We start from the raw sequence: 56,677 nt of genomic DNA, 5'->3' as shown, positions 1-56,677 counted from the left end.
CGCGGCTAACCGACGCCGGCCGCTCGGGGCCCAGCACCTCGGCCAGCTGGCCCAGGGTTTTGACGATGCGGTGCGGCGACTCGTAAAAAATCATGGTGCGGGTTTCGGCGGCGAGTTGCTGCAGGCGCGTCTGTCGGCCTTTCTTCACCGGCAAAAACCCTTCAAACGTAAACCGCTCGGCCCCAAAGCCCGACTTGAGCAGGGCCGGCACGAAGGCCGTGGGGCCGGGCAGGCACTCCACGCCCAGGCCTTTGGCCAAGCACTCGCGCACCAACAAAAAGCCGGGGTCGGAAATTCCGGGCGTGCCGGCGTCCGAAACCAAGGCCATGGTCTCGCCCTGCTCCAGGCGGGCCAGCAGGCGCGGCACCTGCTGGTGCTCGTTGTGCAGGTGGTAGGAGAGGAGTGGCTTTTTCAGGCCCAGGTGCTGCATGAGGCGGCCGCTGGTGCGGGTGTCTTCGCAGAGCACCGTGCCCACTTCGCCCAGCACGCGGATGGCGCGCAGGGTGATGTCTTCCAAATTGCCGATGGGCGTGGGCACGAGGTACAGAACCGTGTTGGGCATGAGGCAAAGGTACGTAGCTGGCCAAACCGTACGCCGCTTTGAAAGCCGCCCCGGCATTAAACCAGCTACGCCGGTATCTTGTCGCCGAGAAAAGCAGGCGTATTTCCCTTTTGTTGATAAACCATGGCTTGGCTGGCAGTTGTATTTGCCTGTATTCCGGGTAGCGTAGCATACGCTGTATTGGCCGAAATCCGGCTAGCCTCCGAGCTTTCACGCAATGGAATAGAACAGGAAGGCGTTATCATTTCTCAGCGAGAAGTAGCTCGCAGCCGAAGCGGCAGTTATTATGTGCCTAAAGTGCGGTTCACAACGCGGAATGGCGAGGTCGTTGAAGGCGAAAGTGCGGGATTAGAGCGTTTTTTGGACGCGCGGCATTTGTTCTTCGCTGATAAAGTCGAGTTTTTCGATAATGATTACGCCTTGTTGCGTTACGATGCCGCCAATCCCCGACGTTTTCTGTTCATTCAGGAGTTAGACCAAACCAAAAATCATTGGTTGTTGGTAATTACTAGCCTGTTGACGGTGGTCATGGTGCTGGCCGGGCTTGGCCCGGTTTAAGAAGGCGGCGTGGCATACCGCGCCGCCACGGCATCGATGGCCGCGGCCAGCCGGTGGTCGCGCCGGGTCACGGTGTTGCCGGCGTCGTGGGTGCGCAGGCGGAACTCGACCGCGTTGTACTCGTTGCTGAACCACGGGTGATGGTCGAGGCGCTCGGCCTCAGCGGCCACTTCGGTGAGGAAGGCGAAGGCCGTGCGGAAGTCGGCAAAACGGAAGCTGCGGCACAGGCTGTTATCGATTTCAGTCCACATAGTTTTTGCTATATTTAACAGCACGGTTCAGGTGTGCCGGGGGCGCGCAGGCAAAACCCAAACGGGAAATCCAAAGTACACCTTTTCCCAGCTATTTCTTTCCTCGTACCCCAGCCCTTTAACCACATGGCCATCGACCCCAACAACCGCCCCATCCGCGTCATCAACGACGACACCACCAACGAAGAAATGGAGGCCGGCCACCACATCCCCAACGCCGACCCGCCCAAGAACGAAGCGGCCCGCGGCGGCTTTGGCAACCGCGACGGCAAGGAAGGCTTCGGCTCCGATACCTCGGGCGGCGAAACGGCCCTGGGCGTGAACGAAACCGCCGACGCCATGGCGCCCCCGCCCGACAACATGCGCTCGAACGATGAGGGCCGCGCCGGCCGCGAAAACCAGGACCTGCCCGATGACGACGGCCTCGACTCCATCGCCCCCTCGGGCCGCCCCGTGGATGAGCTGGACGTGCACGACCGCCGCCCCGGCGTGGACGAGATGCTGAACCCCAACTCCCGCGTGGGCATGGGCCAGATGGAGCCCCGCCCCATTCAGCCCATCACCGGCACCGACACCAACGCCGAGCTAAACGACCCCAACGCCACCGACACGGCCATCGACCAGTAAGGCCGCGCCCGTCGGCAGCCCGGAGCGACAGTAAGAAACCTTCCCCATTTCCACTTTCTAACTTCCTTCATCATGCCGTACAAAAGCAACAACACCAACCAGCAGTCCGGTGAAAACCACGGCGCCCCCGCCGGCGAGGGCCTGCCCCAAGGCACCGGCGACCTGCCCGTAAACGACCTCGACGAGGCCACCGAGGCCCGCCTCGAGCAAGAAGCCCTCGACGCTGGCCAGCGCCACCCCAACCGCAACCTCGACAAGCCCGAACTGGACAAGCCGTCCTACGGCGGCGGCCACTAGGTCAAGCGGCCGTTTCGCCTGAATTACCCAGGACGTCATGCTGAGCGCAGCCGAAGCATCTCTACCGCGAGAGTAACTGAATTACTTGCGAGGTAGAGACGCTTCGGCTGCGCTCAGCATGACGTCTTTTTTGCGCTTTTCCTCATACGCCTCTCCTTCTTGCCCATGCGCCGCTTTGCCACCACCGACCTGCACGGCTGCCTGCACACGTTTCGCCGCCTGGTGGAAGAAGAGTTGCGCCTGACCTCTCGCGATGAGCTGTACCTGCTGGGCGACTACGTGAACAAGGGCCCCGACAGCCGCGGCGTGCTCGACTACCTGATGCAGCTGCAGGCCGGCGGCTACCGCGTGCACTGCCTGCGCGGCAACCACGACCAGGCCCTGCTCGACGCCGCGCGCCACCGCTGGCGCTGGGACTGGCTGGGGCCGCGGGGCCGTCAGCCCACTTTGCGCAGCTTTGGCGTGGGGCGGCTGTCCGACATTCCGGCGCATTACCTCAACTGGCTGGCCACGCTGCCTTACGAGATTGAACTACCCGATTTCGTGCTGGTGCACGCGGGCTACAACTTTGCCCTGCCGCCCGCGGCCATGCGCCAGGACCACGACACCATGCTCAACACCAAGAAGTTTGTGTACGACCCCACGCGGCTGGGCGGGCGGCGCTTGCTGCACGGCCACGTGCCCACGCCCACCGCGCAAGTGCGCGCCAAAGCCGCTGGCCACCCCGGTGCCCTGGGCCTCGACACGGGCTGCGTGTATCGCCACAACCCTGAGCTGGCTCATTTGGCGGCCCTGAATTTGGACAGCTGGGAGTTGCTGCTGGTGCCCAACTGCGAACCGCCTTACCCGATAGGAAAGCGGTAAAATACCTTTCAGGGTGCCGCTGTCTTCGTGCGATATAGTCGCTGTGGGCCTTGGATGCTTTTGTATTATATCCGTTCGGTTTCTTTGGAAAGGCAACACGTGCTGCCATCGATTGCTGCTCAGATGCGATTAGTGGCCATTGAGCGGGTTGTGCCGCGGGCTTACATACAAATGCCCGGTATTCCGAATGGAAAGAGCTTTAATAATGGAATAATAATTTGGGTTATTGGCTGCAAATTTGAAAAAATAATTGAAGTATTATTTGAAAAGCATAGGATGCCTGCAATAAAATAAGTTATAAATTGTATTATACCGATGGGGTCTTGACTAGTGTGTTGCGCAGGAGTGCGCGGGGTTATACGTTTGATAAATACTATTTCTGCGTGGTGGGCTGAGCCCAAAAATCGGAAAACATCAAGCCGGCCCTGAGGGTGCGAATTGAATTTTACCCGGTTATGGATTTTCGCACCATCTGGAAAGCAGTAACGGCCCGAAGGCTTCTGCCGGAGCGGCTTACTATTTCAAACTTTTTTACCCTGTATATGAAACATTCCCTACCCTCGGCCTCGCATTCTTTTGGCCCCTTACCCACGCTTCCGTGGTGGGAGCGCCGGCGTGGGCAGCTAGTGGCCGTGCTGCTGGCGGTGCTGCTGCTGCTCGGCAGCCGCGTCCACGCCACGGTCATCATCACCGTGGGCAACGGCCAGGCCAACTACCCCACCATCACGCAGGCGCTGGCGGCGGTGCCTTCCACGCTGACCGAGCCATATGAGCTGCAGCTAACCGCTAACGGCTATACCGAAGACGTGCTGCTGACCAAAACCGGCACCGCCACCAACACGCTCACCATCAAGCCCGCGGCCGGGATTTCGCCCATCATCACGGGCACGTTCACGTTTGGGGCCGGCAGCGCCTACACCATTCTGAGCGGCAACAACGGCAGCGCCCGCGCCCTCACCCTGCGTCAGACGAACCAGCTGGCGCCCACGCTGGTGTTCAGCAACGACGCCTCGCACAACACCGTGAGCGAAGTGCAGGTGCGCGGCGCCGCCACCTCCTGGACCAGCGGCGTGGTGGTGATTGGCAACGGCAGCGCCACCGGCAACGACTACAACACCCTGACCCAAAGCTACATCTTCAACGCCAACCCCTCGCAGCTGCCGGCCAACCTGGTGTACGCCGTGAACTCCGGCACCGGCACCAACGACGCCTTCGCCCTCACCGGCAACCAGCTCTACAACTTCACCCGCACCGGTGTGCAGGTGGGCAGCGGCAACGGCGACGGCTGGAACATCAGCAGCAACAGCATCTTTTACAACGCGTCGTCGACCCCCACTACGGCCCAGACCGGCATTGACTTTGCGCCCGGCACCGGCGCCAACGACGCCACCGTGGCCAACAACTCCATTGGCGGGCAGGCGGCCGGCGCCACCGGCGGCGCCTGGGTCAACACCGGCGGGCAGAGCTTCCGCGGCATTGTGATGAGCTGCGGCGGCAGCACCGCCCTCACCAACGAAGTGACCGGCAACCTGGTGAGCAACGTGAGCCTAACGGGCACGGGCTCGGCTGCGCTCACGGCCATTGGCATCGACGGCGGCCGCAACGAACTCACGAGCAACACCGTGGCCAGCGTGAGCAACACCGGCACCAGCGGCGTGAACAGCCTCGTGAGCCGCGCTACCACGGTTCTGGGTTCTTTCTCGGTGGCCAGCGGCCAGCTGATGGTGGTGGAAAGTGGCCTGACCGTGGTGCTGGGCAACCTCACCAACGCCGGCATCCTGAACCACACCGGCGGCGACATGCTCATCACCGGCAACTTCACCAACTCGGGTACTTTTGCCCAGACGCTGGGCGATATCGAAATCAAAGGTAATATGGTGAATTCGGGCCAGTTCACCTGCTCCACCGGCAAGGTGAAGCTGACCGGCACTGGCCCCCAAACCGTGAGCGGCGGCCTCTACTTCAACCTCGAAGTGAACGGTACCGGCACCAAAACCCTCACCGGCAACGCCACCGTGTACAACGGCGTGCAGATGCTGAACGGCGTGCTCTCCACCGGCACCCGCTACGCCCTCACCCTCGACCGCCTGGCCAACCTCGTGGAAACTGACGCCAGCTACGTGCTGGGCCGCGTGGAGGTGAACCGCACCCCCACCGAGGGCGTGCTGGAAGACTTCGGCGGCGTAGGCCTGGAAATGACGCCCGCCCCCGGCTCGACGCTGCCCGGCGCCACTTTCGTGACGCGCATCACGGGCACGGCCCCGGTGGGCGTGAGCGGCCGCCAGGGCATCCTGCGCTACTACGACATCGACGCCGACGTGCTCACCGGCCTCAACCTGGGCCTGACCCTGCGCTACCTCGACCACGAACTCAACGGCATCAGCCGCGGCAACCTGCGCTTCTTTAAGTCGACCAATGCCGGTGCCACCTGGGCCAACAAGGGCGTGAGCGCCGCCGGCACCAGCGCCGCGGTAGGCGGCGGCTACGCCACCCTCAACAACGTGGACGGTTTCTCGCGCTGGACCCTCGGCGACCTCACGGCCCCGCTGCCGGTGAGCCTCACCGAGTTCGCGGCCGAGCGCCAGGGCCGCAACGCCGTGCTCACCTGGGCCACCGCTACTGAGCAGAACAACCGCGGCTTCGGCATCGAAGTCTCGCTCGACGGCAAGACCTTTAAAGAAATTGGTTTCGTGGCCGCCGAGGGCAGCGGCACTAGCAGCAGCGCCCGCAGCTACCGCTTCGTGGACGCCAGCGCGGGCAAAGCCGGCCGCCGCTACTACCGCCTGCGCCAGCAAGACCGCACCGCCGCCGAGGCCACCTACTACGGCCCCCGCGAGCTGACCTTCGAGGCCGAGGCCCCCGTGTTTGCCGCCTACCCCACGCAGTTTGGCCAGGACCTGACCGTTGAGCTGCGCCACCCCGGCGCCACCACCGCCACCCTGCGCCTGTTCGACGGCATGGGCCGCGAGGTGTGGCACCAGGACGTGACGCCCGGCGCGGCGCCGCTGCACGTGCAGCCCACCGGGGCCGCCGGCGCCTACGTACTCACCGCCACGGTGGCCGGCCAGGTGCTGCGCCAGCGCGTGGTGAAAAACTGAGGCTGAGAGCCGCGCTCCAGCGCCGTTCCGCCTTTTCCGAAGCCCCAGCTACGATAGTGGCTGGGGCTTTTTCGTGTTTCGGGGCCGGCCGTATTTGCCCTTCGGGCCGTGTTAGCAAATTGCTTTGGCCCGCCAGCCCTAAAGTCCGTTCTTCTTACTCGTTCAATGGCCCATACGTGCCTTGCAAGGGCGAAACGTAGTCTGCGACTTCGTTGATAAGACAACTGTAAAAGTCTGATTGGTAAATATATTTATTCGCGTTTCGCAGGTAAATCGCCTACGTTTGAGAAAAGCCGGCTCCCCACAAGCCGGCGCCGCGGCATTTCGGATTCTACCCATCCTTCGCCATGAACCAAGCGCTTGCTGTTCGCTGCAAGGGCGGCTTCCCCGAGGGAAGGCCTGACCCACATACCCGCTGGCCCGTGGCCATTCGGGCCATCCCGTTGCGCCGCAGCAGGCATTCTCACCACTACGGGGCTTTGGTTTTACAAGCCAACGTTTTTCCACCGCGTCATGCACGCTTGGTAGGCTATTCCACTTTCACCCTTTTCAGCCATGAACAAACTACTTCCCTTCCTCGCCTTGGCCGCCGCGCTGGCCGCCGGCAGTTGCAAAAAAGACAACCCCGACGCCGGCCTGCCCCCGGCCACGCAGGAAGGCAAGAACACCGGCGGCTGCCTCGTCAACGGCGAGCGGTTCGTGGCCACCGGATGGGGCGGCGACCTATTTTCTAATCCTACCCCGCCGCTATTTGGTGGCTTCTCATTCGACAGCGTGTACACGGTAGACTTGAATGGACAGTACAAAGGCGAAAATGCCACACTTACGCTCTTCTTAAAAAATGATGTGCCCAAAACATACCTGCTGAACAAGGACACACCTTACTATCCTCAAGCCGTTCCTTCTCGCGTTCTAGACCATGCTACATTCACGATTGATGGCGTGAGCAAGTCAGAATTGTACGGGACCAATTCGACTCAGACGGGCAAAGTGGTGCTGACACGAGCCGACCTGCGGGCGGGCATCGGTTCAGGCACGTTCGAGTTCACTGCCGCTAGTACGGTGGACCGCAGTAAAACCATTACCGTCACCAACGGGCGCTTCGACCGGAAGCAATAAATTTTTCTATTAACCTTTTCATTTCTTACCCGATGAAACAGCTTCTACTCATATGTGCGCTGCTCTTAGCAGTTCCCAGCCTAGCCCAGCGCGTGGGCGGTGCCGGCACCAGCGCCGTGGTGCTGCCGCCCACGCAGCTGCCCTATTCCTGCAACGAGACCATCGGCCGGGCGCAGCACCGGGCCGACAGCCTGCTGCAGCCGCTGGACAAAAGCCAGATTCCCACCCACGTGCTCTACGACCGCGTGTTCGGCCTGGCCGCCCTGGACGTGTTCAACCGCGTGCACAACGACCCCGATACGTCGGGCGTGCAGCACTACCTGCAAGCCTACTAAGAACTACACGTAGCCAACTACAACAACCCCGGGGCGTGGTGCGCAACGCCGTGGTGACCCAGGTGACCAGCCAAACCCCCAACCCCGACCCTACGCAGCCGCCCCGCGAGTGTGTGATTATCGATGCCCGGCCCGCGCCGGCCGCCTACCCCAATCCCGCCGACACTACCCTCTACCTGGCCGCCCCCGCAACCACCGAAGCCCGCGCCCTGCCCCGCACCGCCGTGCTCTACAACGCCCAGGGCCGCGAGGTGCGCCGCGCCAGCGGCCCCGCCCCCGCCGAGCTGCGCGCCGCCGGGCTGCCCGTCGGCCTCTACTACCTGCGGGTGGAGCAAAACGGCCGCGTGAGCCGCCACCAGATTCGGGTGCAGCACTAGGGGACCGCCGCTACCTGCGCCAGGAGGCTGTTTGAACCACTAAAAAGAACGGTCCTGCTGAGCGCAGTCGAAGCAGCTCTACCGCTTCGTCCGGCTCCCCTCTCTGTTGGGCTTCGCGCATCACGCGGACCAGGGCCGGGGGGGAAGGCGCCACATTGAACGACGCACGCGAGATGCTTCGACTGCGCTCAGCAGGACCGTTCTTTTTAGCAGGACGAGCCTTGCCAGTTGCCAGCACCTTCGGCGTTGAGCCGCCGGCCATTGCGCCTCGAAAAAGAAGCATACCGTTCTGCTTACATTTACTTCTGCCGGGCCGGGGGCCGGTGCTTATGCCAGCCCCGGCCCGGTAGTTTTTCCTCCATCTTTTACCCCCGTTTACCCATGAAGCAAGGCAACCGCATCTCGGAAACCCTCTCTACCGCCGACGCCAAGAAAATCGTCGACCTGCTGCGCCAGGTCCAGGACCTGATGCCCTTCCTCATTACCCTGCAGCCCGACGAAAGCAAAGGCCTGCGCAACATCGGCTTCGACGGCGTGCCTTTCGCCCAGGCCGCCCTCGACGCCGTGCGCGCCGACCCGGGCTTCACCCGCCGCGCCTTCGACCTGGCCGAGTTCGAAAAGGACGTGGCCCTCATGGACAGCCTGCGCGGCATCCAGGCCGTGCTCGGGCCCCTGGCCCAAAAAGTGAGCGACACCTACCGCCTGGCCGGCGCCGACGTGATGGTGACCGCCGACGACGTGTACGAAGACCTGCGTCGCGACAACGGCGAAACCGCCGCCGTGCAGGCCCCCCTCGCCATCATGAAAAAGCGCTACGCCCAGCGCCTGAGCCCCGCCAAAGCCGCCAAAGCGGCCCCCGCCACGGCCTAGCCCCGCCCCCGGGTGGTGCCCCACCACCCCAGGGTGGTGCCACACCGGTCCGGAGTGGTTCGGAACCACTCCGGAGTGTTCCCGAACCGGTCGCAAGTGGTGGCGTACCACCCTGGGGTGGTGCGGAACCGGTCGCAAGTGGTGCGATATCACCCCAGAGTGGTGCGCCACCACTCGCAAGTGGTACAGAACCGGTCGGGAGTGGTGCGCCACCACTCCCGACCGGTTTTTTCTGTGAAATGGTACCGGTTGGGGTAGAGACGCATACTTGCGTCTCGTCGTTTGCACCGTGAGGGGGGCATCCTTTTAATGCGGGTCGCTCAACGACGAGACGCAAGTATGCGTCGCTACTTGCCTTCCAGCACCCCCGCTGCCACTGCCCGCCGGGCCGAGGCGCGGTAAGGGTTGAGCGAGTCGGCGGCCACGGCGCGCAGCTCGGTCAGGGCCGGGGCCAGCTCTTTGGCTTGCCAGTAGGCCATGCCGAGGTGGTAGCGGGCGCGGCGGGTTAGCTCGCTGGTGGCATTTTCGTCGCTCACGCGGCGCAGGTACAGCTGGGCGGCGTTGCCCTGGCCCTGACGCAGCAGAATGAGGCCGCGCAGGTAGAGCAGGGTGTCGTTGCCCACGCTGGTGGGGCTCACGCGGCCCAGCGAGTGCAGCGCCGCCGGGTAGTGGCCCGACTGGTACTGGTCGAGGGCTTCGGAGAGCAGCGGGCGGGCGTGCAGCAGGGCGGGCGTCACCACGGGGCCGGGGTCGGGCTGGTAGTAGGCTTCCCAACTGCGGGCCGGCCGGGCGGGGCTGGGGCGGGTGAAATACCAGGCCGCCGCGCCGACGGCCAGCAGCAGCAAGGCGCCCAAAGTGCCCAGCACGGTCCAGCGGCGCTGGCGGCGCTGGTTCAGCTGCTCCACGCGGGCCAGGGCGGTGCCGCGCTCGTTCATGCGCTCGTCGAGGGCTTGCAGGCGCAGGCGCAGGGTGTCGTGGCCGGCCGCCCAGCGCAAGTCGGCGGTGAGCTGCTCGTAGGCGGCGTGGGCGTCGGCCAGGTCTTCCTCCTGCTCCAGGCGCAGCTCGAAGGCCTCCTGCTCGGCCGGAGTCATCTGGCCGTCGGCAAAGCGTTCGAGCTCGTCGAAGTAGGGGCGGAGGTCGGGGCGGGGCGGAGTCTGAGGACTCATTTCAGCAGCTCGTAAAGTTTGCGCAGGCAGGCGCTTTTCTGGAGTCGGGCCACGGTGGCGTTGGGGAAGCCCATCTTGCCGCCCATCTTCTCAAAATGATAGCCGCGAAAGTAAAAGTAGGTCAGCACCTGCTGGCAGTCGGCCCCGAGCTGATTGAACTGGGCCAGCAGGCGCTGGCGGCGGCCGGCTTCGGCGGCGGGCAGGGGCACGTGGGCGGGCACCTGGGCAGCCAGGCGCTGCTGGGCCATGCCGTAGATGAAGGCCCGCAGGTCGTCGGGCATTTTGGTGATGCGGCCGTCGGCCACCTGGTCGTAGAAGTCGAGCAGGGTGTCTTGCAGCAGGCCGTGGGCCTGGGCCGGGGCCAGGCGGTGCTGGCGTTGGGCCCAGCGGGAAAACAGGTGCCGGCTGCGTTGGTAGAAGTCAATCAGAAACTTCTGATTGCCGACGCGCAGCTGGGTAAGGGTTTCGGCAAGGGGCGCGGACATGGCAGGGAGCAAAGGCAGTAGCAAGTAACAACGGAAACGCTTATCAGTGAACAGTTATCAGTGTGCAGTTAGCAGTTGAGGGGCGAAGGGCGGCGAAGCGGCCTCGCATGAGGCGCTTAGCAGGCCGGATAAGTGCTTGAAGCCGCCGGGTTTCTGAAAGAAAACGGGTTGAATGCTCTTTTTTTCAAAAAGCCCGCTCGCGAGAAGGGCCACCCCAACTGTTCACTGATAACTACTCACTGATAACTGATACTTACCTTTACGCCCATGCAAACCGTCGCCCCCGCTCGCCTGCTCGACACCGCCGTGTTCGACCTCATCGCCCAGGAAAAAGCCCGCCAAACCCACGGCATTGAGCTCATTGCCTCCGAAAACTACGTTTCGGAACAGGTGATGGCCGCCCAGGGCTCCGTGCTCACCAACAAGTACGCCGAGGGCCTGCCCGGCAAGCGCTACTACGGCGGTTGCGAAATCGTGGACCAAGTGGAGCAGCTGGCCATCGACCGCGTGAAGGAGCTTTTCGGCGTGCAGTGGGCCAACGTGCAGCCGCACTCCGGCGCCCAGGCCAACGCGGCCGTGTTCCTGGCCTGCCTCAAGCCCGGCGATAAAATCCTGGGCTTCGACCTCAGCCACGGCGGCCACCTCACCCACGGCTCGCCCGTGAACTTCTCGGGCAAGTACTTCGTGCCCAGCTTCTACGGCGTGGAGCGCGAAACCGGCCTCATCGACTGGGCCAAGGTGAAGGAAACCGCCCGCCGCGAGCGCCCCAAGATGATTATCTGCGGCGCCTCGGCCTACTCGCGCGACTGGGACTACAAAGCCCTGCGCGAAGCCGCCGACGAAGTGGGCGCCCTGCTGCTGGCCGACATCTCGCACCCTTCGGCCCTCATCGCCAAAGGCCTGCTGAACTCGCCCTTCGAGCACTGCCACATCGTGACCACCACCACGCACAAAACCCTGCGCGGCCCCCGTGGCGGCCTCATCATGCTGGGCAAGGACTTCGAAAACCCCTTCGGCCTGACCACGCCCAAGGGCGAAATCCGGCCCATGTCGGCCGTGCTCGACGGCGCCGTGTTTCCCGGCACCCAGGGCGGGCCGCTGGAGCACGTCATTGCGGCCAAAGCCGTGGCCTTCGGCGAAGCGCTGACCGACGACTTTACCACCTACACCCGGCAGGTGGCCCGCAACGCGCAGGCGTTGGCCAGCGGCTTCACCGCGCTGGGCTACGACCTCATCTCGGGCGGCACCGACAACCACCTTATGCTGATTGACTTGCGCTCGAAGGGCCTGAGCGGCAAGCTGGCCGAGAATACGCTGGTGCGGGCCGACATCACCATCAACAAAAACATGGTGCCCTTCGACGACAAGTCGCCTTTCGTGACCAGCGGCATCCGCATTGGCTCGGCCGCCGTAACTACCCGCGGCCTGGGCGAGTCGGACATGGCCCGCATCGTGGAGCTGATAGACGAAACCCTGACCCACCACGACAACGACACCCGCATCGGGCAGGTGCGCCAGCGCGTGAATGCCTGGCTGCAGGACTACCCGCTGTTTGCGTAGCGTTTTACGTATGGGGTGATGTTCGTCTGTCATCCTGAGCGCAGCGAAGGACCTTATCACGTTAGCGCATCCTGACGTGATAAGGTCCTTCGCTGCGCTCAGGATGACAGACGGTTTATTCCTCTTCCTATTTCTCTATTTTCTCCGTGCAACCTCAACCGCAACAACCTAACCTCTCGGGCGAAACGCACGAAATGTCCTTCATCGACCACCTGGAGGCGTTGCGCTGGCACATCATCCGGTCGGCCATTGCGGTGGTGGTGTTCACCACCGGCGCGTTTTTCGCGAAGGATTTCCTGTTTCACGACGTGATTCTGGGACCGTCGCGGCCCGATTTCTGGACTTACCGCATGTTCTGCAAGTTCGGCAACTGGGTGCACGCGCCGGACTTGTGCATCGACAAAATCGGGTTCGTGATTCAGAACCGGCAGATGAGCGGGCAGCTCACCATGCACATCAGCACCTCGTTCATGGCCGGCATCTGCCTCACGTTCCCGTACCTGTTCTGGGAAATCTGGCGTTTTGTGAAGCCCGGCCTCTACCCGCACGAGCGGGCCAACTCGCAGGGGGCGGTGTTTTTTGTGTCGGTGCTGTTTGCGCTGGGGCTGCTGTTTGGCTACTACATCGCCGCGCCGCTCAGCATCAACTTTCTGGCCGGCTACGTGGTGGACCCCACCATCGAAAACCAGATTGACATGCAGAGCTACCTGAGCACGCTGAGCACCATGAGCCTCTCGTGTGCCTTCGTGTTTGAGCTGCCCATGATAGTGTTTTTCCTGGCCAAGGCCGGCATTGTGTCGCCCGAAATCATGCAGGTGTACCGCAAGCACGCCATTGTGGTCATCCTCATCATCGCGGCCATCATCACCCCGCCCGACATCTCGGCCCAAATCATCGTCACCATCCCCATTTTGCTGCTCTACGAGCTGAGCATTCACATTGCCCGCGTGGTGCGGCGCGGCGACACCGCCCGCCTCAACGCCAAGCTGGCCCGGGAGCAAGCCATGGGCAGCTAGTGCCGCCCGCCTCCGGCATGCAACGCTCGCACTTCCAACGCAACCTCTTCCACGTCCCATGAAAATTGCCCTCGGCTCCGACCACGCCGGTTTCACTCATAAAGAAATGCTGCGCACCTGGCTGGCTGCCGAAGGCCACGAGGTGCGGGATTTCGGCACGTACTCGGCCGACTCGATGGACTACCCCGACGTGGCGCACCCGCTTTCGGCAGCGGTGGAAAGCGGCGAGTTTGCGCTCGGGCTGCTGCTGTGTGGCTCGGCCAACGGGGTGTGCATTACGGCCAACAAGCACGCCGGCGTGCGCGCCGCCATTGCTTGGCTGCCCGAGCTGGCCGCCCTGGCCCGGCAGCACAACGACGCTAACGTGCTGTGCGTGCCGGCCCGCTACGTGAGCGAGGAGCAAACCCGGGAAATTGTATCAACTTTTCTAAAAACAAATTTCGAAGGTGGCCGTCATCAACTCCGAGTGGCGAAAATAAAGGGCTGAGGCAATGCTGCCCCGCTTTTGAAAATTGGCCTGCTGGAAAAATTGCACCCTTGAATATTTTGAAATAGCATTAAAGCGTGAAACTTGCCCGGACTGTGCGTATCTTTGGCTAGCATTACGCAGCCACTTATGACCCGGCCTGGAATTTTGCTTATTTGGCTGCTCGCTTTCGGCGCGCTACTGGCTCCTGCGCGGGCCGTGGCCGGCGGGGCATTGCCAAACAGCACCGAAGCCATTCGGCAGAAGCTGGCCACGCCCCTGCCCGATACCACCCGCCTGCGGCTGCTGAACGCCATGTGCTACGCCCTGCACAACGAGCAGCCCGCCCGCGCCCTGCCTTACGGCGAGGCCGCCCTGGCCCTGGCCCGCACGCTACCCGCCGACGAGCAAGGCCCTGGCCTGCTCCGTAGTCTGCTGTACCTGGCCAGTTGCTACGGCAACCTCTCCAACGGCCCGGAGGCCCTGCAGCTCCTCAACGAAGCCCAGACGCTGGCTCTGAAGCTGAAAAACGTGGACGGCCTGGTGCGCGCCTACACTTCGCAGGGCAGCATCTACCACGAGCGGCGCGATTCCACCTCGGCTTGGCGCCACTACCGCCGCGCCCTGCGCCTGATGAACCAGCCCGGCGTGACGCCCACCGCCCGCATGAAGCTGCTGGGCAACGTGGGCGGGCTGTTTTTCTTCCGGCAGCAGCTGCCCCAGGCCTTGCATTACGACTCGCTGGCCCTGGCGCTGGCCCGCCGCCAAAGCGACTCTACGGCCGAAGCCAACTACCTCTCCAGCTTGGCCAACTACCAGATGCAGGCCGGCAACCTGGGCCGGGTGAAGCGCCTGCTCACCCAGGCGCTGGCCATCAGCCGGCGGCAGCGCGCCGTGCGCAGCCAGGCCCGGCAGCTCATCATGTTTGCGATGTACTACATCCAGACCGACGAGCCCGCGCGCGCCGACGCCGCCACCCGCGAAGCCCTGAAGCTGGCCCGCCAGAGCGACTACCTCGAGTGCGTGCTCGACGCTTACAGCATCCTCTCGGCCGAAGCCGCCGAGCGCGAAAACTACCGCCAGGCCTACGAGTGGAACCAGCGCTACGTGGAGCTGAATGACACGCTGAACAACCGCCAAACCATGCAAACCCTGGCCGCCGCCCAGGTGAGCAGCGAGGCCCAGGAGCGCGCCCGCCGCCTGCGCCTGCTCACGCAGCAGCGCGACGAGCAGGCCTGGCACAGCCGCGTGCTGGTGGGGGCCGTGGCCGTGCTCACGCTGGCGCTGCTGGTGGCCGCCTATTTTTACCGCAACCTGCGCCGCAGCCGCTCCGAGCTGGCCGCCAACAACCGGGCCCTAGAAAAAGTATCGGTGGAGCTGCGCAGCGTGGCGTCGTTCAAGGACAAGCTCTACGCCATTGTGGCCCACGACCTGCGCGGGCCGGTCACGGCTTTTGCCGGCGTCACGAGTTTGATTGACTCCTACATTGCCCAGAACGACCAGGACGGCCTGGCCCGCCTGCCCGCTCTGGTGCGCCAGGCCGCCGACAGCCTCAACCACCTGCTCGACAACGTGCTGAACTGGGCCGTGAGCCAGACCGGCGAGCTGGAATGCCGCCCGGCCCCGGTGCTCGTGTCGGAGCTGTTTGCCGAGTGCCAGGCCCTGTACCAAACCACGGCCGCCGCCAGCTGGCAGCACATCACCATGGCCGCCCCCGATGGCCTGAAGCTGATGGCCGACCGCAACATGGCCCGCACCATTCTGCGCAACCTGGTGGGCAACGCCCTCAAGTTCATGCCCGCCGGCGGCCACGTACACCTCGAAGCAGCCCCCGACCCCGACGACCCGCAGATGGTGCTCATCAGCTGCACCGACACCGGGCCGGGCATGAGCGCGGCCACCGTGGCCTCGCTCATGAGCGGCCCCGCCCTGCCCGAGCCCACGCCCACGCCCAAGCCGCGCGCCACCGGCCTGGGGCTGGGCCTGGCCCTGTGCCGGGCCTTCGTGCACCGCCACGGCGGCACGCTGGTGATTCAGAGCCGCCCCGGCGCCGGTACCAACGTGACCGTGAGCCTGCCAGTGGCGAAGTAGCTTCGTCTGTCATTGCGGGCGCAGCGTGGCAATCCGTCCTCTCTTAGCGACCAACTCTGGGGCGTGACAACCCCATAAAAAGCCCCGGCTCTACTACAGAGCCGGGGCTTTTCACATTAGTAGGCTAGTCGCTTAGAGAGGACGGATTGCCGCGCTGCGCCTGCAATGACAAGCGCCGGTTTACCAAATCACCACCCGGGTCGAATCGGGGCGGTAGAGCTTTTGGCCGGGCTTGATGCCGAAGGCGTCGTAGAAAGCGGGCACGTCGGCCATGGGGCCGTTCACGCGGTACTGGGCGGGCGAGTGCACATCGGTGAGCAGCTGCGAGGCCAGGCTTTCGTCGCGCACGTGCATTTGCCAGCCCAGCGCGTAGCCCAGGAAATAGCGCTGCACGGGCGTGAGGCCGTTAATTTTCTTGCCTTCTTTGTACTGCTTGGTTTTTTTGAAGGCGTCGAGGCCGATGACGATGCCGCCGAGGTCGGCGATGTTCTCGCCGGCCGTGGCCTTGCCGTTGATGTGCAGCGAGTCGAGCAGGGTGTAGCCGTTGAACTGCTTCACAATGCCGTTCACCCGCTCGTTGAAGCGCTTGCGGTCTTCCTTGCTCCACCACTCGTGCAGGTTGCCGTGGGCGTCGTATTGGCTGCCTTCGTCGTCGAATCCGTGGGTGAGTTCGTGGCCGATGGTGCTGGCGCCGGCGTAGCCGTATACCAGGGCGTCGTCGGCGTCGGCATCGAGCAGGCCGGGGATGGCGAAGGCGGCGGCGGGCAGCACAATCTCGTTGTTCGAGCTGTTGTAGTAGGCGTTGTAGGTCTGGGGCGTCATGCCCCATTCGGTGCGGTCCACGGGCTTGCCCAGCTTGTTAAGTTCGTAGCGGTGCTGCCAAAGGTTGGCGCGCATCACGTTTTCGGCCAGCGAGCTGCGGTCAATTTTCAGGCTCGAATAGTCTTTCCACTTGTCGGGGTAGCCCACCTTGGGCGTGATTTTGTGCAGCTTGTCGAGGGCCACCACTTTGGTGGGCGCGCTCATCCAATCCAGCTTCTGAATGTGCTCGGCGAAGGCGGTGGTCACGTGTTGAACCAGCGTGTCGTAGCGGGCTTTGGCTTCGGGCTTGAAGTATTCCTTCACGAACAGCTGGCCCAAGGCGTCGCCGAGGGCGTCTTCCTGCATGTCGAGCACGCGCTTCCAGCGGGGCCGGATTTCCTTGGCGCCGCGCAGCACCGTGCCGTAGAAATGGAAGTTCTCGTTCACAAACTGGCTGCTGAGCGTGGGCGCATACGTGCGGGCCAACTGCCAGGTGAGGTAGGCTTTCCAGTCGTCCAGCGGTTTGCTTTTCAGCAGCTGGCCCGCCGTCTGGTAAAACTCGGGCTGGCCCACAATCACCGTGTCCACGTTCGTGAATTCCATCTGCGCCAGCCAGGTTTTCCAGTCGAGGCCGGGCGTGAGCTGGTTGAGCTGCGCGATGCTCATTTTGTGGTAGTTGGCGTAGGGGTCGCGCAGGGCTTCGAGCTTGCGCGAAGACTTGGCCAGGGCCGTTTCCAGCGCCATCACGCGGTCGGCGTTGGCCTGAGCGGTGGCTTGGTCCTGGCCCAGCAGCCGGAAGGTATTGGCCAAGTGCTTCAGGTATTCGGCCCGAATGTTCTTGGTGCGCGAGTCGGTGTTGAAATAATAGTCGCGGTTGGGCAGGCCCAGGCCCGACTGGCGCAGGTACAGCGCCATCTTGTCGCTGTTCTTGTCGTCCTGGCCCACGTTGGGACCGATGAGGGCCCGCACGCCCAGCGGAATCTCGTGGGCGATGACGCCGGGCACTTCGGCCACGGTTCTCATGGCCGCGATGCGGTCGAGTTCCGGCTTGAGCGGGGCCGCGCCCAGCTTATCGGCCTTCACCGAATCCATGCCCACGGCCCAGAAATCGCCGATTTTTTGCTGGTTGCTGCCCGCGGCGGCGTTGGCTTTGGCCGCCTCCACGCTGGTTTCGCGCAGCCGCGCATACACCTCGTCCTGCACCTTCTTGCCGATGCCCATGCTGCTTTCCGACGCTGGAATGGGGTTGTTCTTAATCCAGGTGCCGTTGGCGTAGCTGAAGAAGTCGTCGCCGGGCGCCACGGTCGTGTCCAGGGCGGCGTAGAGCAGGTCGGGCTTGTCGCCGGAGCGGGCCGTTTTCAGGGAGTTCGATGGGCAGCCGGTCACGGCCGCGGCCAGCAGCGGCAATAGAAACAGGGGTTTTTTCATGTGGTGAAAATGGCGGGAGTCTTTTGGAAACGAAAGAACGTCATGCTGAGCGCAGCCGAAGCAGCTCTACTGCGATAGTAACCCAAACAATGGATTAGTTGCGCGGTAGAGATGCTTCGACTTCGCTCAGCATGATGTTCCCAGCCTCGTTCGAAGATGCCTACAGAATAAACCGCGTGCTCAGGAAGCTGCTTTCCTGGCCGTCCACGATTTCGTTCAGGATGTGCTTGTTGGCGTCGGTCATTTTGGTGGCCACCACCGTGCGGATGCTAAACGAGCGCAGCGCGTCGTACACCGACAGCGTGCCCTCGGCCGAGTCTTTGCGGCCGGTGAAGGGGAAGGTATCGGGCCCGCGCTGGCACTGGGCGTTGATGTTGACGCGGCTCACCTGGTTCACGAGCTGGTCGATGAGGTCGGCCACTTCCTTCGATTCACTGCCGAAAATGCTCACCTGCTGGCCATGGTCGGAGTCGATGATGTACTGAATGGCTTCGTCGACTTTGCTGAAAGACGCCACCGGCACCACCGGCCCAAACTGCTCTTCGCGCCACACCTTCATGCCTTCCTGCACCGGAAACAGCAGCGCCGGAAACACCAGCGGGCCGGCCGCCGTGCCGCCGCCTTCGTTCACCACGCGGGCACCCTTGGCCTGGGCGTCGGCAATGACTTCGGCCAGATAATCCGGCTTTTGCGGCTCGGGGAGCGGGGTGATGTTCACGCCGGCGTCCCAGGGCATGCCGGGCTTCAGCTTGTTGATTTCGGTGGCCAAGCGCTGCACGAAGTCTTCGGCAATGCTCTCGTGCACCATGAACAGCTTGAGCGCCGTGCAGCGCTGCCCGTTAAAGCTCAGCGCGCCCAGCACCGATTCCTTGATGGCCACGTCCAGGTCGGCATCGGGCATCACGATGGCCACGTTCTTGGCGTCGAGCCCGAACACGGCCCGCAGGCGGTTCGACTTGGGGTGCAGCTTCTTGAGCGAGTCGGCCACCCGGCTGCTGCCGATGAGGGCCAGCACGTCGATTTTGCCCGACGCCATGAGGGCCGGGACCACCGCGTTGCCGCGGCCGTACACGGTGTTCACCACGCCTTTGGGGAAAGCTTCGGTGAAGGCCTGCAGCAGCGGGTAGTGCAGCAACGCGCCGTGTTTCGGCGGCTTAAACAGCACGGTGTTGCCCATGATGAGGGCCGGAATGAGCATGCAGAACGTCTCGTTCAGTGGGTAGTTGAAGGGGCCCATGCAGAGCACCACGCCCAGCGGCGAGCGCCGAATCTGGCCGATGATGCCTTCCTCAATGGTGAAGCGCGACGAGTCGCGGTCCATGTCCTTGAGGGCGTCGATGGTGTTGCGGATGTAGTCGATGGTGCGGTCGAACTCCTTTTCCGAGTCGGCGGCCGACTTGCCGATTTCCCACAGCAGCAGCTGCACGATTTCGGCCTTGCGGGCCACAATGAGGCGGGTGAATTTCTCCACGGCCGCAATGCGGTCGGCCACGCTCATGGTGGGCCATTCGCCGCGGCCGTGGTCGTAGGCGCGCACGGCGGCATCGAGGGCTTTGAGGCTTTCGGCCTCGTCAAGCAGCGGGTAGGAGCCGATGACGCGGGGCGCCAACGTGCCGTCGGTGAGGCGCGTCTGGATGGGTGTGCGCACCTCCTGGGTGGGGCCGTGCCACTCGCGCAGCTCGCCGTCGAGCAGGTACTGGCGCTGGTGCAGGGGCTCGGGCCGGCGCCAGGCTTCGGGAATGGCCCGCTCGTCGAGCGGGAACAGATGGGTCAGGCTTTCGGTGGTTACGGGCATGGTGGGGGTGCAGAAAAGTTGCGGTGCGAACCTACGCACCAGCGCAGGCCCACGGAAATATTCGGCCCTGGCGGGACCGCCGGGCCCGATTTACGGGAACGTTTGCGTGCCGCGGGCAAGCCGGAAAGCCGTATGTTCAGGCCAAAATTATTTTTACTACACATGCCGCTTCGCCTTCTGCTTCTGCTCAATTTTGCCGCGGCCGCCTACCTCACCGGCCTCATCTGGACCATTCAGGTGGTGCACTACCCCAGCTTCGGGCTGGTGCCCAAAGATGCCTGGGTGGCCTTCCACGCGGCCCACACCCGCCGCATGAGCTACGTAGTGATGGCCCCCATGGTGCTGGAATTGGCCTTGGCCATCTGGTTGGCCTGGGCCGGGCGCGCGGCCCTGCCCGGCGGCGCCGGTTGGTGGAGCCTGGCCTTGGTGCTGCTGATTTGGGCCGTCACGTTCTTCATCTCCGTGCCCTTCCACAATCGGCTCGAAGGCGGCTTCGACTACATCGCTATCGACGGCCTCACGCGCACCAACTGGCTGCGCACCCTGGCCTGGACGGCGCGGGCCCTGTTGCTGGGCTGGCTGCTGGCACGCCCGGCCTGACCTGTCCGCGCTACTTTTAGCCGCATGAAGCGACTACTGTACCTGTTCATTCTGCTGAGTAGCTCACCCGGTTGGGCACAAACGCCGGCCGCCAGCCCGGGCCCGGCCGTGACGGTCGAAGTCAGCCGGGTGCACTGTTTGGTGCGGTTTGTGGAAACGCTGGCGGGCAGCAGCGGCGGGTACCGCGGCAGCCGCCGGGCCTTCGAGCAAAGCCGTTTCAACACGCCGGCCGCCCGCCGCTGGTTGCGCCGCTACCAAAACCTGGACCGCGAGCCGGGCTTCGACCGCGAAGGCTACCCCGTGGGCCGCCTGGGCAGCCAGGGCAACACCAACCCGGCCTACATGGCCGCCAGCGCCGACGCCCGCGACCTGGCCGACCTGCAGCGCCGCACCGTTGGCCTGCTCACCAACGAAGTGCTGGCCAGCCTCGACAGCGTGTACCGCTTTTTCACGCCGGCTTTCGATACCCTGGCCTGGCTGCCGCACGCCGATGAGCTGGCCCGCCTGCGCCCGGCCTACGCGGAGTTTCTGGCCCAAAGCCGGCTGATGCAGAAGTTTGGCCAGCTGCGCACGTTCTACGGCAGCGTGTGGCCCGACAACCTGCCGTACCGCATTGAGCTCAACCCGCAGCTCGACGGCAATCAAAGCGTCGGCAACCTGACCTTCACCAACCACGCCTGGGTGAGCGGCAACGTGGTGCTGCTGGACTGCCACCCCAAATCGCGCAGTTTTGCGGACGGCACGGGCGTCGTCTTTCACGAGATGAGCCATTCGCTCTCGGCGCAGCAGCGCCTGCGCCTGCAGCAGCAGCTGGAAGGCTGGTATCTGCGCCACCCTTCGCCCAATCGCCGCTCGGCCTACAACCTCATGGAAGAGGCCTTGGCCACCGTGGCCGGCGAATGGATTTACGCGCAGCAAAAGGGCCAGCCCGAGCCCGGCGAATGGTACAACGACGACTACATCAACCGCTACGCCAAAGCTCTCTACCCGCTCATGACGGGCTACGTGGAGCGCGGCCAAACCATTGATAGCCTCTTCGTGAGCCAAGCCATTGGCCTCTTTGACCGCACCTTCCCGCAGGCCGCCACCGACTACGTGAACCTGTTTCGCAAGGTCCTGTATTGGTCTAATGCCGAGGATTTTCGGGCAGCCATTCTGCCGTTTCAGGACCGGTTTCGCAGCTCGTTTACCTACACGTCGACGCCCATTCTGAACGAAGCCAAATCCCTGGCCCAGGCCCAGAGCGGCGAGTACTTTCCGGTCATCCTCGTCGCGCAGGACCACAAGGCCACACTCGATTACCTGCGCAAAAACCTGCCGGCGCTCCGTGGGCAGCGGCTGCGTCCGGACCAGAGCTTTCTGCTAAGCATCATGGGTCCCAACGGCCCCATCATTCTGGTGAATGCCCACGACCCGGCGCAGTTTGCTGCCGCCGCCAAGCTGCTCGACCAACAGGGGCACATCGACGTGAAAAAGCCGCTGGTGCTGCTAAAATGAGTGGTGTAGAGACGCATACTTGCGTCTCGGCGTTTAATAAAATGCCCAAGCAATATGGACGACGAGACGCAAGTATGCGTCTCTACATCGGCCGGCTTTTCTCCCGCGTGGCCTTGAATTCCGAGCCATCTTTCCACTTCGGGAAGGTGGTTTCGGCGGCCAACTTCTGGCCCACACGGAACAGCAGGCGGGCGTCCTGCTCGGCTCCGCGCAGGTCCCATTTGGGGTCGTACTGGTCGGCGGGCTGGTGGTAGGCAATTTCTTCGAAATCCTTGCGCTGCTTTTCGGCGAAGTCCTTGCCGTGCAGGCGGCTGTCGAAGGAGCCGCTGGCGTAGAGCGCCGGAATACCCACTTTGGCGAAGCTGAAATGGTCGGAGCGGTAGAAGCTGCCCGTTTCGGGGTGCTGGTAGGGGATGACGTAGCGGTTCTGTTCCTTGGCGGCGGCGCGGGCGTAGTCGTCCAGCTCCGATTGGCCGTAGCCCGTGATGGTCAGGTCGCGCATCGGGCCAAAGGCCAGCAGCTCGTCCATATTGATGTCGGCCACCGTGCTGGCCACCGGGAAAATGGGGTGCTGGGCGTAGTAGTCGGAACCCAGCAGGCCCTGCTCCTCGCCGGTCACGGCCAGAAACACGATGCTGCGGGCGGGCTTCTCCTTGGCTTGCACAAAGCCGTTGGCAATGGCCAGCAGGCCGGCGCAGCCGCTGGCGTTGTCCAGCGCGCCGTTGTAAATGGAGTCGCCGGCAATGGCCGGGCCGATGCCGAGGTGGTCCCAGTGCGCCGAATAGATGATGTATTCCTTGGGCCGGGTGGTGCCGGGCAGCACGGCCACCACGTTTTTCGAGGTTTTGCGCGTGATGGTGTTGTGCAGCGTCGTGGTCAGGTTCAGGCCCAGGGCTTGGCCTTTGAAGCCTTTCTTGTTGGCCGCTGCGTAGGCTTCCTCGTAGCTCTGGCCGGCCATGGCGAAGAGGCGCTTGGCCGCGTCGAGGGTCATCCAGCCTTCGAGGGCCACTTTGCTGGCGCCGTGGTCGGGCGTTTGGGGGTGCAGCTTGGCGCCGCCGTTGCTGCTTTGCACCACCGTCCAGGGGTAGGAGGCGGGCTTGGTGTCGTGAATGATGAGCAGGCCGGTGGCGCCGTGGCGGGCGGCCTCCTCGTACTTGTAGCCCCAGCGGCCGTAGTACGTCATGGCCTTGCCCTTGAACAGGGTGGTGTCGTTGCCCGCGTTGCCGGGGTCGTTGATGAGCACCACCACGGTTTTGCCCTTCACGTCGAGGCCGGCGTAGTCGTCCCAGCCGTACTCGGGCGCCGTCACGCCGTAGCCAGCGAATACCAGCGGCGAATTCTTGATGTCGACCGTGGGCACCTCGCGCTCCGTGAGGAACATGAAGTCCTGCCGGTACTTCAGGCGGAGGCTCTTGCCGTTGCCCGCCACGGTGGCAATGGAATCGGGCTTGCCCGCAATCTCCACCAGCGGCACCGCCTGGAAATAGCTGCCGTTAGCCCCGGGCTGCAGCCCCAGCTTCTTGAACTCCTCCGCCAAGTAGCTCGTCGCCTTTTCCTCGCCCGGCGTAAACGGCCGCCGCCCCTGAAACTCATCCGACGCTAGCACCTTGATGTGCTGCCCGATGAGCGCCGCCGTGATGCCGTCTTTCGGCGTGGGCACACTGGCGGTGTCGGTGGGCACGGCTTCGGTTTTGCCGTCGGCCGAAGCCGTTTCCGACGTGGAGGTATTGGACTGGCAGCCGGCTAACAGCAGGCCCGCCGCGGCCGGCAGCAGCCAACCGCGCAACGATGATAAGCGCATCCGTACAAGTAGTTAGGCCCGGCCGGGCCGGGCTGCCTACAGCCGGGCAAAATGCTCGGCCGCAATCCGCGCCCCTTCATCGGTGCAGATGCCGCGAATGTAGTACAGGAAGATGCTGCGGAACACCTCGCGCATGTTGTAGCGGTCGGGCGGAAACACCTGCGGGTTGAGCAGCAGGTTGAGCTGCTCAATCAGGATTTTGGTAACGAGCTGAATGTTAATGTCGGAGCGAAACAAGCGGCTGCGAATGCCGTCGTTGAGCAGCTGTTGCAGCTGCGGCGCCGAGTAGCTGTTGAGGTGGTCCATCACAGCCTCCCAGGTTTGGGGAAAGCCGGTTTGCAGGTCGAGGTAGAACTGGCCCGGCACGGTGGCCAGGTCGCGCAAGCCCAGCTGCAGCAGGCCGTAGAGCCGCTCCACCGCCGTCTGAAATTGCTCATATAATTCTCGGTGCTCCCGTTTCTGGCGCTCCATGTCGGCCAGCATGGCGTGGTGCACCAGCAGCTCCCGGCTCGGAAACTGCGCCGTGAGTTCGGCCGCGCTGGTGTGCAGGGCGGCGGCCAGCACCTCGTCGGTGGCGGTGTGCAGGCCGTAGCGGTGAAACACGGGCATGGCGGCTTCCAATGAAGCCGCCGGCAGGGTAAAATCGGGCATGAGGAAGCGGGGAAGGAAAGACAACTACGGCTCAAAACTAGCGCCGGTTAGCCCGCAATTCCTTATGGTTGAGGTTACGGAAGCCGCCCGTCCTTACTGCAAGGCCCCGAGGAAAAAGAAAAACAGCAGCTGCGTGAGGTACACCATGGGGGCCAGGGCGTTGACCTTGGGAAAGTTGGCGCGGTTGAACAGCATCTGCAGCACGCAGGCCACGATGAACCAGTCGCGGAAATTTTGCAGTGGAATGATTTCGGCCGACCAGTGCCAGAAATCGTAGCGGCCCGCCACGGGCTCCAGGCACACGTCGAGCCCCACCATAAGCAGGGCCGCCAGCAGAATGCGCGGCAGCTCGCCCAGCGGCAGGTAGCGCGCCAGCACGCCGCACACGTACGTGAGCACCAGCCAGTTGAGGCCAATCATCGGCGGCACGCCCACAAACGGCGGCGCGTTGAACAGCTTGAAGCCCAGCGTGTCGCCGTAGGTGTAGTGCCCAAATATCTTGCCCGTGTTCACGCCAATAAACTCGACGGCAAACCCCAGCACCATCACCGAAACGCAAAACCCCCAGAAGCCGAACCCGCGCTGCGGCTGAAACGCCAGCAGCAGCCCCGCCGTGAGCAGCAGCGTGAGCGGCGTGAAGCGCAGGTAAAAATCGGGGTCTTTGGAGAAGGCCAGGCCCACAAAACCCGTGACGTGAAACAGCAGCACCAGGCCCTGGGCGATGCGCAAGCGACGGGTGTTGGTGGTCGGATTGAGGGATTCAGAATACTCCATTCGGTGGAGTCAAGCAGTTAAAAGTTAAAAGTTGAGGGGCAAGGGCCCTCTCGTTTTACGCACTGGTTTTAACTCTCAACAATTAACTATCAATAAGAGAAGCAACGATTTTGGCCGACAGCAGGCACAGCGGAATGCCGCCCCCCGGGTGCACCGACCCGCCGCAAAAGTACAGCCCTTCGAGCCGCCCCGAAAAATTGGGGTGGCGCAGGAAGGCGGCCAGCGCGTTGTTGCTGGAACTGCCGTAGAGCGCGCCCCCAAACGAGGACGTGTCGGCGGCAATGCCCGGGGGCGTCCACACTTTTTCGGCGGCGATGAGCGGCTCCACGTCGGTGCCCAGCGCCTGGTGCAGCTTACGGAGCACGGCGGCGCGGGTTTGGCGCGTGAGGGCGTCCCAGTCCTGGCCCTGGTCGTGGGGCACGTTCACCATCACAAACCAGTTTTCGTGGCCGGCCGGGGCATCGGTGGGCGTCTTCTTGGAGGTGATGTTGACGTAGACGGTCACGTCGTCGGCCACGGTTTTCTCCTGAAAAATAGCCTGGAACTCGCGCTGGTAGTCGGCCGAAAAAAAGATGTTGTGCAGGTCGAGTTCCGGAAACTCGCGGGCAATGCCCCAGTAAAATATCAGCGCCGAGGAGGAGCGGGGCTGGGCCAGCGTGCGCTCGGGGGCGGGCTGGCGCGGCAGCAGGCGCCGGTAGGTGGGCACCACGTCCATGTTGCTCACCACCTGGGCAAAGTCGTACACGTCCTGCGCGGTGCGCAGCCCGGTCACCCGGTTTTCGGCCACGATGATTTCTTCCACGGGCTCGTTGTAGCGGAATTTTACGCCGAACTCCAGGGCCAGCTTCGTCAGGCTTTCGGCAATGGCGTAGATGCCGCCCTCGGGGTAAAAAGCGCCGATGCCGTGCTCCAGGTGCGGAATCATGCTGAGCGTGGCCGGCGCCTGGTAGGGGTCGGAGCCGTTGTAGGTGGCGTAGCGGTCGAAGAGTTGCACCAGGCGCGGGTCGTGGCCGAAGGCGCTGGCGTGGCGCTGGTGCATGGTGCCCAGCAGGCCCAGTTGCGGCAGCGCGGCCACGGCTTTCAGGGTTTCGGGGCTGAAGTAGGTGCCGGCCTTGTGCAATGACTTGTGCAAAAAAGTGCCGGCCGTGGCGTCGTAAGCCCGGCCGGCGCGCTTCAGAAACGTGGCCACGGCCGCCGCGGGCGTGCCTAACTTGGCTTCCACTTCCTTCGCGAATTGGTCGGCATCGGCCCAGGCGCGCAGGCGGGTGCCGTCGGCGAAGAAGTAGTGGGTGATGGGGTCGAGCCGCTCGTAGCGGAAATAATCGGCCGGCGTGCGGCCGGCCAGCCGGAAGATGTCGTCTACCAACTGCGGCAGCGTGAAGAGCGACGGGCCGGCGTCGAAACGGTAGCCGCCGGGCAGGGCAAACTGGTGCATTTTGCCCCCAAACGTGGGCGCCGCCTCAAACACCGTGACGGCGTGGCCCGCCACGGCCAGCCGCGCCGCCGCCGCAATGCCGGCAATGCCCGCCCCGATGACGGCCACGGGCTGGCGGGGCGCAGAGAAAGTTTTTTTACGAAACACTGGGGGCATAACGCGCAACGGGTGGGCAGATGTTTTGAAGCCCCGCAAAATAGCGCGGCTTGTAATGAGCGGCGGCAACGAGCGATACATCTCTCCGCAACCGCTTCCGCCACGTCAACCGTCCGCGCCATGTCCGCCAAACCTGCTTCTGCCTTGCGGCCCGTGTTCTGGCTGCTGTTTTACCTTGGCCTGCTGCCCTGGGCCGGCACCCGCTGCCTGGACTGGATGAGCCGGCCTTCCGACTGGCTGCTGGGCTGCGGCTTGCTGGGGCTGTTGCTATTAGCCGCCGGTGTTGTTCTTTCGCTGTGCCAAGCGGGCCGCACGCTGGGACGCTACTGATTGTACGCTTGCTTTCACCTTTTTACCTGCACTACCTTAGAAAATGGCCGAATACCAATTCAACCCCGGGCGAAGCTGGCTGAAACCCCTTCTCTTCCTGGGCCTGTTCCTGCTCGTCCTCGTGGGCGGCTGCAGCCTGATTAAAGTCGAGCGCATCGACGCCGGCAACGTGGGCATCAAGGTCAACCTAGCCGGGGCCAGCCGGGGCGTCGACGACATCACCTACACCACGGGCTGGGTGTTCTACAGCCCCCTGAGCACGGCCGTGCACGAATTTCCCATCTACACCCAGCACAAGGAATACGAAGAGTTTGAGGTGCAGAGCAAGGACGGTTCCAGCTTCGGCGTGGCGCCCAGCCTCAACTACTACATCCAGTCCGATAAGGTGGACGACATTTTTCGGCAGTACCGCCGGCCACTGCCCGCCATCGAAGACGGCTTCCTGAAAACGGCCGTGTACGAAGCCTACCGCGTGGCCACCAACCGCTACACCGCCGACAGCCTCATCAGCAACCGCGGCACCTACGAGGCCCAGGTGAAGGCCAACCTCGTAAGCCAGCTGCAAACGCTGGGCTTCATCGTGCAGCAAATCACTACCAAGCTGGAGCCGCCCGCCAGCCTCAAAGCCGCCATCGACGCCAAAAACACGGCCGTGCAAACCGGCCTGCAAACCGAAAACCGCATCCGCCAGGCCGAAGCCCAGGCCCGCATCAACATCGCCGAAGCCGAGGGCCGCGCCAAGGCCATCCGCATTGCCGCCGACGCCCAGGCCTACGCCAACGAAAAGCAGCAGCAGTCGCTCACGCCGCTGCTGGTGCAGATGCGCTGGATTGAAGCCTGGGAAAAAGGCGGCAGCAACGTGCCAACTTACAGCGGCGGGGCCGGCGGCCAGTTTCTGATGCAGATGCCCGCGCCGGGCGCGGCGGGGAATAAGTAGTTCTGACGGGGCGCCTCACCCCCTGACCCCCTCTCCCCAGGGAGAGGGGGCACCGGTTCGTGAAGATGTCAGGCTCCCCTCTCCCTGGGGAGAGGGGCTGGGGGTGAGGCGCAACGGCCCCTTACTCCACCGCCAGCACCAGCCCCTTCAAATACGCGCCTTCCGGGTGGAACAAGCTCACCGGGTGGTCGGCGGGCTGGGTGAGGCGGTGCAGAATGCGCGCCGGCCGGCCGGCCTCGATGGCGGCGGCCAGCACGGCACCCTCAAATAATTCGGGGCTAACTACTTGGCTGCAAGAGAACGTGAACAGCAGCCCGCCCGGCGCCAGGTGGGCAATGCCAGCCGCATTGAGGCGCTTGTAGCCCATGAGGGCGGCGTGGCGGGCGCCCATGTGCTTGGCAAACGCGGGCGGGTCGAGCACCAGCAGGTCGTACTCGGCCGAGTGGTTTTTGAGGAAGCCCAGCACGTCGTCGGGGTAGGCGGCGTGGCGGTCGGCGTGCTGGCTCAGCTCGGCGTTGCGCTCGGTGAGGGCAATGGCTTTTTTGCTGCTATCCACGGAGTGCACCAGTTCGGCGCCGGCCTCCAGGGCATACACCGAAAAGCCGCCGGTGTAGCAAAACGTGTTGAGCACGCGGCGGCCGGGTGAGTAGCGGGCCAGCAGGTCGCGGTTGTCGCGCTGGTCGATGAAAAAGCCGGTTTTTTGGCCGGTTTCCCAGTCCACGGCAAAGCGGTGGCCGTTTTCCTGCACCACGTGCTCGGTGCCGCTGCTCTGGCCGAAGAGGTAGCCGTTTTTGGCGTCGGGCACGGCGTTGCCGGGAATGGTTTCGGCGCTCTTGTCGTAGATGGCGCGCAGCTTGTCGCCGAACACCGCGCGCAGGGCGGCGGCAATTTCGGGCCGGGCGCGGTACATGCCGATGCTGTGGGCCTGCACCACGGCCACGTCGCCGTACACGTCGATGATGAGGCCGGGCAGGCCGTCGCCCTCGGCGTGCACCAGTCGGAACACGTTGGTGTCGGCGGTGCCGGTCAGGCCCAGGCGCTGGCGCAGGCGGTAGGCGTTGCCCAGCCGCTCTTCCCAGAACGCGGCCGTCGGCAGTTGCGCGCTCGGGCCAAAGTCCAGCATGCGCACGGCAATGGAGCCCCCGCCCGAAAAATGGCCCACGCCCAGCAGCTCGCCGTCGGCGGCCTCAACGCGCACAGGCGCGCCTTCTTCGGTGTCGCCCTTCACGCGGGCAATGGCGCCGGAAAACACCCACGGGTGGCGGCGGCGCAAGGAATGGTCTTTTCCGTTTTTGAGGACGATGGTGGCAGGATTCAGCATAGGCCTGCAAAGGTACGGCCCGCTGTGTGCGAACTTTGCAGCCTCGGTTCCTTCGTCCTTCCCTTCCCGCTCCCACCCATGCCCACCGGCGTTTCCATCATCGATTTTGAGCCCGCGCATCGCCCGGCTTTCGAAGCCCTCAACCACGAGCTCGATTATGAGTGGATTACGCGCTACTTCTACATCGAAGGGCCCGACCGCCAGCCGGTAGAAAACCCCCAGCAGTACATTCTGGAGCGCGGCGGCCACATCCTGATGGCCGTGTGCGAGGGCGAAATCGTGGGCACCTGCGCCTTGGTGAAGGAGCACGACGGCGTGTTTGAGCTGGCCCGGCTGGCCGTGGCCCCGGCCGCGCAGCGCCGCGGCATTGGCTGGGCGCTGGGGCAGGGCATGCTGGGCAAGGCCCGGCAGCTGGGCGCGCGCCGCGTGGAGGTGCTTTCCATCTCGACGCTGCTGCCGGCCCTGAAGCTGTACGACAAGCTGGGCTTCCGGCCGGCGGCGCTCATCCCGGGCCATCCCGGCGACGTGCGCATGGTGCTGGACCTGTAGCGCGGGCGCTATGTAAACCAACGCCGGTAGATGGGCCGCCGCCAGGCAAACTGCGCCCACATGGCGGGGTACAGCAGGCGGTCGAGCCAGGGCGAAGCCGTGCGGTATTCCAGCGCATCCACAATCACGCTGCCGCCGTTGGGGCCGGGCTGGATGAGGTGGCGGTGACGCCAGTAGCGTAGCGGCGGCGGCAGTATCTGGCCTTCGTCGACGAAGAAATGCGTGCCGTCGGGCTGCACGCCGTCGTCCACAATCAGCGAAGTCCAGCGCAGCTTTTTTACGCCGGTATTCAGTTCGATTTCAACATGGTCGCCGGTGTGGCAGCCGTCGAAGCGCAGCACCCGCAGCTTGGGAAACGGCGGCGCCAGCGCCTCAAACAGCGCCCGCGTGAAGCCCGCCATCACCCGGGCCGGCGATTGGGGTACGGCAGTTCGAAGAGTTACCAGCATAGAGCAAGGAGAAGAAATAACGTCATGCAGAGCGCCGCGAAGCATCTCGCTCGGTGGTAACCCAATTTGCCGCGGTATTGATTTGTGCGAGCCCGCGAGATGCTTCGCGGCGCTCTGCATGCCAGCCTTTATTCGACTGCTGGCTTATATCCCCGTCACCCGAAACTCGACCCGCCGGTTCAGCTTGCGGGTGACTTCCTGGGCGTTGCTGGCGGCGGGTTTGGCCCCGCCGAAACCGATGCCGGTGATGCGGCTTTCGGCCACGCCGTGGGCCACCAGGTAGGCCTTCACCGCCGCCACCCGCTCCTCGCTGAGCACCACGTTTTTGGCGGGCTCGCCCACGTTGTCGGTGTGGCCGCGCAGTTCAATGGTCAGGCGCGGGTTGTCGGTCATCATCGCCACCAGCTGGTTGAGGGCGCGGGCCGAGCCCGGCAGCAGCACGGCCTGGCCCTGCTCAAACTGCACGTTGGCCAGCGGCAGGGTGGTGCCCACGGCCAGGGGCTGCAGCAGAATGTCGTGCACGGTGGGGCCGGCGCCCACCGTCCAGCTGCTGTCGGCGTCGACGAAACCGGCCAGCTGCGCTTTGTAGAAATACGGCTTGCCCGGGGCCGCGCCGTACGAAAAGCGGCCATCGGTGGAAAGCGACACCACCGCCGACGCGCTTTCGCGGCCAATGTGCAGCTCGGCCGCGGTCAGGGGCTGGTAGGTGGCGGCGTTCAGCACGCGGCCGCGCCAGGGCACGGTGGCGCTGGGCAGCGGCGGGGCCGCCCGGTAAGCCACCCGAAACAGGTTGCAGCCCGCCAGGTCGGTGTAGGTGCCGCGCCGGGCCAGGCTGGCCTTGCGCCGCGCCAGGTCCACCTTGTAGAGGGCGTGCGGGCCGGCCAGGTACATGCGCCGCCGGCCCGACTCGTCGTTTTGCAGCAGCACGTCGCTGTAGCCGCCGCGCTTGGGCAAGCCCGTGAGGGCCAGCAGCTCGGGCGCGGGGCGCTGGGTGTTCACGTCCACGCGCACCAATGAGCCGTCCGTGCTGTACACCATGTACACGGTGTTGGCGTCGTCGAGGCAGAAGTTGCCGTGCGTGCCCGCGCCGTCGAAGGCAATGCTGGGGTAGTAGGCGGCTTGCTGGGTGGGGTCTTTCTGCCAGAGCACGGTCACGGTGCCGCCCTCGGCGGGGCTCACCTTCACCAGTTGGTTGGCATCGGAGGTGAGAAAGTACAGGTCGCCGCGTTCGTCGGTGGCGGCCGAAATCCAGACGTTGGTGGGGCCCTGCGCGGGCAGTTGCCAGGTGGTGAAGGCGCCGCGCCGCGTGGTGGGGTCGTAGCGGTACACCAGCTCGGGCCGGTCGGTGGGCGATTTCGTGACCGAATACAGGCAGTTGTCGAAGCCCTTGGCCAGCGCGTACGATTGGAAAGGCAGCACATTGCGGTGCACCGTGGCCAGTTCGGACACGTCTTCGGTCGAAAACTCGTGGATGGAGCGGCAATCGTCTTCCCACTGGCCGGTGCGACGGGTCATGGCCGCGATGCCGTACATTTTGCCGTCGCACACCTGGTCCACGTAGCGCCGGCTGGTGATGGACTTGCTGGTAAAGCCAAAGGAATCAAGTAGCTGCAGGCCTTCGGTCAGGCAGCGGCCGTCTTCGGTGGTGGCCGCCCGGTATTCTACCTGAAACTCGTAGCCCACGCGCCAGATGCGCCGGCCGGCCACGTGCAGGCGCCCCGGCAGCCCCGCTACGGGCGCGTAGGTGTAGTCGTAGCGCACCTCTTCGTAGCGGCCGTAGTTTTTCTGCTCCAGGCGCACCACGTACACGTGGGGCAGGCGCAGCAGCGTGCGCCAGAGCGAGTCTTGGCTACCGGGGCCGGTCAGGGGCCGGTCCTTCAGGTCGTCGGGCAGGGGGCGGGCCGTCACCGTCACCACGGCCGGCACGGGCTGGCCCGTGGCGGGCGCGTAAAACGCCGCTTCGGCCCCCGAAGCGTTGGGCCGCAGCTGCCAGGTGCGCGGGTATGTCAGCGTGAAGCGGCCGTCCGCGTCGGTGTAGGTTGCAGTGGGCACGGCTTTTTCCGCCTGCGCGCGCAGCCCCAACGGAAGCAAAATCAGCACCAGTGCCCAAAAGGCTTTCATAGAATAGCAGCTCGGACGTCAGCAACACCGACAAAGACCAAAAATCCTCGTTCTCAGCAAAGAAACGCCCTTCTCGCTGAAAAAATGTAGCGTAGCCACCCGCGCTGCGCATAAAGGCGGGCCTGCCGCGCCCCCTGCTCCAGGCGGTTGCGGCCGCGTCGGCCCTTGCTTAGCCCAGCAGCTCCTCAATATCGGCCCGCGTGAGGTGCTTTATCACGGCCTCGTCGGTCGCAATCAACTCGCTCACCAGCGCCAGCTTGCGGCGCTGCAGGGCCAGAATTTTTTCTTCCACCGTGCCCTGCGAGATGAACTTGTAAGTGAACACCGGCCGCTGCTGGCCGATGCGGTGGGCGCGGTCCACGGCCTGGGCTTCCACGGCGGGGTTCCACCACGGGTCGAGGATGAACACGTAGTCGGCGGCGGTGAGGTTGAGGCCCACGCCGCCGGCTTTGAGGCTGATGAGGAAGATGCGCAGGTCCTCGGTTTCCTGAAAACGGGCCACCTCGGCGGGCCGGTCGCGGGTGGCGCCGTCGAGGTAAGCGTACTCCAGCTGCCGCTCATCGAGCGCCGCGCGCACCAGCGCCAAGTGCTGCACAAACTGGCTAAACACCAATACCTTGTGTCCCTCGGCCACCACGTTGCGAATCATGCGCAGCACTTCGCGCAGCTTGCCCGATTCGCCGGTGTAGTTTTCGTCGGCGAGGCGCGGGTGGTTGGCAATCTGGCGCAGGCGCGTGAGCCCTTGCAGCAGCAGAAACTGCGTGCTGGCCGGGCCGTGCTCGTCCAGGTTTTGCAGAATCTTGTTGCGGTAGAAGCTTTTGGTTTCCTCGTAGGCGTGGGCTTGCTCCTCCGTCATGGGGCAGTAGCTGAGCTGCTCGGTTTTCTCGGGCAATTCTTTCGCTACCTGGGCCTTGTGCCGGCGCAGAATGAAGGGCTTGATAAGCGCGTGCAGGCGCCGCGTGCGGCCTTCATCCTGGTGCTTTTCGATGGGCTTGAGGAACTCCTTGCGGAAAAATGCCTGCGTGCCCAGCAAACCGGGGTTGATGAACGACATCTGCGACCACAAGTCCATGGTGCTGTTTTCCACCGGCGTGCCCGTGAGGATGAGCCGGTGCTTGGAGCGCAGCTGCCGCACGGCCTGCGAGGTGGTGCTCGACGGATTCTTGATGGCCTGTGACTCGTCTAGAATCACGTAATCGAACTTGTAGCTGGCCAGCAATTCCGTATCGAGGCGCACGATGCCGTAGCTGGTCAGCACCACGTCGTAGTCGGCAAACCGGTCGGGGTTTTTGTCGCGATAGGTGCCGGTGTAGGCCAGAATGCGCAGGTCGGGCGTAAACTTCTCGGCTTCCGTCAGCCAGTTGAACACCAGCGACGTGGGCAGCACCAGCAGCGAGGCCGCGCCCTGGTTTTCGCCGCTTTCGTGGCGGTGCTGCAGCATGGCCAGCGTCTGAATGGTCTTGCCCAGGCCCATATCGTCGGCCAGGCAGCCGCCGAAGTGGAAGTCCTGCACGAAGCGCAGCCAGTTGTAGCCGGCCTTCTGGTAGGGGCGCAGCTCGCCCTGGAAGCCCAGCGGGAGCGGGTGGTCTTCCACCTCGGCAAAGTCGCGCAGCTTTTCCAGCTTGCGGCCCATGCGCACGGTGGCCAGCTCGTTGCTTTGCAGGTCGGCCACCAAGGCCAGGTGGTGGCGGCGCAGGTTCAGGCCGTCTTCGGTTTCTTCGCCGAAGGCAAATAGCTCCAGATAGTCCGTAAACCACTCTTCAGGAATGATGGCAATCTGGCCGTTGGGCAGCTTGAACTCGCGACGGCGCTGCAAAATGTGCCCGCGCAGCCGAATAAACGGCACTTCAATGTCGCCAAAACGCACCGTGCCGCGCACGTCGAACCAGTCGCCGGCCTCCTGAATGCCCACGTGCACGCTGGTGGGCCCAATGAAGTAGCTCTTGGTGGCCGAGTCGGCCGCCTCCACCGTGTAGCCCAGCTCGGCCAGGGCCGGGGTGTTGTCGTGCAGCCATCGGAAAGCTTCGGCTTTGGGCAGGGTGGCGTGGCCGTTTTCCACGGTGAGCGAGCGGGCGCGCAGCTCTTCCACGGTGGCCTGTTCCTGCTCGGGGTTGCGCAGCAGGCGGTGGAACACGTAGCTGTCAGCCGTTTTTTCCAGGTGCACGCTCACAGGCTTGTTGGTGCCCAAGGGCATCAGGTGCGGGCCGTAGCGGAAGCTGAGTTCGAAGTGAATCTGCTCGGTTTCGGCACCGGTGAGCAGGGGCGCCACCGGCTTGGGCAGCGGAATGCGGCCCCGGCGCGGCGGGCCCGGCGGGCGCACGGGCGCTTCGGGCGCGGGCGGCGCCGGAATGGTGTCGCTGAACGTGAGCCGCGGCCGCGCCACGTAGCGCTCCGAGCGAATGTCGAAGCCGCGGGCGTGCACCTCAAACGACTCCATGAGCGGCGCCACAAACTTCTGGAAGTAGCTTTCTTCCACGTTGCGGGGCACCACAATAAATTTCTTTTTCAAAAACGGCAGCAGCTTCTTGCCGTCCACTTCGGTGCGGAAGGTGTAGAGCAGGTCGTTCAGCAGCAGCCAAGCGGGCTGCAGGCACACCAGCACGGCGTCTTTGTACTGAAAATCGAGCTTCTGGCCCTGGTACTGAATGGTGGGGAAATAGTGCGTGCCTTCCTCGTTGCGCCGGAAGTGGAAGAGGATGGACGCCTTGGCCGGCGCCATGCCGATTTCCTTCCAGGTCGGCTCGCCGTCGCGGCCCATGATGAACACCTGCTTGCCCGTCAGCCGGGCCAGAATGCCCGCCATGCGCGCCTGCACGTGCTTGGAAATGGCTTCCTGCAGCGGCTTGTCGCCCTTTTCGGCGTTGTAGGTTTTGAGGAAAAACTCGGCCGTCGCGATTTTGCGGGGCCAGAATTCTTTCACCACTGCCTCCTGCTGAATCTGGTCACACAACTCCACCAGCTCAAAGTCGGTGGCGTCGAGGCCGGCGGCAAACTCGTGCGCGTTTTTGCCCGACACGGTTTGGTGCTGCAGCGTGAGCTGGCCCCGCGGGCCGAGCTGTACCACGTAGGCCGCAAACAAGTGGCCGAGGAACTCGTGCTCGAAGAGCGAGTAAACGATTTGAAACGGTTCTGCGGTAGATACTTTCATAGCCGGGCACGCGGAAGGCGCAAGGTAGGGCCGAAAGCGGAAATATGCACGGCGGAGCTTGGCAGCCCAGGAGCGGGCTTAGCCCTTACGGCTGGCAGCGCGGCAGGATGCCGCCGGGCTTACAAATTCTCGCGCACGTCCAGGCGGCTGGCATTCAGCGCGGGCCGGATGCTCACGGCCAGCGTGATGAGAATGATGGACATGCAGGTGAAAATGATGTCGGAGGCCTGCATTTTTACCGGGTAAGCATCCACCACGCTCGTGGCCATGCCCATGCTCACGAAGCCGAAGCGCTGCTGCAGCCAGCACAGCGTCACGCCCAGCACGAGGCCCGTGGCCGCGCCCACCAGCGCCACAATGGCGCCCACGTAGAGGAAGGTGCGGCGCACCGTTTTCTGGTTGGCGCCCATGGCCAGCAGCACGGCAATGTCCTTTTTCTTGTCGATGACCAGCATCGAGAGTGAGAAAAAGATGTTGAGCGAGGCAATGAGCAGGATGAGCGTGAAGGTGATGAACACGAACAGCTTTTCCACCTTAATGGCCTTGAACAAGCTCACGTGCTGCTCGTCGGAATCCTGCACTTTGAAATCGGACCCGAGCTGCTTGCGCAACTGCTCCTTCACCTGTTCAATCTCGAAGCTCTGGCCCACCTTCACGTAGAGCGCGGTGCGGCGCGTGCCGTAGTTGAGCAAGCGCTGGGCAAATTCGAGGGGCACGAAAATGTAGCTGTCGTCGATGTGCTGCTCGATGAGGAACACGCCGCCGGCTATCAGGTCCTGCTCGTTGAAGGCCTTGTCGGGGTCAATTTGCAGAGTTTTTTTGCCGGGCGTGTTGCGCGGGTAGAGCAGGCGCATGGGCGCCAGGCGGTTGTTCAGGGTAATGCTGAGCTCGTGCTGCACGCCGGCGCCCACCAGGGCCAACTCCAGGCTGTCGCGGCGCAGGCGGTGGTCGCCCTCGCGGATGTTGGCGTCAATCTGGCTCTGGCCGAAGTAATTGTCCGAAAGGCCGCGCATTTTCACCACCATCTGGCGGTCGTGGTATTGCAGCAGGGCGTTGTCCTCAATGACTTCGGTGAGCAGGGCCACGCCGGGCGTGTTTTCCAGCTTCATCAGGAAGGTGCGGTCCACGTCGAAGGCCTTGCCTTTGGTGGCCGAAATCACCAGGTTGGGGTCCGATTTGCCGTAGAGCGTGCGCACCAAATCCTCCAGCCCGTTGAACACCGACAGCACAATAATCAGCGCCATGGTGCCCACCGCCACCCCAATCATCGAAATGTTGGAAATGATGGTGATGATGTTGCGCTTGTTCTTCGAGCGGAAGTAGCGCCGGGCAATGAGGAGGGGGACTCTCACAAATACGAGTTAGCGGGCAGAAGTGCGGGCAGGTTAGAAGGAAGCAATTTCGGGTAAAGCTACCGAATGCGCATCAACGCGTGCCCGCGGCCGTGCGTTGTGCCCTACTTCCAGGCTTTCACAATGAGGCCGGTGCCCGAGTCGTGCACCGTGCGGGCATCGAGCCAGTTCAGCAGCAGGCAAAAAGGGAACGTGATGAGATAGTAGAAGGGCAGCAGGATGAAAAACAGTCTCGACTTGCCGAGCATCAATATCGGGTATTTCATGCTCAGGCGCCAGGAAATCTGGCCGGGCTCGCCGTAGGCGTAGCGGGCTTCCACGCGCTCGAAACCGGCCGTGGTGAGCTTCTGCTGAATTTCGCGGATGTTGTAGCCGTCGCGCACGTGCTCCTCGATGAAGCTGGTTTCGCCGTCGTCGTGCACGTCGGAGCCGCCCTGGTCGCTGGGCGTCGAAATGAGCAGCATGCCGCCGTCTTTCAGCGAAGCGTGGATGTTGCGAAACACTTCCACGTCTTCCAGAATGTGCTCCATCACGTCCACCGACAGGGCCAAATCGAACGAGTTGGGCTCCTGGTAGAGCACCAAATCCTGCACGGCAAACTGCACGTTGCGGCGCCCAATCTGGCGGAAAAAGGCGTTGGAGTCGGCCACTTGTTCCTCCTTCACGTCCACGGCCAGAATGTGCCATTTGTCACTCAGCCCGCTCATCCAGTACGTGTACTGGCCGTAGCCCGAACCAGCGTCGAGAATGTTCAGTGGCTCCTGGGTGCGGCCTTTGGCCCAGCGGCGCAACTCGCGGTGCACGTGCCAAGTGCGCAGCAGCAGCAGGTCGAGCAGGTGGTAAAACAGCCGGCGCAGCCACGGCGTGCGGTTGAACACCTGGCCGAGCGTCTTCTTAATCGGGTCGTAGTACAAGGGAGGGCAGGAGGGTATGGGGGTAGGAGGGTAAGAGAGGTTAGGGCAAGGGCAGAGTTCTATTAACTCTTACCCTCAAACCCTCTTACCCTCCTGCCCTAAAAAATTACTCACCTTTAAAGAGGCGCGGCCGGGCGGGTTTGTCGTCGGCGTCGCCTTCGTCGTCTTTCGGCGCGGGCGGAATGTCTAGGGTGCCGAGCACTTGGTCCATGTGGGCGGCGTAGGCGGCGCTGTCGTCGTGGAAGAAAATCAGCTCCGGCACCACGCGGGCCGTCTGGCGGATGCGCTTGGCCAGGGCGTGCCGGATTTCCTTGGCGTTGTCCTTGATGATGTCGAGGCGGTCGGCGGCGTTGTTGCCCAGCAGCAGGCTCAGGTACACGCGGGCTTGGCCCAGGTCGGGCGTCACCTTCACGGCGCTGATGGCCGGCGCCAGGCCGCCCCCGAAGAGGTGCGGCAGGTCGCGCTGCAGCACGGCGGCCAATTCCTGCTGCAGCAGGCTGGCCATTTTTTGTTGTCGTTTGCTTTCCATACTAAAGGGCAAAGGTACAATTCCCTCGGCAAGGGAATACCGCCGGCAAAAAGGGAGTTCCCGCAGCCAATACCTTTGTTGCTTCCTTATTCCCTAAGAGTTGCTTCGCTTTTTCAAAAGCTCATTGCCGGCGCAGCTGCTGGCCCTGTTGGTGCTGGTGCTGGCCCTGCGCCTGCCGCTGCTGTGGGCGGGCCTGCCCGTGACGGCCGCCGAGCTGCGCGCCCTGCTGGTGGGCGAGCGCCTGCACGGCGGCGCCTTGCCCTACCGCGACCTCTACGACGGCACCGCCCCGCTGGCCGCGGCCTTTTTCGGCGCGCTCGATGCCGTGATGGCGCGGCCGGTGTGGCTCTACCGCATCGTGGCGCTATTCCTGCTGTTTGTGCAGGCGCTGCGGCTCAACGTGGTGTTCAACCGCTACGACGTGCACCCCGAGCGCGGCTACGTGGCGGCCCTGACCTACCTGCTGGTGGGCAGCATCAGTACTGATTTGGACGCGCTGTCGCCGCTGCTGCTGGGCAACACGTTCATTGTCTTTTCGTTGAGCGCGCTGCTGCCCACCTCCCGCGAGGGCTACGACAACCGCCGCCTGTTCCGGGCTGGGTTCCTCATTGGCCTGGGGGCGCTGTGCTACTTGCCGCTGGCGCTGTTTCTCATCGTGGGCCTGTTTGCGGTGGTCATTTTTGCGGCCAATTCCTTCCGTAGCTCGCTGCTGCTGCTGTGCGGTTTTTTCTTTCCGTATGCGTTGGTGGCCACGTTTTTCTTCTACACCGGGGCGCTGCCGGGGTTCGTGCAGTTCCACTTGCAGCCCGGCTTAACGGACCTGATTGCCAGCGGCCTGCCGGCGGGCCTGCAATTGCGGCTGCTCATCGTGCCGGGCGTGGTGCTGGCGCTCGCGCTGCTACGCTCGTTGGGCACGTCGTTGGGCTTGGTTTTTCAGGCCAAATTTCGGCAGCTGATGCTGGTGTGGCTGGTGGTGGCCATTGCCACGGCAGCCGTGGAGCGCGGCGCGGCGCCGGGCGTGCTGGTGCTGCTGCTGGCGCCGCTGGCGTATTTCAGCCTGTTTTTGTGGCAGCGCTACCGGCAGCCCTTGCTGCTGGAGCTGCTGTTGCTGCTCATCATCAACGCGGCGGTGGTGCTGCGCTACCGGGCCCACGTGCCCCGCCTCGAAGGCCTGCTGCACATGCCCGCCGAAAGCCGCTTTGGCCTCGAACCCGACCCGCGCTTCGCCGCCCTGCGCGGTCAGACCTTGCTCATCCTTGGCCCCGACGACCGCGCATACTTCCACAACCACCCCGCCACGCCCTACCTGGACTGGGCCCTCTCGCAAGCCGATTTCGGCCACCTCAACGAGTACGCCGCCGTGGTGCGCGTAGCCGAGAAAATGGGTAGCAACCCGCCCGCTTACCTGCTCGACCAGGGCAACCACGTGCCACGGCTGAAAAAGCTGCTCCCCAATATTTTCGGTCCTTACGAGCCGGCCGGCATGCCCGGCCTGTATCAGCGCAAGGCCCGCCCGTAAGCACCCTTATGCCCAGCACCAGTACGTGCTGCGGCGCTCGGTGGGCACACTCCGCAGAAACACCGCCACGGGCTCAAGCTCAGTGAGCAACGACGTGAGCACGATGACGCGGCCATCGGCCAGGTGCAGGCGCAGGTAGTCGTAGCGCGCCCAAAAGGTGCGGCGGGCCCGGCAAGTCACCCGCTCGACCCGCGCCACATCGCGCCGCGCAAACGGCAGCCGCAGCCCGGCCTCATACACTTCAAACCGGTTGTCATTCGGCTGAAAAACCAGCGTGGTTTCGTGGTTGAGCATCCAGTAGCGTAGGTGCAGCAGCAGCGCCGGGCCACTCAGTACCAGCGTAAACAGCACGAAGCCGCCCGTCAAAGCCCACTCAAACGTGCTGGCGGTGGTTTCGCCCATGGCCACCGCGGGCAGCACGCTCAAGCCAGCCCCCAGGGCCAGCAGCGGCCAAAACAGCAGGCGCATCTGGCGGGCCGCCGTGGCCTCATACACCTGTGTGCGTTTTGAGAAAAGCCTGGTCACCCAGCGCGCCGCGCCCAGCACCACAAACAGCACCACCGCCACTTCCAGCAGCGGGCGAATAAAAGATGATTTCATAAAAGCCGTACGGCCACTCTAGGCGCTCATCTGCACCCAGGCTTCGCCCTCGGCGTGCGCCCGCAAGCGCCCGAAGCTTTCCAGCGCCAGCCCGTGCTTGGCAAACACTGCCTCCACGGCCGCGCGGCCCGCCGGCTCCACGCACACCAGCAGCCCGCCCGACGTTTGCGGGTCGCAGAGCCAGGCGCGCTGCTCATCCGTAATGGGGCCGACTTTGTGGCCGTAGCTGGCCCAGTTGCGGTTGGTGCCGCCGGGTACGCTGCCCTGCTTGAGGTACGACTCGGCCGCCGTAATGCGTGGCACTTTGGCAAAGTCAATTTCGGCCGTCAGCCCGCTGCCTTCGCACACTTCGGCCAGGTGGCCCAGCAGGCCGAAGCCGGTGACGTCGGTCAGGGCCGTCACCGCCGACAGCTTGCTCAGCTCCGCGCCAATCTTATTCAGCTGCATCATCTGGGCCGGCGCCAGGGCGGCGTCCTCGTCCCGCAAAATGCCTTTTTTCTGCGCCGTGGTCAGGATGCCCACGCCCAGCGGCTTGGTCAGGAAAAGCTCCGAGCCGGCCGTGGCCGTGTCGTTTTGCTTCAGGTCCTTGATGTCGACCATGCCCGTCACGGCCAAGCCGAAAATCGGCTCCGGCGAATCGATGCTGTGGCCGCCGGCTAGCGGAATGCCGGCCTCGGCGCAGATGCTGCGGGCGCCTTCCAGCACGCGGCGTGCCACCTCGGGCGGCAGCTTGTCCACGGGCCAGCCCAGCACGGCAATGGCCAGTAGCGGCCGCCCGCCCATGGCGTACACGTCCGAAATGGCATTGGCCGAGGCGATGCGCCCGAAATCATAGGCGTCGTCGACGATGGGCATGAAGAAGTCGGTGGTTGAAATCACGGCCTGCCCCCCGCCGATGTCGTACACGGCCGCGTCGTCGCGGCTGGCATTGCCCACCAGCAGCTGGTCGTGGTGCGGCTGGGCAATGCTGGTGTGCAGCATCTGGTCGAGCACGGCCGGCGCGATTTTGCAGCCGCAGCCCGCGCCGTGGCTGTATTGGGTGAGTTTATATTCCATGAGGGTTCAACAGTCGGAGGGCCACAAAAGTAAGCGGGCGGCCCACCTCAGGCCGCCCGCGACAAATTTCAGAAAAGCAGAATGGTTACTTAATAGCCACCGGCACTTCCACGTTTTCCCAGCGCAGCACCAGGCCCGGGGATTTCACCTCGTACACCAGCCGCTCGGTCACGCTCGCGCTTTTGCGGGGCGTCACCATCACGCGTAGCGCGTCCTGCTTCTCGTCGTATTTGAAGGCGCCCCATTGGTTGGGCACTTTGTTAAAAATCACCGTCCACTTGTCTTTTTCGGCCGGAATCACGAAGAAGCCATACTTGCCGGCGGGCAGGGGCTTGCCTTCCACCGTCACGTCTTTGCTGAATTCCACCGTGGTGGCCTCGTTGGCACCGGCGCGCCACACTTTGCCGTAGGGCTCCAGGCCGCCGAAAATCTTGCGGCCCTTCACGCCCGGGCTGCTGTAGTTCACGGTAACGGCCGTCGCGCCGATTTTGCCGGTGGCCGTGGCGGCCGGGCTGGGCTTCGCCGCCTGGGCGGGTGCGGCCGGCATGGCGGGAGTAGCCGGCGTGGCTTGGGCATGAGCTGCGCTGGCGGCGAAGGCCGTCACAACACCAAAAACGACGTGGCGGAGGAGTTGACTGGTTTGCATGAGTGTAAAGTAAAAAGGTGAGAATGTGCGCACAAATGTGCATGCTGCGGGCGAAACCCGCACGCACTGCGGCATGTTTGCAAAAGGCAACAGAACGCCGCCGTGGTTGCCTGCGAATGCGCTGTCGGCACGTCGACGCCACGAATCAGGCCCTGGCGCCACCGCTTGGGCCCCGTCTTGCTTTCCGCCGGCCATTGTCGTACCTTTGCCCCCGAAGTTGGTATTCGCTTTCGCAAAGAGGGGACGCAGAGTCCCCTCTTTTTTTGCCCAGATTCCTCCCATGTCTTACGACCGTACCCTGCTGCTGGAAATGCTCCGCGACGCCATCGGCGACCTGGAGCTATTCATCGTGGGCCTCACCGTGTCCGATTCGGTGATGCCCAAGATTACCGTCATCCTCGACGGCCCCACCGGCCTGGGCATCAACGAGTGCGCCATGATTAGCCGCCGCCTCAACCGCCGCATCGAAGAGCGGTACGGCGAGGACTCGGTGTATTCGCTCGAAGTCACCAGCCCCGGCGCTGACCAGCCCCTCACCGACCCGCGCCAGTACACGCGCCACATCGGCCGCTCGCTGGCCCTGAAGCTCGCCGACGGCACCGAGAAAACCGGCGTCCTCACCGCCGCCACCCCCGAGGGCGTGGAAATCGAAGAAGTCATCAAGCAAAAAACCAAGAAAACCACCCTGCCCGCCGCTTTTTATTCCTTCGGGGACATAAAGGAGGCCAAGGTTGTTATCTCATTCAAATAAATACAGTTCTGCCTCTATGAACAGCCACGAACTAATTGAGTCCTTCAGCGAATTTGCCCGGAGCAAAAACATCGACCGTCCCACGATGATGAGCATCCTGGACGACGTGTTTCGCACGATGATTCGCAAGAAGTACGACCAGGACGAAAACTTCGACGTTATCATCAACCCCGACAACGGCGACTTGGAAATTTGGCGCAACCGCGAAATCGTGGACGACAACTCCGAGGATATCTGGGACTTCGATAAAATTCCGCTGGCCGAGGCCCAGAAAATCGAGCCCGACTTCGAAATCGGCGAGTCCGTGGCCGAAGCCGTGAAGCTCGAAGATTTCGGCCGCCGGGCCGTGCTCATGGCCCGCCAAACGCTGATTCAGCGCGTGAAAGACCTGGAGCGCGACAACCTGTACCAGAAATACAAAGACCAGGTCGGCGAAATCGTGACCGGCGAAGTGTACCAGGTGTGGAGCCGCGAGGCCCTCATCATGGACAAAGACGACAACGAGCTGGTAATGCCCAAGGGCGAGCAAATCCCCAAGGACCGTTTCCGCAAGGGCGACACCGTGCGCGCCGTGGTGCACCGCGTGGAAGTCATCAACGGCACGCCGAAAATCATTCTGTCGCGCGCCGCGCCGGCTTTCCTCGAGCGTTTGTTTGAGCTGGAAGTGCCCGAGATTTACGACGGCCTCATCACCATCAAGAACGTGGTGCGTGAGCCCGGCGAGCGCGCCAAAGTGGCCGTAGAGAGCTACGACGAGCGAATTGACCCCGTGGGCGCTTGCGTGGGCATGAAGGGCAGCCGCATCCACCCGGTGGTGCGCGAGCTCGAAAACGAGAACATCGACATCATCAACTACACCGACAACCTCGAACTCTATATTGCGCGGGCACTATCGCCGGCCAAGGTGGGTTCTATGAAGATAAACCAGGAAAACGGCCGGGTTTCCGTGTTCATGAAGCCCGACCAGGTGAGCTTGGCCATCGGCCGCGGCGGCGCCAACATCAAGCTGGCCAGCCGCTTGGTGGGCATGGAAATCGACGTATTCCGCGAAGCCACCGACTACGAGGAAGACATCTCGCTGGACGAGTTCCAGGACGAAATCGAGCCGTGGGTACTGGCCGAGCTCAAGAAAATTGGCCTCGATACCGGCCGCGCCGTATTGGCGGTGAAGAAAGACGACATCGTGCGCCGCACGGAGCTCGAAGAAGAAATGGTGGACGATGTGTACCGCATTATCCGCCAGGAATTTGCCGACGATGAGGACCTGGACGACAGCACGCTGGAAGCCGCTAAAAACCGCGTAGCCGCCGCCAAAACCGACGATGGCGCCGCCGAAGAAGCCGCCGTAACGCACGCTTCGGCCACCGCCGTAGCCGCCGAACACGCCGTGCTGGACACGGAAAACGAGGCCACGACTGAGGAAGCGGGCGCCAGCTCTCCCGCCGAGCCAGCCCAATGACGGCCGCGCGGCCGGTACGGCAGAGGTAATAAATCGGGCCAGCAGGCGCGGTTTACGCCCTGCTGGCAAGATTTAATGTAATACCTTTGCACTTAGAAGCGTATCGTACGCGAGTAACAGATAGAATGGCGGAAGCAACCCCGAAACGGCTACAACAGGCGGCCAAAGACCTGAACATTGGAATGGACAGGGTGGTCGAGGCCCTGGCCAAAAAAGGCATACAAGTAGAAAACAAGCCGACCACGAAGCTCACAGCCGAGCAAGTGGCCTCGCTTGAAAAGGAATTTGCAGCCTCCGCTCACGACCGTCAGGAAGCCCAAAAGGTTATCCAGGCGAAGCGTCAGAGCGACCTTGAAGCGGCCCCCAAGCCCGCTCCGGCACCCCCGCGTCCGGCTCCCGTGGCTACCCCCGCGCCGGCTCCCAAGCCGGCCGCGCCCGTGGCTCCGGTAGCGGCAGCCCCGGCGCCCGCGCCAGCCGCTGCGGCCCCCGCCGCCCCTGCTCCTACGCCCGCCCCCCAAGCGCCAGCCGCGCCTGGGCTTAAGGTGTTGGGCAAAATCGAACTGGATAGCAAAGGCCGCGTGGTGGCTCCCAAGCCCGCTGCTCCGGCTCCCGCCGCCGCAGCTCCCGCGCCGGCCCCGGCCGCCCCGAAAGTAGAAGCGCCTGCTCCGCCCAAGGTGGAAGCACCGGCCCCTGCTCCGGTAGCGCCCGCCGCGCCGCAGCCCGTGGCGAAAGCCGAGCCTACACCGGCCTCGGCCGCCACGCCGCCGGCAGCACCCGCTCCCGCGCCTGCTGCTCCCGTGGCCGCGGCGCCCGCTGCTCCGGCTCCGGCCGCTGCGGCTCCGGCTGCTCCTGCTGAAGGCGCTGCCCCCGAAGATACCAGCACCATTGTGGCCAAGTCAGACACGCTGAAGGGCCTCACGGTGCTCGGCAAAATCGACTTGTCCTCTATTAACAACGACCGGCGTGGGCCGGGTGGCCGTGGCCCCCGTCCCATTGCGTCGTCGGATGTGAGCAAGCGCGGCTTGCCCGCTGGCCCCGGCCAGAAGAAGCGCACGCGCCTGCCTGGCCCTCCCGGCAGCACCACCTCGCCGCCCAGCCCCGGCTACCAGGGCAACCGCCCGGCGGGCGGCCCCGGCCAGGGTGGCGGCTACCAGGGCAACCGCCCCGGCGGTGGCCAAGGTGGCAACCGTCCCGGCGGCCCCGGCCAGCGCCCCGGCCAGCCCGGCCCGAAGCCAAATGCTCCCGCGCTTACGCCTGAGCAGGCTGAAAAGCAGATTCAGGAGCAGATTAAGGCCACGCTGGCTAAGCTCGGCGGCAACAAAGCCACCGGCCAGGCCAACCGCGCCAAGTATCGCCGCGACAAGCGCAGCATGCTGGCGGAGGACCGCGAGGCCCTGCGTGCGCAGAACGAGCTTGACGCCAAGACCCTCAAGCTCACCGAATTCATCTCGGCCAATGACCTGGCCTCGCTGATGGACGTGAACGTGAACGAGGTCATCAAGGTGTGCCTGGGCATGGGTATGTTCGTGTCCATCAACCAGCGCCTCGATGCCGAAGCCATTACCGTGATTGCCGACGAGTTCGGCTTTGACGTAGAATTCCTGTCGGCTGAAGAGGAGGAAATCGATGTGGACGCCGGCGATGCCGAAGAGGATTTGCGTCCGCGCGCCCCCATCGTGACCATCATGGGCCACGTCGACCACGGCAAAACCTCGCTGCTTGACTACATCCGCGACGCGAGTGTGGCGAAAGGCGAAGCTGGCGGCATCACGCAGCACATCGGTGCTTATGAGGTGCGGACCAAATCGGGCCAGCCCATTACCTTCCTCGATACGCCTGGTCACGAAGCCTTTACGGCCATGCGTGCCCGCGGTGCCAAGGTGACGGACATCGCTATCATCGTGGTGGCCGCCGACGACTCGGTGATGCCGCAGACCAAGGAAGCCATCAACCACGCGCAAGCGGCTGGGGTGCCGATTATCATCGCCCTCAACAAGATTGACAAGCCGGCGGCCAACCCCGAGAAAATCCGCGAGGAGCTTTCCCAGATTAACATTCTGGTGGAAGAATGGGGCGGCAAATACCAGAGCCAGGAGGTTTCGGCCAAATCGGGTATCGGTATTGACGACCTGCTGGAAAAGGTGCTGCTGGAGGCCGAGTTGCTCGACCTGAAAGCCAACCCCGACCGCAACGCCATCGGTACCGTTATCGAAGCCTCGCTGGACAAAGGCCGGGGCTACGTGACCACCGTGCTGGTGCAAACTGGTACCCTGAACGTGGGCGACGTAATTCTGGCCGGTCCGCACTTCGGCCGCGTGAAGGCCATGACCGACCACCGCGGCAAGAAGATGAAGACCGCCCCGCCCGCTACGCCGGTGCAGGTGCTCGGCCTGACCGGTGCCCCGCAGGCCGGCGACCGCCTCCAAGTGATGGAGACGGAGCGCGAAGCCCGCGAAATCGCGACCCAGCGCCTGCAGCTGGCCCGCGAGCAAACCATCCGCACCAAGAAGCACATCACCCTGGACGAAATTGGTCGCCGCTTGGCCATCGGTTCGTTCAAGGAGCTCAACATCCTGGTGAAGGGCGACGTGGACGGCTCGGTGGAAGCACTCTCCGACTCGCTGCTCAAGCTGAGCACGCCGGAAGTGAAGGTGAACATCCTCTCGAAAGGGGTGGGCGCAATTTCGGAAAGCGACGTGCTGCTGGCCTCGGCTTCCGACGCCATCATCATCGGCTTCCAGGTGCGGCCCTCGCAGAGCGCCCGTAAGCTGGCCGAAAACGAGCAGATTGACATCCGTCTGTACTCTATCATTTACAACGCCATCAACGAGGTGAAGGATGCCATGGAAGGCATGCTGGCCCCGACGGTGCAGGAAGTGGTGGTGGCCAACGCCGAGGTTCGCCAGGTGTTCAACATCACCAAGGTGGGCACCATTGCCGGCTGTATGATGACGGAGGGCACCATGACCCGCAAAACCAAGGTGCGTGTGGTGCGCGACGGCATCGTGATGTACACGGGCGACATTCAGGACCTCAAGCGTTTCAAAGACGACGTGAGCGAGGTGCGCCAGGGCTACGAGTGCGGTATCTCCATCAAAGGCTTCAACGAGCTGCAGGAAGGCGATAACATCGAAGGCTTCGAAGAAAAGGAAATCAAGCGGACGCTGTAAGGCCGAAGCTGATTCAACGAAAAAGCCCCCGCTGCCGATGCAGCGGGGGCTTTTTCGTTATCAAGTGAACGGGATTAAAACAGCAGGAAGCGCTTTTTGGCATTCTTGTGCTTGTGCACCAGCGGCTTGCCGGCGGGGTTGGCGCCGCCGATGGGGTGGCTTTGGCCGCGCTTCTGCTCCATGGTGCCTGATTTTGATTTGAACTTCCTTACCATGAAGCCGTTGCCGTTGCGATTGGTATCGAACTGCCGTTCGGGGCTGCCGTTGCGGCCGCCAAAGCTGGTATTGCCGGTGCGGGCCTCGAGGAGCTCGAGCTGCTGGTCGCGCTTCACTTCCTCGGGCGTCATGGCAGCGCGGCGCTGGTTGCGGGCCAGTTCCATGGCGTTGTTGCCGGACGTGCTGCGGGCGTTGGCCTCACTGCTGCCTTGGCCAGGAGTGGGGAAAGCAGGCCCGGTTTGGGCGTGAGCGGCCGAAGCAAGGCCGAAACTCAGGCCGCTCAGCAGAACGGCAGCGCAAAGAAATTTCATGTCTGGCAAAAAGGGGGTGGAAGGGGAGGATGCGACCTAACGCAGGCGAGAAACGGGTGGTTCACCAACGACCTTATTGAGAAGCCGTCGGGCATTAGGACGCCCCTAAGTTCGCAACTTATTTTGATTCGGGCAATTACTGCTTATATATAAAACCGCCACTTGAGCCAAAAACCACAAAACCGCTGCCCACGCCTCGGTGGACAGCGGTTTTTGCTGGTTGAACGGAAGCCGGCTGGCTAGGCCCGGCCGGTGCGCAGCGCGTCGCGGATTTCCATGAGCAGCTGCTGGTCGGTGGTGGGCGGCGGCGGGGTGGCGGGCACGGCCACTACCTCCACCGGCTTCTTCCGAATGCTGTTGGCGCCTTTCACAATCAGGAAGACGATGAAGGCAATGATGAGGAAGTTGATGAGGGCGTTGAGGAACAGGCCGTAGTTGAGCGTGCCCACGCCGGCCTTTTTGGCTTCTTCGATGGTGGTGTAGTGCTGGCCGTTCATGGCCACGAACAGGTTGGCGAAATCGACCTTGCCGAGGGCCAGGCCCACGACGGGCATGATGATGTCGTCGGTGAGCGAAGTGACGATTTTGCCGAAGGCCGCGCCGATGATGACGCCCACGGCGAGGTCGAGCACATTGCCTTTGGCAATAAATTCCTTGAATTCGGAGACGAAGCCCATAGGATAAGATAGGTGAAGGGTGAAAAAAAGAGTTGCGGTTAAAGCTAAGTATTTAAACACAAATACATAGCAAGGATATGGTTGCAAAGGTGGGCCATGTGAAGCAGGAGGGTGATTTATTTCGATTGGCGTGGGCGCAGGACCGACGAACCGGCGTCCTGACGCGGCCAGGCCCTGCGGCCCGCGGCCCTATCTTTGGCGCGGCCAACCCATTCGGGCCGCTCTTACGCTATGTCTGCTTCGTTCGAAAACCTGCTCTACGACCTGGACGCCGCCAGCGGCATCCTCACCATCACCATCAACCGCCCCAGCAAGCTCAACGCCCTGAATGCGGCCACAATTGCCGACATCGACGCGGCCGTGCAGCAGGCGCTCAACGAGCTGGCCGTGCGCGGCATCATCGTCACGGGCAGCGGCGAGAAGGCCTTTGTGGCCGGGGCCGACATTGCCGAACTGGCCGCCCTCACGCCCGCGCAGGCCGCCCGCGCCGCCGAGCGCGGCCAGGAAGCCTTCTGCCGCATCGAGGAAAGCACCAAGCCCGTGGTGGCGGCCGTGAACGGCTTTGCGCTGGGCGGCGGCTGCGAACTGGCCATGGCCTGCCACATGCGCGTGGCTTCCGACAACGCCCGCTTCGGCCAGCCCGAGGTGAACCTGGGCCTGCTGCCCGGCTACGGCGGCACGCAGCGCCTGCCCCAGCTCATCGGCAAGGGCAAGGCCATCGAGCTGCTGCTGACGGCCGACATGGTGAAGGCCGACGAGGCCCTGCGCCTGGGCCTGGTGAACCACGTGGTGCCGCAGGCCGAGCTGCTGCCCTTCTGCCAGCAGCTGCTGGGCAAGATTCTGGGCAAGGCGCCGCTGGCCGTGGGCATGGTGCTGGAGTGCGTGAACGCGCACTACGCCAAAGGCACCGACGGCTACAAAGCCGAGGTCGAAGCTTTCGGCCGGGCTTTCGATAGCGAAGATTTTAAAGAAGGCACCACGGCGTTTGTGGAGAAGCGCGCGGCCGTGTTCACCGGCAAATAGAACTATAATCTGTCATCCTTATCTGGCGTCCGCGCAGCGAAGGACCTTCTCACGCTTGCAACAGTTGCTGACGTGAGAAGGTCCTTCGCTGCGCGGACGCCAGATAAGGATGACAGCTGGATTTCACCAACCACAGAATGAGTGTAGCGAAAAGACTGGCCTCGCAGACGGCCGTGTATGGCGTGAGCAGCATTGTGGGCCGGGTGCTCTCGTATCTGCTCACGCCGGTGTACACGGCCGCGTTTGCGGCGGCCGAGTTTGGGGTGGTGACGGGGGTGTACGCCTACGTGTCGTTTCTGAACGTGCTGTTCACCTACGGCATGGAAACCACGTATTTCCGCTTTGCCAACCGCCCGGGCACCGACCGCCGGGACCTGTACGACCGGGTGCTGAGCCTGCTGCTGGTGAGCACCGTGGTGCTGACCACCGTGCTGATACTGCTGGCCAAGCCGCTGCTGGGCATGCTGGGTATTCCGCCGGGCCACGAGCAGTATGGTGTGTGGATGGCCCTGATTCTGGGCCTGGATGCGCTGGCGGCCATTCCCTTTGCCCGGCTGCGGCTGGAGAACAAGGCCCGCAAGTTTGCCACCATCCGGCTGGTCAATATCCTGGTAAACGTGGGCCTGAACCTGTTTTTTCTGGTGTTTTGCCCGGCCGTGGCCAGCGGCAAGTGGCTGCCGGGCCTGCAGCCGCTGGTGGCGCGGGTGTTCGACCCCACCATTGGGGTAAGCTATGTGTTTCTGTCGAACCTGTTTGCCAGCGGGCTCACGCTGCTGCTGCTGTGGCGCGAGGTGCTGGATTTCCGCTTCCGCCTGAACCTGGCCTTTCTGCGGCCGCTGCTGGGCTACACGTATCCGCTGATGCTGATGGGCCTGGCCGGCATGGTGAACGAGACGCTGGACCGCATCATGCTGCCCATGTGGCTGCCCAAAAACTTCTACCCCGGCCAAAGCAGCCTGACGGCGGTGGGCATCTACGGGGCCTGCTACAAGCTGAGCATTTTCATGCAGCTCGTGAACCAGGCGTTTCGCTACGCCGCCGACCCCTTCTTTTTCTCGCAGGCCACCGAGAAGAACTCGCCCGCCACGTTTGCTTTGGTGATGAAGTGGTTTACGCTGTGCTGCGCCGTGATATTCGTGGGCGTCAGCCTGAACGTGGAGGATTTCGGGCGGCTTTTCCTCAAGCGGCCCGAGTACCTGCAGGGGCTGGTGGTGGTGCCCATTCTGCTGCTGGCCAACCTGTTTCTGGGAGTGTATTACAACCTGTCGGTGTGGTTTAAGCTGACCGACAAGACGTATTTCGGCACCTACATAGGCGCGGGCGGGGCCGTGCTCACCATTGCCCTCAACTTCCTGCTGATTCCGCTGCTGGGCTACCTGGGTTCGGCCCTGGCCACGCTGGCCTGCTATTTTATGATGGCGGTGCTGTGCTGGCGGCTGGGCGAGCGGCATTTCCCGGTGCCCTACCCGGCGCTGCGGCTGGGGCTGTGGCTGCTGTTTGCCGCTGGGCTGGTGGCGCTGGGCTGGTGGCTGCAGCCGGCCGATTGGTGGGTGCGCCACGCCTGGCACGCGGGGCTCACGGTATTATTCTTGGTGGCACTGTGGGTGGTGGAACGGCCGCAGGCGGCGTTTGCCACCAAGGCGGCTTAGACGGTCGATATAGCCTTGCGGCTATCTTTGCGGCCCCGCCTGCTTCTTCTCAACGGTTATTACTTCATGCGTATCCCCGTCATCAACCACTCCGGCCATCCGCTGCCCGAATACCAAACCCCCCACGCCGCCGGCCTCGATTTGCGGGCCCACCTGCCCGAAGGCCCGGTTACGCTGGGCCCGTTGGAGCGGCAGCTCATCCCCACGGGCCTGAGCCTGGAAATTCCGGTGGGCTACGAGGCGCAGGTGCGGCCCCGCAGTGGGCTGGCCGTGAAGCACGGCATCGGCATCGTGAACAGCCCGGGCACGATTGACGCCGACTACCGGGGCGAAATCCGGGTGCTGCTGGTGAATTTGTCTAACGAGCCGTTTGTGGTGAACGACGGCGAACGCATTGCCCAGCTGGTAGTTGCCAAGCACGAAACCATCAGCTGGCAGCCCGTGCAGGAGCTGAGCGCAACCCAACGCGGCGCGGGCGGGTATGGGAGTACGGGCGTTGGGTAGCATCTTCGCAGCGGCTCCCGCAACTTCTCTTTTTCATTCCCCACAATCAACCTTTACCCTGTGAAAATCATCGTCCCGATGGCCGGCATGGGCAAGCGCATGCGCCCCCACACCCTCACCGTTCCCAAACCCCTGATTCCGATTGCGGGCAAGCCCATTGTGCAGCGCCTCGTGGAGGACATTGCCAAAGTGTGCGGCGAGCCGGTGGACGAAGTCGCCTTCATCATCGGCCGCTTCGGCGCCGAGGTGGAGAAAAACCTCGTGAAAATTGCCGAGTCGGTGGGCGCCAAGGGCACCATCGTGTACCAGGACGAGCCGCTGGGCACGGCCCACGCCATTCTCTGCGCCAAAGAGGCCCTGACCGGCCCCGTGGTGGTGGCTTTTGCCGACACGCTGTTTAAGGCCGATTTCACCCTCGACTCCAGCGTGCCCGGCACCATCTGGGTGCAGAAAGTGGACGACCCCAAGCCCTTCGGCGTGGTGAAGCTGAACGAGCAGGGCCAGATTACGGAGTTTGTGGAGAAGCCGCAGGAATTCGTGTCGGACCTGGCCATCATCGGCATTTACTATTTCCAGGACGGTGAGTACCTGCGCGACGAACTGCAGTACCTGCTCGACAACGATATCAAGGACAAGGGCGAGTACCAACTCACCAACGCCCTCGAAAACATGAAAAACAAGGGCACGGTGTTCGTGCCCGGCCGCGTAACCGAGTGGCTCGACTGCGGCAACAAGGACGCTACGGTGTACACGAACCAGCGCTACTTAGAGTATCTAAAGGAGCGCGGCGAGTCGCTGGTGGCCCAGTCGGCCAAAATCACCAACTCAGTGCTGATTGAGCCGGTGTACATCGGCGAAAACGCCATCGTGACCGACTCGGTGGTGGGCCCGCACGTGAGCTTGGGCGATAACGCCAACGTGCGCGACTCGCGTTTGTCGAACTCCATTGTGCAGCAGTCGGCTTCGGTGCTGAACGCGGTTATTACCAACTCGATGATTGGCAACCACGCCGGCGTGACCGGCACGCCCGACGACTTGAGCCTGGGCGATTATAACCAGCTGCGCGTGTGACATTTTAGCTCGGATTTGCGTTACTAGCGACGCGGCCTTCTGCGGAGGGCCGCGTCGTTCGTTCGTAATCCCCGTAAATTCGTGAGCCGGGCCCGAGGTCCGGTTTTGTTGTATATGCGTCAAGTTGCTCTAAGTCTGTTGCTTTGGTTGGGAATGGTGGCCATTGGCTACGCCCAGCCCACGGAGGGCGCCCCCAAGCCGCCGGCCAAACTGAGCCGTAAGGAGCAGCGCGCCCTGGAAAAAGAGCAGCGCGAAATCGAGAAAAAGCTGGCCGAGGCCAAAGCCAGGCGGGCCGCCGCGCCGCCGCTGTCGGAGCGCGAGCGCGAGATGAGCGAGGCGCTGTTTGTGGACGGGGTGAAGTATGTGATGCTGGAGGACTACACCAAAGGCCTGGAGCAGCTGCTGAAAGCCTACACCCTGAGCCCCGACAACGCCGCCCTCAACTACAAAATAGCCGAGGCCAACCTGCTGAGTGGCAACCTGCGCGACGCCAACAACTACGCCGAAGCGTCCATTCGCCTCGACCCGAAAAACGCCTATTACTACCTGCTGCTGGCCCAGATTCAGGCCAGCCAGAAGCAGTACGACAGCGCCACCAAAACCTACGCGGCGCTCATCAAGCAGGTGCCGAACTCGGGCAACTACCTGTTTAACTTGGCCGACCTGTACTTGGCCCAGAACAAGCTGCCTGAAGCGCTGACGACCCTGGACCAGGCCGAAAAAGAGTTTGGGCAGGTAGACGAGATTTCCTTCAAGAAGCAGCAGATTTACCTCAAGCAGAACAAGCTGGATTTGGCCTTGGCCGAGGGCGAAAAGCTCATCAAGGCCAACCCCACCGAAAGCCGCTATGTGCTGGCGCAGGCCGAGATGTACGCCAGCAACAACCGCCTGCCCGACGCCCTGCGCGTGGCCCAGCAGGCCCTGCGCCTCGACCCCGACAACCCCCAGGCCCACATGATTCTGGCCGAGGTGTACCGCCAGCAAAAGCAGCCCGAAGAGTCGGCCCAGCAGTTGAAGCTGGCCTTTGCCAGCCCGGCCCTGGACATTGACGACCGGGTGCGGGTGCTGGTGGGCTACATCAAGCAGTTGCCCAGCCCCACCGAATCGGTGAACCAGCTGGCGCGCGACCTGGCCGCGGCCACCATCAAAGCCTACCCCAAAGACGCGAAATCGTACGCCGTGGCCGGCGACATCCAAACCCTAACCGACCACAAGAAGGACGCCCGCGACACCTACCTGAAGGCCCTGCGCTACGACAACTCCAAGTTCCAAATCTGGCAGCAGGTGGTGCTCATCGATGCCGAACTGAACCAGACCGATTCGCTGCTGGCGCACACCGACCGGGCGCTGGAGCTGTTTCCGAATCAGTCGTCGCTGTGGTTCTACAACGGCGTGGCGCATTTGCTGAAAAAGCAGCCGCAGAAGGGCGTGAAAGCCCTGGAGCACGGCCGCAAGCTGGTGGTGAACAACCCGGAGCTACTGGGGCAGTTTGATGCCCAGCTGGGCGATGCCTACCACGAAATGCACCTCTACGAAAAGTCGGACGAGGCCTACGAGGCCGCTCTGGCTAGCGACCCCAATAACGTGCAGGTGCTCAACAATTACAGCTATTTCCTGTCGCTCAGGGGCGAAAAGCTGGACAAGGCCAAGCAGATGTCGGGCAAAGTGGTGAAGCAATTTCCCGACAACGACACCTACCTCGACACCTATGCTTGGGTGCTCTACAAGATGAAGGACTACGCCGGCGCGAAAGCGGCGCTGGAAAAAGCCATGCAAACCACCAAAGACGCCTCCGTGATTGAACACTACGGCGACGTCCTGTTCCAGCTCGGCGACAAAGACAAAGCCGTGGCCGAATGGCAGCGCGCCCGCAAAGCCGGCGTGGCTTCCAACCTGCTGGAACGCAAATTGAAAGACCGAAAACTGTATGAATAAAATTTCTTTGCTGTTGGCGCTGGGCTTGTTGGCGGGCGGCTGCGCCCGCAAGGCCGTGCCCACGGCCTCCACCACGGGCCCTGGCACGTCGGTATCGGCGGCCGAGCCCTCAGTGCGCGCCACCAACACCGCGTTTATGTTTCTGAACGCCAAGGGCAAGGCCCAAATCAACCTGAAGGGCGAAAAGCAAGGCGCCAACATTGCCTTGCGCATGCGCCGCGACAGTATCATCTGGGTGTCGGCGTCGCTGGTGGGCATTGAGGGCGTGCGCGCGGTGCTCACGCGCGACTCGGTGCACGTGCTGAACCGCTTGGAAAAAACCTACTTCTCGGGCGGCTACGACTACCTCAGCAAGCTGCTGAACGTGCCCATCAGCTTTGCCCAGATGCAGGCCCTGCTGTTGGGCGACTACCTGCCTGCGCCGGCCGGCACCACGCCCACCATTGCCGTAGAAGAAGCTGGCCGCCAGCGCGTGAGCTACCCCTTGGCCGGCGTGCTCATCGAGCGCCTGCTGCAGGCCGAAACCGGCCGCGTGCAGCAGTTGAAGGTGAAGGACGACGCCACCCAGCGCAACCTGACCGTGGACTATACCGATTTCAAGCCGCTGGAAGACCAGGGCAACCTGCCGTTTGCCCACGCCACGTTCATTCAGGCCCAGCAGCCCTCGGCGGGCGCGGTGACGGCAGCCATCAACTACAGCAAGGTGAACGCGGGGCGCGAGCGGCTGGCGTTTCCGTTTGCCGTGCCCAAAGGCTACAAGCGGCAGAAATAGGCAGTGGCTTTGGATTGGTATCTGGTGAACAACGTCTCGTTACAACCCCTTAAGCGAATTGCCGGCGCCGGCGCCCGTCTTGCGGGCGGGCAGTGGCTGTGGCTGTGCCTGCTGAGCTTGTGGCTGGCGGCGCCCGCCGCGGCCCAGCAGCGCAAAAAGAAGCCGGCGCCCAAAACCACCAGAACGGCAAAATCCTCCCGGTCGGCCACCGCGCGCCCGGCGCCGCGCAAGGCCGCGGCCGCCCGCCTCAAGACCAAGGCCCAACTGGAGCGCGAGCGCCAGGCCAACCTGCGCCAGATTCAGGTCACCAGCCAGGCCCTGAACCAAACCCAGGAAAAGAAGAAAGTGAGCCTCGGCCAGCTTAACGTCATCAAGGAGAAGCTGACGGTGAAGAAGCAAGTCATTCAGGGCATTTCGACGCAGTTGCACGGCATCGAAACCAACGTGCACCAAACGGCTACGGAGGTGCTCAAAACCCAGCAAACCCTGCGCGAGCTCAAAGCCGAATACGCCCGCCTGCTCTATACGGCCTCGAAAACGGCCAACGGCTTCAACCGGCTCATGTTTTTGTTTGCGTCGGAGTCGTTCAACCAGTTCACGCTGCGGCTGCGATACATCCGCCAATACACCGAGGAGCGCCAGCGCCAGGCGGCCCGCATCATGGGCACGCAGTACCGGTTGCACCAGCAGCTCTCGGGCCTCACGCAGCAGCAGAAACGCAAGAGCAGCCTGCTGAACAGCCAGCTGAACGAAAACCGCAACCTGCTCAGCCTGAAGTCGAGGGAAGACGAGATGGTGCAGCAGCTCAGCCAGCAGGAGCAGGGCCTGCGTCAGGAGCTGGAAGAGCGCCGCAAGGCCGTAAACCGCCTCGACAATCTCATTGCCGAGCGGGTGCGCGAGGAAATAGCCCGCGCCGCCCGCGCCGCCCGCTTAGCCGCCCGCCGCGAAGCCGCGCTGGCCGCTGCCCGCGAGGCGCGCCGGGCCGCGG

The 56,677-nt window shown here is 63.5% G+C and carries 51 protein-coding genes and 1 pseudogene (1 of these 52 cut by a window edge); 30 read left to right on the top strand and 22 right to left on the bottom strand.

The window, feature by feature from the left end; all coding sequences use genetic code 11:
- Positions 1–562: the 5' portion of a 16S rRNA (cytidine(1402)-2'-O)-methyltransferase gene (rsmI, locus tag IC234_RS14925; RefSeq protein ID WP_190926085.1), read on the bottom strand. It extends 209 nt beyond the left edge of the window; the window shows 562 of its 771 coding nt (coding positions 1–562); its start codon is at positions 560–562; its stop codon lies beyond the left edge, outside the window.
- 123 nt (positions 563–685) lie between these two features.
- On the opposite strand from rsmI, the gene IC234_RS14920 reads away from it, so the two are divergent.
- Positions 686–1,120, top strand: coding sequence for a DUF3592 domain-containing protein (locus IC234_RS14920; RefSeq protein WP_190926083.1), 435 nt, complete (start codon positions 686–688; stop codon positions 1,118–1,120).
- Here the strand turns inward: IC234_RS14920 and IC234_RS14915 are convergent.
- Positions 1,117–1,371 (bottom strand): 4a-hydroxytetrahydrobiopterin dehydratase, encoded by a 255-nt coding sequence (locus IC234_RS14915; protein ID WP_190926081.1) that lies wholly within the window; start codon positions 1,369–1,371, stop codon positions 1,117–1,119. The genes IC234_RS14920 and IC234_RS14915 overlap by 4 nt on opposite strands.
- Positions 1,372–1,497: 126 nt before the next feature.
- On the opposite strand from IC234_RS14915, the gene IC234_RS14910 reads away from it, so the two are divergent.
- From IC234_RS14910 to IC234_RS14870, 9 genes are all read left to right on the top strand, one after another.
- Positions 1,498–1,998: a hypothetical protein gene (locus tag IC234_RS14910; protein WP_190926079.1), complete on the top strand. Its 501-nt coding sequence runs from the start codon at positions 1,498–1,500 to the stop codon at positions 1,996–1,998.
- 72 nt (positions 1,999–2,070) lie between these two features.
- Positions 2,071–2,295: a hypothetical protein gene (locus IC234_RS14905; protein WP_190926077.1), complete on the top strand. Its 225-nt coding sequence runs from the start codon at positions 2,071–2,073 to the stop codon at positions 2,293–2,295.
- 165 nt (positions 2,296–2,460) lie between these two features.
- Positions 2,461–3,159, top strand: a complete 699-nt coding sequence (locus tag IC234_RS14900) for a metallophosphoesterase family protein (RefSeq protein WP_190926075.1) — start codon at positions 2,461–2,463, stop codon at positions 3,157–3,159.
- Positions 3,160–3,258: 99 nt separating this feature from the next.
- The gene (locus tag IC234_RS14895) at positions 3,259–3,453 is read left to right on the top strand and encodes a hypothetical protein (RefSeq protein WP_190926073.1); all 195 of its coding nucleotides are present in this window, start codon (positions 3,259–3,261) and stop codon (positions 3,451–3,453) included.
- 248 nt (positions 3,454–3,701) lie between these two features.
- Positions 3,702–6,257: an autotransporter outer membrane beta-barrel domain-containing protein gene (locus tag IC234_RS14890; protein WP_190926071.1), complete on the top strand. Its 2,556-nt coding sequence runs from the start codon at positions 3,702–3,704 to the stop codon at positions 6,255–6,257.
- 555 nt (positions 6,258–6,812) lie between these two features.
- Positions 6,813–7,376 (top strand): DUF6252 family protein, encoded by a 564-nt coding sequence (locus tag IC234_RS14885; RefSeq protein WP_190926069.1) that lies wholly within the window; start codon positions 6,813–6,815, stop codon positions 7,374–7,376.
- A 32-nt stretch (positions 7,377–7,408) separates the two neighbouring features.
- A complete protein-coding gene (locus IC234_RS14880) occupies positions 7,409–7,711 on the top strand; it encodes a hypothetical protein (RefSeq protein WP_190926067.1) in 303 nt (100 codons plus the stop codon).
- Between the two features lie 35 nt (positions 7,712–7,746).
- The gene (locus tag IC234_RS22200; RefSeq protein WP_190926065.1) at positions 7,747–8,088 is read left to right on the top strand and encodes a T9SS type A sorting domain-containing protein; all 342 of its coding nucleotides are present in this window, start codon (positions 7,747–7,749) and stop codon (positions 8,086–8,088) included.
- 381 nt (positions 8,089–8,469) lie between these two features.
- On the top strand, positions 8,470–8,958 hold the full coding sequence (locus IC234_RS14870) for a hypothetical protein (protein WP_190926062.1): 489 nt from the start codon (positions 8,470–8,472) through the stop codon (positions 8,956–8,958).
- A gap of 347 nt (positions 8,959–9,305) precedes the next feature.
- Here the strand turns inward: IC234_RS14870 and IC234_RS14865 are convergent, their stop codons facing one another.
- Positions 9,306–10,124 (bottom strand): anti-sigma factor, encoded by an 819-nt coding sequence (locus IC234_RS14865; RefSeq protein WP_190926060.1) that lies wholly within the window; start codon positions 10,122–10,124, stop codon positions 9,306–9,308.
- Positions 10,121–10,609: an RNA polymerase sigma factor gene (locus IC234_RS14860; protein ID WP_190926058.1), complete on the bottom strand. Its 489-nt coding sequence runs from the start codon at positions 10,607–10,609 to the stop codon at positions 10,121–10,123. Before IC234_RS14860 ends, IC234_RS14865 begins: the two co-directional genes overlap by 4 nt.
- A gap of 267 nt (positions 10,610–10,876) precedes the next feature.
- Here IC234_RS14860 and IC234_RS14855 point away from each other — a divergent pair, with 267 nt between their 5' ends.
- The 4 genes from IC234_RS14855 to IC234_RS14840 all read left to right on the top strand — a co-directional run bounded on the left by IC234_RS14855 (position 10,877) and on the right by IC234_RS14840 (position 15,742).
- Positions 10,877–12,169, top strand: coding sequence for a serine hydroxymethyltransferase (locus IC234_RS14855; RefSeq protein ID WP_190926056.1), 1,293 nt, complete (start codon positions 10,877–10,879; stop codon positions 12,167–12,169).
- Positions 12,170–12,315: 146 nt separating this feature from the next.
- Positions 12,316–13,185 carry a twin-arginine translocase subunit TatC gene (tatC, locus tag IC234_RS14850; RefSeq protein ID WP_317173383.1) on the top strand — a complete coding sequence of 290 codons (870 nt, stop codon included), beginning with the start codon at positions 12,316–12,318 and terminating at the stop codon, positions 13,183–13,185.
- 58 nt (positions 13,186–13,243) lie between these two features.
- Entirely contained in the window at positions 13,244–13,672 is a 429-nt protein-coding gene (gene rpiB, locus IC234_RS14845; protein ID WP_190926054.1) for a ribose 5-phosphate isomerase B, read from the top strand.
- 129 nt (positions 13,673–13,801) lie between these two features.
- Positions 13,802–15,742 (top strand): tetratricopeptide repeat-containing sensor histidine kinase, encoded by a 1,941-nt coding sequence (locus tag IC234_RS14840; protein ID WP_190926052.1) that lies wholly within the window; start codon positions 13,802–13,804, stop codon positions 15,740–15,742.
- A gap of 180 nt (positions 15,743–15,922) precedes the next feature.
- On the opposite strand, the gene IC234_RS14835 is transcribed toward IC234_RS14840, so the two are convergent.
- Both IC234_RS14835 and IC234_RS14830 read right to left on the bottom strand, forming a co-directional pair.
- Positions 15,923–17,971, bottom strand: a complete 2,049-nt coding sequence (locus IC234_RS14835) for a M13 family metallopeptidase (RefSeq protein WP_190926050.1) — start codon at positions 17,969–17,971, stop codon at positions 15,923–15,925.
- Between the two features lie 160 nt (positions 17,972–18,131).
- Entirely contained in the window at positions 18,132–19,766 is a 1,635-nt protein-coding gene (locus IC234_RS14830; protein WP_190926048.1) for an NADP-dependent glyceraldehyde-3-phosphate dehydrogenase, read from the bottom strand.
- A 162-nt stretch (positions 19,767–19,928) separates the two neighbouring features.
- Here IC234_RS14830 and IC234_RS14825 point away from each other — a divergent pair, with 162 nt between their 5' ends.
- Positions 19,929–20,366 (top strand): hypothetical protein, encoded by a 438-nt coding sequence (locus IC234_RS14825; RefSeq protein ID WP_190926046.1) that lies wholly within the window; start codon positions 19,929–19,931, stop codon positions 20,364–20,366.
- A gap of 24 nt (positions 20,367–20,390) precedes the next feature.
- Positions 20,391–21,863 (top strand): hypothetical protein, encoded by a 1,473-nt coding sequence (locus IC234_RS14820; protein WP_190926044.1) that lies wholly within the window; start codon positions 20,391–20,393, stop codon positions 21,861–21,863.
- 82 nt (positions 21,864–21,945) lie between these two features.
- On the opposite strand, the gene IC234_RS14815 is transcribed toward IC234_RS14820, so the two are convergent.
- From IC234_RS14815 to crtD, 4 genes are all read right to left on the bottom strand, one after another.
- Positions 21,946–23,664 (bottom strand): M28 family metallopeptidase, encoded by a 1,719-nt coding sequence (locus IC234_RS14815; RefSeq protein ID WP_190926043.1) that lies wholly within the window; start codon positions 23,662–23,664, stop codon positions 21,946–21,948.
- A 36-nt stretch (positions 23,665–23,700) separates the two neighbouring features.
- Positions 23,701–24,315: a TetR/AcrR family transcriptional regulator gene (locus IC234_RS14810; protein WP_190926041.1), complete on the bottom strand. Its 615-nt coding sequence runs from the start codon at positions 24,313–24,315 to the stop codon at positions 23,701–23,703.
- A 93-nt stretch (positions 24,316–24,408) separates the two neighbouring features.
- Entirely contained in the window at positions 24,409–25,089 is a 681-nt protein-coding gene (locus IC234_RS14805; protein ID WP_190926039.1) for a carotenoid biosynthesis protein, read from the bottom strand.
- Between the two features lie 82 nt (positions 25,090–25,171).
- Positions 25,172–26,680, bottom strand: a complete 1,509-nt coding sequence (gene crtD, locus IC234_RS14800; protein ID WP_190926037.1) for a 1-hydroxycarotenoid 3,4-desaturase CrtD — start codon at positions 26,678–26,680, stop codon at positions 25,172–25,174.
- A 120-nt stretch (positions 26,681–26,800) separates the two neighbouring features.
- Here crtD and IC234_RS14795 point away from each other — a divergent pair, with 120 nt between their 5' ends.
- Positions 26,801–27,010, top strand: a complete 210-nt coding sequence (locus tag IC234_RS14795) for a hypothetical protein (protein ID WP_190926035.1) — start codon at positions 26,801–26,803, stop codon at positions 27,008–27,010.
- A gap of 43 nt (positions 27,011–27,053) precedes the next feature.
- Entirely contained in the window at positions 27,054–27,947 is an 894-nt protein-coding gene (locus IC234_RS14790; RefSeq protein WP_190926033.1) for a prohibitin family protein, read from the top strand.
- Positions 27,948–28,068: 121 nt separating this feature from the next.
- On the opposite strand, the gene IC234_RS14785 is transcribed toward IC234_RS14790, so the two are convergent.
- A complete protein-coding gene (locus IC234_RS14785) occupies positions 28,069–29,268 on the bottom strand; it encodes a class I SAM-dependent rRNA methyltransferase (RefSeq protein ID WP_190926031.1) in 1,200 nt (399 codons plus the stop codon).
- Positions 29,269–29,346: 78 nt separating this feature from the next.
- On the opposite strand from IC234_RS14785, the gene IC234_RS14780 reads away from it, so the two are divergent.
- Positions 29,347–29,817, top strand: coding sequence for a GNAT family N-acetyltransferase (locus IC234_RS14780; protein WP_190926029.1), 471 nt, complete (start codon positions 29,347–29,349; stop codon positions 29,815–29,817).
- Positions 29,818–29,825: 8 nt separating this feature from the next.
- On the opposite strand, the gene IC234_RS14775 is transcribed toward IC234_RS14780, so the two are convergent.
- The 6 genes from IC234_RS14775 to IC234_RS14750 form a co-directional block, all read right to left on the bottom strand.
- On the bottom strand, positions 29,826–30,266 hold the full coding sequence (locus IC234_RS14775; RefSeq protein ID WP_190926027.1) for an SRPBCC family protein: 441 nt from the start codon (positions 30,264–30,266) through the stop codon (positions 29,826–29,828).
- 144 nt (positions 30,267–30,410) lie between these two features.
- Positions 30,411–32,387: an OmpA family protein gene (locus IC234_RS14770; protein ID WP_190926025.1), complete on the bottom strand. Its 1,977-nt coding sequence runs from the start codon at positions 32,385–32,387 to the stop codon at positions 30,411–30,413.
- 169 nt (positions 32,388–32,556) lie between these two features.
- Positions 32,557–35,535, bottom strand: a complete 2,979-nt coding sequence (locus tag IC234_RS14765) for a DEAD/DEAH box helicase (RefSeq protein ID WP_190926023.1) — start codon at positions 35,533–35,535, stop codon at positions 32,557–32,559.
- A 119-nt stretch (positions 35,536–35,654) separates the two neighbouring features.
- Positions 35,655–36,887 carry an ABC transporter permease gene (locus IC234_RS14760; protein WP_190926021.1) on the bottom strand — a complete coding sequence of 411 codons (1,233 nt, stop codon included), beginning with the start codon at positions 36,885–36,887 and terminating at the stop codon, positions 35,655–35,657.
- 104 nt (positions 36,888–36,991) lie between these two features.
- Positions 36,992–37,801 carry a class I SAM-dependent methyltransferase gene (locus IC234_RS14755; RefSeq protein ID WP_190926019.1) on the bottom strand — a complete coding sequence of 270 codons (810 nt, stop codon included), beginning with the start codon at positions 37,799–37,801 and terminating at the stop codon, positions 36,992–36,994.
- Positions 37,802–37,907: 106 nt separating this feature from the next.
- Complete coding sequence (locus IC234_RS14750) at positions 37,908–38,330, bottom strand: ribosome-binding factor A (protein ID WP_190926017.1); 423 nt, start codon at positions 38,328–38,330, stop codon at positions 37,908–37,910.
- Positions 38,331–38,430: 100 nt separating this feature from the next.
- On the opposite strand from IC234_RS14750, the gene IC234_RS14745 reads away from it, so the two are divergent.
- Complete coding sequence (locus IC234_RS14745; RefSeq protein WP_190926014.1) at positions 38,431–39,849, top strand: hypothetical protein; 1,419 nt, start codon at positions 38,431–38,433, stop codon at positions 39,847–39,849.
- 6 nt (positions 39,850–39,855) lie between these two features.
- On the opposite strand, the gene IC234_RS14740 is transcribed toward IC234_RS14745, so the two are convergent.
- The 3 genes from IC234_RS14740 to IC234_RS14730 form a co-directional block, all read right to left on the bottom strand.
- Complete coding sequence (locus IC234_RS14740; RefSeq protein ID WP_190926012.1) at positions 39,856–40,449, bottom strand: hypothetical protein; 594 nt, start codon at positions 40,447–40,449, stop codon at positions 39,856–39,858.
- A gap of 18 nt (positions 40,450–40,467) precedes the next feature.
- Entirely contained in the window at positions 40,468–41,505 is a 1,038-nt protein-coding gene (gene selD / locus IC234_RS14735) for a selenide, water dikinase SelD (RefSeq protein WP_190926010.1), read from the bottom strand.
- Between the two features lie 85 nt (positions 41,506–41,590).
- The gene (locus tag IC234_RS14730) at positions 41,591–42,151 is read right to left on the bottom strand and encodes a DUF2911 domain-containing protein (protein WP_317173382.1); all 561 of its coding nucleotides are present in this window, start codon (positions 42,149–42,151) and stop codon (positions 41,591–41,593) included.
- Between the two features lie 280 nt (positions 42,152–42,431).
- Between IC234_RS14730 and IC234_RS14725 the strand changes: the two genes are divergently transcribed.
- The 3 genes and pseudogenes from IC234_RS14725 to infB all read left to right on the top strand — a co-directional run bounded on the left by IC234_RS14725 (position 42,432) and on the right by infB (position 47,531).
- Positions 42,432–42,902, top strand: a complete 471-nt coding sequence (locus tag IC234_RS14725; RefSeq protein WP_223827706.1) for a ribosome maturation factor RimP — start codon at positions 42,432–42,434, stop codon at positions 42,900–42,902.
- A gap of 16 nt (positions 42,903–42,918) precedes the next feature.
- A pseudogene (gene nusA, locus IC234_RS14720) lies at positions 42,919–44,151 on the top strand (transcription termination factor NusA); the annotation flags it as partial.
- Between the two features lie 335 nt (positions 44,152–44,486).
- Positions 44,487–47,531 (top strand): translation initiation factor IF-2, encoded by a 3,045-nt coding sequence (gene infB, locus IC234_RS14715; RefSeq protein ID WP_190926008.1) that lies wholly within the window; start codon positions 44,487–44,489, stop codon positions 47,529–47,531.
- Between the two features lie 74 nt (positions 47,532–47,605).
- On the opposite strand, the gene IC234_RS14710 is transcribed toward infB, so the two are convergent.
- A complete protein-coding gene (locus tag IC234_RS14710) occupies positions 47,606–48,058 on the bottom strand; it encodes a hypothetical protein (RefSeq protein ID WP_190926006.1) in 453 nt (150 codons plus the stop codon).
- Between the two features lie 239 nt (positions 48,059–48,297).
- Positions 48,298–48,735 carry a large conductance mechanosensitive channel protein MscL gene (gene mscL / locus IC234_RS14705; protein ID WP_190926004.1) on the bottom strand — a complete coding sequence of 146 codons (438 nt, stop codon included), beginning with the start codon at positions 48,733–48,735 and terminating at the stop codon, positions 48,298–48,300.
- Positions 48,736–48,966: 231 nt separating this feature from the next.
- Here mscL and IC234_RS14700 point away from each other — a divergent pair, with 231 nt between their 5' ends.
- The 7 genes from IC234_RS14700 to IC234_RS14670 form a co-directional block, all read left to right on the top strand.
- On the top strand, positions 48,967–49,758 hold the full coding sequence (locus tag IC234_RS14700) for an enoyl-CoA hydratase/isomerase family protein (protein ID WP_190926002.1): 792 nt from the start codon (positions 48,967–48,969) through the stop codon (positions 49,756–49,758).
- 137 nt (positions 49,759–49,895) lie between these two features.
- The gene (locus IC234_RS14695; protein ID WP_190926000.1) at positions 49,896–51,407 is read left to right on the top strand and encodes an oligosaccharide flippase family protein; all 1,512 of its coding nucleotides are present in this window, start codon (positions 49,896–49,898) and stop codon (positions 51,405–51,407) included.
- Positions 51,408–51,473: 66 nt separating this feature from the next.
- Entirely contained in the window at positions 51,474–51,911 is a 438-nt protein-coding gene (gene dut, locus IC234_RS14690) for a dUTP diphosphatase (protein WP_190925998.1), read from the top strand.
- Between the two features lie 60 nt (positions 51,912–51,971).
- Positions 51,972–52,982 (top strand): sugar phosphate nucleotidyltransferase, encoded by a 1,011-nt coding sequence (locus IC234_RS14685; RefSeq protein ID WP_190925996.1) that lies wholly within the window; start codon positions 51,972–51,974, stop codon positions 52,980–52,982.
- A 114-nt stretch (positions 52,983–53,096) separates the two neighbouring features.
- Positions 53,097–54,917, top strand: a complete 1,821-nt coding sequence (locus IC234_RS14680; RefSeq protein WP_190925994.1) for a tetratricopeptide repeat protein — start codon at positions 53,097–53,099, stop codon at positions 54,915–54,917.
- Entirely contained in the window at positions 54,910–55,689 is a 780-nt protein-coding gene (locus tag IC234_RS14675; protein WP_190925992.1) for a DUF4292 domain-containing protein, read from the top strand. Before IC234_RS14680 ends, IC234_RS14675 begins: the two co-directional genes overlap by 8 nt.
- Before the next feature lie 24 nt (positions 55,690–55,713).
- Positions 55,714–56,677: murein hydrolase activator EnvC family protein (locus IC234_RS14670; protein ID WP_394354887.1), on the top strand; the 964-nt coding region annotated here is incomplete at its 3' end.

The organism is Hymenobacter armeniacus (assembly GCF_014699055.1).
Classification (GTDB): domain Bacteria; phylum Bacteroidota; class Bacteroidia; order Cytophagales; family Hymenobacteraceae; genus Hymenobacter; species Hymenobacter armeniacus.
Note: the sequence above shows the minus strand (reverse complement) of the source record. Positions and strands in the feature narration are given on the sequence as shown.

Coding starts and splice junctions, on each gene's coding strand:
- IC234_RS14920 (WP_190926083.1), top strand. CDS start 686: ATGGCTTGGCTGGCAGTTGTATTTGCCTGTATTCCGGGTAGCGTAGCA.
- IC234_RS14915 (WP_190926081.1), bottom strand. CDS start 1,371: ATGTGGACTGAAATCGATAACAGCCTGTGCCGCAGCTTCCGTTTTGCC.
- IC234_RS14910 (WP_190926079.1), top strand. CDS start 1,498: ATGGCCATCGACCCCAACAACCGCCCCATCCGCGTCATCAACGACGAC.
- IC234_RS14905 (WP_190926077.1), top strand. CDS start 2,071: ATGCCGTACAAAAGCAACAACACCAACCAGCAGTCCGGTGAAAACCAC.
- IC234_RS14900 (WP_190926075.1), top strand. CDS start 2,461: ATGCGCCGCTTTGCCACCACCGACCTGCACGGCTGCCTGCACACGTTT.
- IC234_RS14890 (WP_190926071.1), top strand. CDS start 3,702: ATGAAACATTCCCTACCCTCGGCCTCGCATTCTTTTGGCCCCTTACCC.
- IC234_RS14885 (WP_190926069.1), top strand. CDS start 6,813: ATGAACAAACTACTTCCCTTCCTCGCCTTGGCCGCCGCGCTGGCCGCC.
- IC234_RS14880 (WP_190926067.1), top strand. CDS start 7,409: ATGAAACAGCTTCTACTCATATGTGCGCTGCTCTTAGCAGTTCCCAGC.
- IC234_RS14870 (WP_190926062.1), top strand. CDS start 8,470: ATGAAGCAAGGCAACCGCATCTCGGAAACCCTCTCTACCGCCGACGCC.
- IC234_RS14865 (WP_190926060.1), bottom strand. CDS start 10,124: ATGAGTCCTCAGACTCCGCCCCGCCCCGACCTCCGCCCCTACTTCGAC.
- IC234_RS14860 (WP_190926058.1), bottom strand. CDS start 10,609: ATGTCCGCGCCCCTTGCCGAAACCCTTACCCAGCTGCGCGTCGGCAAT.
- IC234_RS14855 (WP_190926056.1), top strand. CDS start 10,877: ATGCAAACCGTCGCCCCCGCTCGCCTGCTCGACACCGCCGTGTTCGAC.
- rpiB (WP_190926054.1), top strand. CDS start 13,244: ATGAAAATTGCCCTCGGCTCCGACCACGCCGGTTTCACTCATAAAGAA.
- IC234_RS14840 (WP_190926052.1), top strand. CDS start 13,802: ATGACCCGGCCTGGAATTTTGCTTATTTGGCTGCTCGCTTTCGGCGCG.
- IC234_RS14835 (WP_190926050.1), bottom strand. CDS start 17,971: ATGAAAAAACCCCTGTTTCTATTGCCGCTGCTGGCCGCGGCCGTGACC.
- IC234_RS14830 (WP_190926048.1), bottom strand. CDS start 19,766: ATGCCCGTAACCACCGAAAGCCTGACCCATCTGTTCCCGCTCGACGAG.
- IC234_RS14825 (WP_190926046.1), top strand. CDS start 19,929: ATGCCGCTTCGCCTTCTGCTTCTGCTCAATTTTGCCGCGGCCGCCTAC.
- IC234_RS14820 (WP_190926044.1), top strand. CDS start 20,391: ATGAAGCGACTACTGTACCTGTTCATTCTGCTGAGTAGCTCACCCGGT.
- IC234_RS14815 (WP_190926043.1), bottom strand. CDS start 23,664: ATGCGCTTATCATCGTTGCGCGGTTGGCTGCTGCCGGCCGCGGCGGGC.
- IC234_RS14810 (WP_190926041.1), bottom strand. CDS start 24,315: ATGCCCGATTTTACCCTGCCGGCGGCTTCATTGGAAGCCGCCATGCCC.
- IC234_RS14805 (WP_190926039.1), bottom strand. CDS start 25,089: ATGGAGTATTCTGAATCCCTCAATCCGACCACCAACACCCGTCGCTTG.
- crtD (WP_190926037.1), bottom strand. CDS start 26,680: ATGCCCCCAGTGTTTCGTAAAAAAACTTTCTCTGCGCCCCGCCAGCCC.
- IC234_RS14795 (WP_190926035.1), top strand. CDS start 26,801: ATGTCCGCCAAACCTGCTTCTGCCTTGCGGCCCGTGTTCTGGCTGCTG.
- IC234_RS14790 (WP_190926033.1), top strand. CDS start 27,054: ATGGCCGAATACCAATTCAACCCCGGGCGAAGCTGGCTGAAACCCCTT.
- IC234_RS14785 (WP_190926031.1), bottom strand. CDS start 29,268: ATGCTGAATCCTGCCACCATCGTCCTCAAAAACGGAAAAGACCATTCC.
- IC234_RS14780 (WP_190926029.1), top strand. CDS start 29,347: ATGCCCACCGGCGTTTCCATCATCGATTTTGAGCCCGCGCATCGCCCG.
- IC234_RS14775 (WP_190926027.1), bottom strand. CDS start 30,266: ATGCTGGTAACTCTTCGAACTGCCGTACCCCAATCGCCGGCCCGGGTG.
- IC234_RS14770 (WP_190926025.1), bottom strand. CDS start 32,387: ATGAAAGCCTTTTGGGCACTGGTGCTGATTTTGCTTCCGTTGGGGCTG.
- IC234_RS14765 (WP_190926023.1), bottom strand. CDS start 35,535: ATGAAAGTATCTACCGCAGAACCGTTTCAAATCGTTTACTCGCTCTTC.
- IC234_RS14750 (WP_190926017.1), bottom strand. CDS start 38,330: ATGGAAAGCAAACGACAACAAAAAATGGCCAGCCTGCTGCAGCAGGAA.
- IC234_RS14740 (WP_190926012.1), bottom strand. CDS start 40,449: ATGAAATCATCTTTTATTCGCCCGCTGCTGGAAGTGGCGGTGGTGCTG.
- selD (WP_190926010.1), bottom strand. CDS start 41,505: ATGGAATATAAACTCACCCAATACAGCCACGGCGCGGGCTGCGGCTGC.
- IC234_RS14730 (WP_317173382.1), bottom strand. CDS start 42,151: ATGCAAACCAGTCAACTCCTCCGCCACGTCGTTTTTGGTGTTGTGACG.
- IC234_RS14725 (WP_223827706.1), top strand. CDS start 42,432: ATGTCTTACGACCGTACCCTGCTGCTGGAAATGCTCCGCGACGCCATC.
- infB (WP_190926008.1), top strand. CDS start 44,487: ATGGCGGAAGCAACCCCGAAACGGCTACAACAGGCGGCCAAAGACCTG.
- IC234_RS14710 (WP_190926006.1), bottom strand. CDS start 48,058: ATGAAATTTCTTTGCGCTGCCGTTCTGCTGAGCGGCCTGAGTTTCGGC.
- mscL (WP_190926004.1), bottom strand. CDS start 48,735: ATGGGCTTCGTCTCCGAATTCAAGGAATTTATTGCCAAAGGCAATGTG.
- IC234_RS14700 (WP_190926002.1), top strand. CDS start 48,967: ATGTCTGCTTCGTTCGAAAACCTGCTCTACGACCTGGACGCCGCCAGC.
- IC234_RS14695 (WP_190926000.1), top strand. CDS start 49,896: ATGAGTGTAGCGAAAAGACTGGCCTCGCAGACGGCCGTGTATGGCGTG.
- dut (WP_190925998.1), top strand. CDS start 51,474: ATGCGTATCCCCGTCATCAACCACTCCGGCCATCCGCTGCCCGAATAC.
- IC234_RS14680 (WP_190925994.1), top strand. CDS start 53,097: ATGCGTCAAGTTGCTCTAAGTCTGTTGCTTTGGTTGGGAATGGTGGCC.
- IC234_RS14675 (WP_190925992.1), top strand. CDS start 54,910: ATGAATAAAATTTCTTTGCTGTTGGCGCTGGGCTTGTTGGCGGGCGGC.